This is a genomic window from Pseudoalteromonas luteoviolacea DSM 6061 (assembly GCF_001625655.1).
GTDB lineage: Bacteria > Pseudomonadota > Gammaproteobacteria > Enterobacterales > Alteromonadaceae > Pseudoalteromonas > Pseudoalteromonas luteoviolacea.
The window spans coordinates 1-57,671 of sequence record NZ_AUYB01000148.1; the positions used below are offsets into that span (position 1 = coordinate 1).

At 42.7% G+C, this 57,671-nt stretch carries 51 protein-coding genes (1 of these 51 running past the window's edge); 27 read left to right on the top strand and 24 right to left on the bottom strand.

Going from position 1 to position 57,671, the window contains the following annotated elements; translation table 11 throughout:
* Nucleotides 1-415: 415 nt before the first annotated feature.
* On the top strand, nt 416-2,464 hold the full coding sequence (locus N475_RS23170) for a S9 family peptidase (protein ID WP_063366034.1): 2,049 nt from the start codon (nt 416-418) through the stop codon (nt 2,462-2,464).
* Between the two features lie 110 nt (nt 2,465-2,574).
* Nucleotides 2,575-3,123, top strand: coding sequence for a hypothetical protein (locus tag N475_RS23175; RefSeq protein ID WP_063366035.1), 549 nt, complete (start codon nt 2,575-2,577; stop codon nt 3,121-3,123).
* Between the two features lie 49 nt (nt 3,124-3,172).
* On the opposite strand, the gene N475_RS23180 is transcribed toward N475_RS23175, so the two are convergent.
* Nucleotides 3,173-4,291, bottom strand: coding sequence for a LamG-like jellyroll fold domain-containing protein (locus tag N475_RS23180; RefSeq protein ID WP_063356730.1), 1,119 nt, complete (start codon nt 4,289-4,291; stop codon nt 3,173-3,175).
* A 162-nt stretch (nt 4,292-4,453) separates the two neighbouring features.
* On the opposite strand from N475_RS23180, the gene N475_RS23185 reads away from it, so the two are divergent.
* The gene (locus N475_RS23185) at nt 4,454-5,692 is read left to right on the top strand and encodes a right-handed parallel beta-helix repeat-containing protein (RefSeq protein WP_063366036.1); all 1,239 of its coding nucleotides are present in this window, start codon (nt 4,454-4,456) and stop codon (nt 5,690-5,692) included.
* 99 nt (nt 5,693-5,791) lie between these two features.
* Here N475_RS23185 and N475_RS23190 read toward each other — a convergent pair whose 3' ends face one another.
* The 3 genes from N475_RS23190 to N475_RS23200 form a co-directional block, all read right to left on the bottom strand.
* On the bottom strand, nt 5,792-6,916 hold the full coding sequence (locus N475_RS23190; RefSeq protein ID WP_063366037.1) for a hypothetical protein: 1,125 nt from the start codon (nt 6,914-6,916) through the stop codon (nt 5,792-5,794).
* A 93-nt stretch (nt 6,917-7,009) separates the two neighbouring features.
* A complete protein-coding gene (locus tag N475_RS23195; protein WP_063366038.1) occupies nt 7,010-8,560 on the bottom strand; it encodes a winged helix-turn-helix domain-containing protein in 1,551 nt (516 codons plus the stop codon).
* A 94-nt stretch (nt 8,561-8,654) separates the two neighbouring features.
* Complete coding sequence (locus tag N475_RS23200) at nt 8,655-14,195, bottom strand: response regulator (RefSeq protein ID WP_063366039.1); 5,541 nt, start codon at nt 14,193-14,195, stop codon at nt 8,655-8,657.
* Between the two features lie 246 nt (nt 14,196-14,441).
* On the opposite strand from N475_RS23200, the gene N475_RS23205 reads away from it, so the two are divergent.
* Both N475_RS23205 and N475_RS23210 read left to right on the top strand, forming a co-directional pair.
* Nucleotides 14,442-15,956, top strand: coding sequence for a response regulator (locus tag N475_RS23205; RefSeq protein WP_063356735.1), 1,515 nt, complete (start codon nt 14,442-14,444; stop codon nt 15,954-15,956).
* A gap of 128 nt (nt 15,957-16,084) precedes the next feature.
* On the top strand, nt 16,085-18,178 hold the full coding sequence (locus N475_RS23210; RefSeq protein ID WP_063356736.1) for an alpha-amylase family protein: 2,094 nt from the start codon (nt 16,085-16,087) through the stop codon (nt 18,176-18,178).
* 40 nt (nt 18,179-18,218) lie between these two features.
* Here the strand turns inward: N475_RS23210 and N475_RS23215 are convergent, their stop codons facing one another.
* A complete protein-coding gene (locus tag N475_RS23215) occupies nt 18,219-19,088 on the bottom strand; it encodes a LysR family transcriptional regulator (RefSeq protein ID WP_063366040.1) in 870 nt (289 codons plus the stop codon).
* Between the two features lie 101 nt (nt 19,089-19,189).
* Between N475_RS23215 and N475_RS23220 the strand changes: the two genes are divergently transcribed.
* Nucleotides 19,190-19,564, top strand: coding sequence for a YybH family protein (locus tag N475_RS23220; RefSeq protein ID WP_063356738.1), 375 nt, complete (start codon nt 19,190-19,192; stop codon nt 19,562-19,564).
* 50 nt (nt 19,565-19,614) lie between these two features.
* On the opposite strand, the gene N475_RS23225 is transcribed toward N475_RS23220, so the two are convergent.
* Nucleotides 19,615-20,085, bottom strand: a complete 471-nt coding sequence (locus tag N475_RS23225; protein WP_063356739.1) for a CreA family protein — start codon at nt 20,083-20,085, stop codon at nt 19,615-19,617.
* A 186-nt stretch (nt 20,086-20,271) separates the two neighbouring features.
* Here N475_RS23225 and N475_RS23230 point away from each other — a divergent pair, with 186 nt between their 5' ends.
* On the top strand, nt 20,272-20,790 hold the full coding sequence (locus N475_RS23230; protein ID WP_063356740.1) for a GrpB family protein: 519 nt from the start codon (nt 20,272-20,274) through the stop codon (nt 20,788-20,790).
* 66 nt (nt 20,791-20,856) lie between these two features.
* Here the strand turns inward: N475_RS23230 and N475_RS23235 are convergent, their stop codons facing one another.
* Complete coding sequence (locus N475_RS23235) at nt 20,857-22,638, bottom strand: ABC transporter transmembrane domain-containing protein (protein WP_063356741.1); 1,782 nt, start codon at nt 22,636-22,638, stop codon at nt 20,857-20,859.
* Between the two features lie 298 nt (nt 22,639-22,936).
* Here N475_RS23235 and N475_RS23240 point away from each other — a divergent pair, with 298 nt between their 5' ends.
* Nucleotides 22,937-23,983 (top strand): PLP-dependent cysteine synthase family protein, encoded by a 1,047-nt coding sequence (locus N475_RS23240; RefSeq protein ID WP_063366041.1) that lies wholly within the window; start codon nt 22,937-22,939, stop codon nt 23,981-23,983.
* Nucleotides 23,984-23,986: 3 nt separating this feature from the next.
* On the opposite strand, the gene N475_RS23245 is transcribed toward N475_RS23240, so the two are convergent.
* Together N475_RS23245 and N475_RS23250 are read right to left on the bottom strand one after the other, a co-directional pair.
* Entirely contained in the window at nt 23,987-24,688 is a 702-nt protein-coding gene (locus N475_RS23245; RefSeq protein ID WP_063366042.1) for a hypothetical protein, read from the bottom strand.
* Nucleotides 24,689-26,098 carry an alanine/glycine:cation symporter family protein gene (locus tag N475_RS23250; protein ID WP_063356744.1) on the bottom strand — a complete coding sequence of 470 codons (1,410 nt, stop codon included), beginning with the start codon at nt 26,096-26,098 and terminating at the stop codon, nt 24,689-24,691.
* 200 nt (nt 26,099-26,298) lie between these two features.
* Between N475_RS23250 and N475_RS23255 the strand changes: the two genes are divergently transcribed.
* Nucleotides 26,299-27,258, top strand: coding sequence for a bile acid:sodium symporter family protein (locus N475_RS23255; RefSeq protein ID WP_063366043.1), 960 nt, complete (start codon nt 26,299-26,301; stop codon nt 27,256-27,258).
* Nucleotides 27,259-27,266: 8 nt separating this feature from the next.
* Here the strand turns inward: N475_RS23255 and N475_RS23260 are convergent, their stop codons facing one another.
* Both N475_RS23260 and N475_RS25255 read right to left on the bottom strand, forming a co-directional pair.
* Nucleotides 27,267-27,701 carry a hypothetical protein gene (locus N475_RS23260; protein ID WP_063356746.1) on the bottom strand — a complete coding sequence of 145 codons (435 nt, stop codon included), beginning with the start codon at nt 27,699-27,701 and terminating at the stop codon, nt 27,267-27,269.
* An 82-nt stretch (nt 27,702-27,783) separates the two neighbouring features.
* Nucleotides 27,784-27,960, bottom strand: coding sequence for an alternative ribosome-rescue factor A (locus N475_RS25255; RefSeq protein ID WP_081215896.1), 177 nt, complete (start codon nt 27,958-27,960; stop codon nt 27,784-27,786).
* Between the two features lie 220 nt (nt 27,961-28,180).
* Here N475_RS25255 and N475_RS23265 point away from each other — a divergent pair, with 220 nt between their 5' ends.
* From N475_RS23265 to N475_RS23285, 6 genes are all read left to right on the top strand, one after another.
* The gene (locus N475_RS23265; protein WP_063356747.1) at nt 28,181-29,140 is read left to right on the top strand and encodes an alpha/beta fold hydrolase; all 960 of its coding nucleotides are present in this window, start codon (nt 28,181-28,183) and stop codon (nt 29,138-29,140) included.
* 311 nt (nt 29,141-29,451) lie between these two features.
* A complete protein-coding gene (locus N475_RS23270; protein WP_063356748.1) occupies nt 29,452-30,369 on the top strand; it encodes a LysR family transcriptional regulator in 918 nt (305 codons plus the stop codon).
* Between the two features lie 79 nt (nt 30,370-30,448).
* Entirely contained in the window at nt 30,449-31,213 is a 765-nt protein-coding gene (locus N475_RS23275) for a lipoate--protein ligase family protein (RefSeq protein WP_081232490.1), read from the top strand.
* A 148-nt stretch (nt 31,214-31,361) separates the two neighbouring features.
* On the top strand, nt 31,362-31,517 hold the full coding sequence (locus N475_RS25605; protein WP_155730876.1) for a hypothetical protein: 156 nt from the start codon (nt 31,362-31,364) through the stop codon (nt 31,515-31,517).
* 110 nt (nt 31,518-31,627) lie between these two features.
* Nucleotides 31,628-32,317 (top strand): hypothetical protein, encoded by a 690-nt coding sequence (locus N475_RS23280; RefSeq protein WP_063356749.1) that lies wholly within the window; start codon nt 31,628-31,630, stop codon nt 32,315-32,317.
* 162 nt (nt 32,318-32,479) lie between these two features.
* The gene (locus N475_RS23285; RefSeq protein WP_063356750.1) at nt 32,480-33,265 is read left to right on the top strand and encodes an ABC transporter permease; all 786 of its coding nucleotides are present in this window, start codon (nt 32,480-32,482) and stop codon (nt 33,263-33,265) included.
* Between the two features lie 40 nt (nt 33,266-33,305).
* On the opposite strand, the gene N475_RS23290 is transcribed toward N475_RS23285, so the two are convergent.
* The gene (locus N475_RS23290; RefSeq protein WP_063366059.1) at nt 33,306-35,369 is read right to left on the bottom strand and encodes a S9 family peptidase; all 2,064 of its coding nucleotides are present in this window, start codon (nt 35,367-35,369) and stop codon (nt 33,306-33,308) included.
* Between the two features lie 338 nt (nt 35,370-35,707).
* Between N475_RS23290 and N475_RS23295 the strand changes: the two genes are divergently transcribed.
* Nucleotides 35,708-35,911 carry a hypothetical protein gene (locus N475_RS23295; protein ID WP_063356751.1) on the top strand — a complete coding sequence of 68 codons (204 nt, stop codon included), beginning with the start codon at nt 35,708-35,710 and terminating at the stop codon, nt 35,909-35,911.
* Between the two features lie 125 nt (nt 35,912-36,036).
* On the opposite strand, the gene N475_RS23300 is transcribed toward N475_RS23295, so the two are convergent.
* From N475_RS23300 to N475_RS23320, 5 genes are all read right to left on the bottom strand, one after another.
* Nucleotides 36,037-37,062: a tetratricopeptide repeat protein gene (locus N475_RS23300; RefSeq protein ID WP_081215898.1), complete on the bottom strand. Its 1,026-nt coding sequence runs from the start codon at nt 37,060-37,062 to the stop codon at nt 36,037-36,039.
* 95 nt (nt 37,063-37,157) lie between these two features.
* The gene (locus tag N475_RS23305; protein WP_063356752.1) at nt 37,158-37,526 is read right to left on the bottom strand and encodes a DoxX-like family protein; all 369 of its coding nucleotides are present in this window, start codon (nt 37,524-37,526) and stop codon (nt 37,158-37,160) included.
* 15 nt (nt 37,527-37,541) lie between these two features.
* Nucleotides 37,542-38,018, bottom strand: a complete 477-nt coding sequence (locus N475_RS23310) for a DUF2269 family protein (RefSeq protein WP_063366044.1) — start codon at nt 38,016-38,018, stop codon at nt 37,542-37,544.
* A complete protein-coding gene (locus N475_RS23315; protein WP_063356815.1) occupies nt 38,012-39,136 on the bottom strand; it encodes a saccharopine dehydrogenase family protein in 1,125 nt (374 codons plus the stop codon). Before N475_RS23315 ends, N475_RS23310 begins: the two co-directional genes overlap by 7 nt.
* 150 nt (nt 39,137-39,286) lie before the next feature.
* Nucleotides 39,287-40,057, bottom strand: a complete 771-nt coding sequence (locus N475_RS23320; protein ID WP_063356754.1) for an SDR family NAD(P)-dependent oxidoreductase — start codon at nt 40,055-40,057, stop codon at nt 39,287-39,289.
* A gap of 105 nt (nt 40,058-40,162) precedes the next feature.
* Here N475_RS23320 and N475_RS23325 point away from each other — a divergent pair, with 105 nt between their 5' ends.
* Nucleotides 40,163-40,504 carry a winged helix-turn-helix transcriptional regulator gene (locus N475_RS23325; protein ID WP_063356755.1) on the top strand — a complete coding sequence of 114 codons (342 nt, stop codon included), beginning with the start codon at nt 40,163-40,165 and terminating at the stop codon, nt 40,502-40,504.
* A gap of 133 nt (nt 40,505-40,637) precedes the next feature.
* Nucleotides 40,638-41,333 carry a LipL32 family surface lipoprotein gene (locus tag N475_RS23330; RefSeq protein WP_063356756.1) on the top strand — a complete coding sequence of 232 codons (696 nt, stop codon included), beginning with the start codon at nt 40,638-40,640 and terminating at the stop codon, nt 41,331-41,333.
* A 46-nt stretch (nt 41,334-41,379) separates the two neighbouring features.
* On the opposite strand, the gene N475_RS23335 is transcribed toward N475_RS23330, so the two are convergent.
* Nucleotides 41,380-42,228, bottom strand: coding sequence for a DUF2306 domain-containing protein (locus N475_RS23335; protein ID WP_063356757.1), 849 nt, complete (start codon nt 42,226-42,228; stop codon nt 41,380-41,382).
* A gap of 178 nt (nt 42,229-42,406) precedes the next feature.
* On the opposite strand from N475_RS23335, the gene N475_RS23340 reads away from it, so the two are divergent.
* Nucleotides 42,407-43,486 carry a helix-turn-helix domain-containing protein gene (locus N475_RS23340; protein ID WP_063366045.1) on the top strand — a complete coding sequence of 360 codons (1,080 nt, stop codon included), beginning with the start codon at nt 42,407-42,409 and terminating at the stop codon, nt 43,484-43,486.
* Between the two features lie 25 nt (nt 43,487-43,511).
* Here N475_RS23340 and N475_RS23345 read toward each other — a convergent pair whose 3' ends face one another.
* Nucleotides 43,512-44,594, bottom strand: coding sequence for a hypothetical protein (locus N475_RS23345; protein WP_063356758.1), 1,083 nt, complete (start codon nt 44,592-44,594; stop codon nt 43,512-43,514).
* Between the two features lie 326 nt (nt 44,595-44,920).
* Between N475_RS23345 and N475_RS23355 the strand changes: the two genes are divergently transcribed.
* Together N475_RS23355 and N475_RS23360 are read left to right on the top strand one after the other, a co-directional pair.
* Complete coding sequence (locus N475_RS23355; RefSeq protein ID WP_063356760.1) at nt 44,921-47,026, top strand: bifunctional 2',3'-cyclic-nucleotide 2'-phosphodiesterase/3'-nucleotidase; 2,106 nt, start codon at nt 44,921-44,923, stop codon at nt 47,024-47,026.
* A 119-nt stretch (nt 47,027-47,145) separates the two neighbouring features.
* The gene (locus N475_RS23360; RefSeq protein ID WP_063356761.1) at nt 47,146-49,332 is read left to right on the top strand and encodes a DUF6359 domain-containing protein; all 2,187 of its coding nucleotides are present in this window, start codon (nt 47,146-47,148) and stop codon (nt 49,330-49,332) included.
* Nucleotides 49,333-49,395: 63 nt separating this feature from the next.
* Here the strand turns inward: N475_RS23360 and N475_RS23365 are convergent, their stop codons facing one another.
* Complete coding sequence (locus N475_RS23365) at nt 49,396-50,763, bottom strand: serine hydrolase domain-containing protein (RefSeq protein WP_063356762.1); 1,368 nt, start codon at nt 50,761-50,763, stop codon at nt 49,396-49,398.
* Nucleotides 50,764-51,078: 315 nt separating this feature from the next.
* Between N475_RS23365 and N475_RS23370 the strand changes: the two genes are divergently transcribed.
* Nucleotides 51,079-51,477, top strand: coding sequence for an ExbD/TolR family protein (locus tag N475_RS23370; RefSeq protein ID WP_063356763.1), 399 nt, complete (start codon nt 51,079-51,081; stop codon nt 51,475-51,477).
* 50 nt (nt 51,478-51,527) lie between these two features.
* Here the strand turns inward: N475_RS23370 and N475_RS23375 are convergent, their stop codons facing one another.
* A complete protein-coding gene (locus N475_RS23375; protein ID WP_063356764.1) occupies nt 51,528-52,097 on the bottom strand; it encodes a hypothetical protein in 570 nt (189 codons plus the stop codon).
* 266 nt (nt 52,098-52,363) lie between these two features.
* Between N475_RS23375 and N475_RS23380 the strand changes: the two genes are divergently transcribed.
* From N475_RS23380 to N475_RS25610, 3 genes are all read left to right on the top strand, one after another.
* Nucleotides 52,364-52,594 carry a helix-turn-helix domain-containing protein gene (locus tag N475_RS23380; protein ID WP_063356765.1) on the top strand — a complete coding sequence of 77 codons (231 nt, stop codon included), beginning with the start codon at nt 52,364-52,366 and terminating at the stop codon, nt 52,592-52,594.
* Nucleotides 52,595-52,795: 201 nt separating this feature from the next.
* Entirely contained in the window at nt 52,796-53,488 is a 693-nt protein-coding gene (locus N475_RS23385) for a tellurite resistance TerB family protein (RefSeq protein WP_063356766.1), read from the top strand.
* Between the two features lie 293 nt (nt 53,489-53,781).
* Nucleotides 53,782-53,946 (top strand): hypothetical protein, encoded by a 165-nt coding sequence (locus tag N475_RS25610; protein ID WP_155730877.1) that lies wholly within the window; start codon nt 53,782-53,784, stop codon nt 53,944-53,946.
* A gap of 52 nt (nt 53,947-53,998) precedes the next feature.
* Here the strand turns inward: N475_RS25610 and nth are convergent, their stop codons facing one another.
* The 3 genes from nth to N475_RS23400 form a co-directional block, all read right to left on the bottom strand.
* Complete coding sequence (gene nth / locus N475_RS23390; RefSeq protein ID WP_063356767.1) at nt 53,999-54,667, bottom strand: endonuclease III; 669 nt, start codon at nt 54,665-54,667, stop codon at nt 53,999-54,001.
* 97 nt (nt 54,668-54,764) lie between these two features.
* A complete protein-coding gene (locus tag N475_RS23395) occupies nt 54,765-55,694 on the bottom strand; it encodes a sodium-dependent bicarbonate transport family permease (RefSeq protein ID WP_063356768.1) in 930 nt (309 codons plus the stop codon).
* Nucleotides 55,695-55,898 carry a hypothetical protein gene (locus N475_RS23400; protein WP_155732621.1) on the bottom strand — a complete coding sequence of 68 codons (204 nt, stop codon included), beginning with the start codon at nt 55,896-55,898 and terminating at the stop codon, nt 55,695-55,697.
* A gap of 110 nt (nt 55,899-56,008) precedes the next feature.
* On the opposite strand from N475_RS23400, the gene N475_RS23405 reads away from it, so the two are divergent.
* Entirely contained in the window at nt 56,009-56,941 is a 933-nt protein-coding gene (locus N475_RS23405) for a LysR family transcriptional regulator (protein ID WP_063366047.1), read from the top strand.
* Nucleotides 56,942-57,044: 103 nt separating this feature from the next.
* Nucleotides 57,045-57,671, top strand: partial view of a spondin domain-containing protein gene (locus N475_RS23410; RefSeq protein WP_063366048.1) — the 5' portion only. Its footprint extends 126 nt past the window's final position; only the first 627 of its 753 coding nucleotides appear in the window; the start codon lies at nt 57,045-57,047; its stop codon lies beyond the right edge, outside the window.

Consider the following 57,671-nt stretch of genomic DNA (forward strand, 5'->3'; position numbering starts at 1 on the left):
TTTTCATGCTCTTGCCCTGGATTATTTCCTTATCTAAATTAATCTACTGCCATGGTTATGGCGGGAAATAAAATACCCAAAAAAGACAAAAACCAAAAGTATAATTTATTTTTAAAAGTACTTTTAAAACATAGCATTGGGTAGAATTAAAACAATTAGATGCACAAACTAAAACAATCCTCACATTGATAATTGCACAAAACTAGCCCCTGCCCTACTGAACAGGTACACAGCCTTAAAGGCCAATAAAAAAGCTCCTTTAATCTTATCAATAATTATAAATAAAATACTTTTGACCTAGATCAAACGCTCTAACCCCCACTCACCCTACACAAAGTGTGCCTATCTCATAACACTTGTCTCTTCGGCGCTTCAATTTTAATGTAAGTGGATTCCCAATTAACTAATAAGAATTATGAAAACAACACTTACCCTTGCTGCATTTAGCACCTTGCTGGGACTTGCTTCTGCAAATAGTTATGCAGATGCAAAGCTCAATTCTGAAGATATTTTCCAACTAGAGTATGCAGCCAGTACTCAAATCAGCCCTGATGGCAAAAAAATAGTCTATGAACGCAACAGTTTTGACATTATGAACGATAAGCCAAAACGTGCGCTTTGGCTTTACAATGTACAAACAAAAGAACACTACCCTCTGTTTTCTGACCAATATAATTATAGCCAACCTCGTTGGTCTCCTGATGGCAGTAAAATCGCATTTACCAGCAATCGGAGCGGCTCAAGACAGCTACATGTATACTGGGTGAAGCAAGACAAATTGGCGATGCTAACCCAATTACCAAAAGCGGTTAGCAACATCACTTGGTCTCCAAATGGAGAACAGATTGCGTTTACCATGAACGTACCGCAGGGCAAATCTACGTTTGCCAAATCAGTTAAACTACCAACTAAGCCAAAAGGCGCCCAATGGTCAGAACCAGTAAAAGTAATTGATAAAGCGAGATATCAAGCCGATGGCCGAGGTTTTATCGAACCAGCTTTTCGCCATGTTTTTGTTCTACCAGCCAATGGAGGCACACCAAGGCAAATCACTCAGGGAGACTTTCAACATAATGGCCCTCTGGCTTGGAGCCCTGACAATCAGCATTTAGTTTTTTCATCAGATCACCACCCTGAGTGGGAATATCGAACCACAGAAGCAGATCTGTATAAAGTGAATGTCAACTCTACAACTCTGACTCAGCTGACTGATTTACCTGGTCGAGAATACAACCCAACGTTTTCTAACAAAGGCGATAAACTTGCCTTTGTGAGTCGTGGGAACGAGCCTGTACCGTATATTAATGCAAAGTTGACATTACTAAGTACCAAAGACAATAAAATAAAAACGTTAACCCAAGATCTTGACCGCTCCGTGGCTGACTACCAGTGGTCAGGAAAAGGTGATTTTGTCATTCAATATGATGATCATGGTAAGCGTTTGCTAGCAAAAGTCTCTTCACGAGGTAAAGTAAAACCTTTGCTTGACGATCTCTCTGGTACCACACTCGGACGCCCATATGTGAGCGGAAATTTCACTATGGCAAACAATGGTGCCATTGCCTTTACACAGGGTAATAGCCACTCTCCAGCCGATGTGGGGTATTTCTATAAAGGCAAAAAATCTACTCTCACTCAGCTTAATCAAGATTTACTGGCCAGTAAAACACTTGGTGAAGTCCATGAAATAACGTATAAATCAGAGTTCGACGGCGAGCAAATTCAAGGTTGGTATATTACACCGCCTAACTTTGATAAATCTAAAAAGTACCCTTTGTTGGTCGAAATTCATGGCGGTCCTCATTTAGCCTATGGTCCACACTTTAGTGCTGAGTTACAACGCTATGCTGCAGAAGGTTACGTTGTGGTTTACGTGAACTACCGTGGCTCAACTAGCTATGGTGAGCGCTTTGCTCTGCTGTTAGATGGCAAGTACAGTTCAAAAGAAGATTTTGCCGACCACAATTCTGCCGTAGATGCATTAATCGCGAAAGGTTTTATTGACCAAGACAATCTATTCATAGCTGGTGGCTCAGCGGGCGGAATAGCAACAGCATATGCCATCGGGCTTACAGATAGATTTAACGCAGCAGCCATTACCAAGCCGGTTATCAACTGGATCAGTAAAGTACTGACGGCTGACAGTTACTTGGGCCAGATCCGCAATCAATTTCCAGGACTTCCTTGGGAAAACCTAGCACATTACTGGCAGCGCTCCCCACTCTCGTTAGTCGGCAATGTCACAACGCCATCACTCATCATGACGGGCGAATTAGACAGACGTACACCTATGTCAGAGTCCGAACAGTTCTATCAAGCGCTAAAACTGCGCAAAGTTGATACAGTACTCGTTCGTGTGCCTGGTGCACCTCATGGTATTGCTGGCAGACCATCACGTATGATTTCAAAAATTGAACATACATTGGCTTGGTTTGAAATGTACCGCAAGCCACAAGACAAGTAGGCAAACTTTTCAAAAGGGGCTAACGCCCCTTTTTATTTAATATTAACTAAAATAAAACGCATTTTAGCCGATATGCTGGGTATGACCTCATACTCTGACAAGGAGTCAGTATGCTATCGAAAATCCTAACCCACTCACATGTTAAGGCATCAAATAAACCACCAATAACAGCGCCTGATGAAACGACACTGCATCATCTGCCTAGCGCGCACTCTTTTGCCTATTCAAATCACATAAACAATCAGCAACAACAAAAAGAAGAAGAGGAAAAACCTCCCATCATCACCAAAGAACTAGATGAAGAAGCGAACGGCTATAAAGCTCGCAATCCAAACTTTAAGAGCGAGTACGAGAATTTGGAAAAAGTAACGACGCTAATTCAGGAACAAATACGAGATTTACGAAAAGAGATAAGCGAACTGAAAAAAGCCCCCATTCAAAGGGCATTAACGCTACACACTGAACATATCCAAGAGGTGGATGACACACCAAAAAATGATCAAGGTGAACATGTTGGAAGTAAATACTACAAGAACACTCAAGTAGAGGAACAGGTTGAAATGCTCGAGCAACAACTTAAAGAGCTCCAATCTCAAGAGGCACAGCTACGTATAAAAATGATTGATATGATCTTAGAACGCAAAGAAAATGATAGCTAAGCGCATGTGACAGTGTAGCCTTGCTGCACTGTCACAAGATTTGCGATGTTTAAATACCGCCTTTGTTTCCTGAACCACTGCAACTCCTAGCGTTGCCTTTTTGATATGCCCGCTTTATTTCTGAGGGTGTTAGCACCTTATGATAAAACTGAATTTCCCCGATGGCTCCCTTAAATAACCCTGTTTTATATGAAGAGCGGCTACCGATACGTAGTGGCATATCATTGCTCAGCGAACCTTGACGGCCTGTAGGGTCAAACGCACTGTTAAACTCTCCATTTAAATAAAAGCGGATCCCTTTAGTGCGATCTCTATCAATACTCACTGCTACATGGTGCCACTGATCATCCGCAATAAACGCTTTAGAATCATAAAACGTACACGAGGAATCTGGTTCCTGACAGTACCAACTGCCATTGCCATCGGCTAATTGAAGCGCCAAAAAGCCATCATCAATATAAAATACGTAACCCTGTACATCTGACACTTGGTCTTCGTAACGCTTATCAACAATAATATGCTGTCCAAGTGACGATGTTTTTACCCAGGTTGAAAGTGAGAAGTCACCTGTGTGTACGTCCAAGTCATCATCATGCACTTCAACATAATCATCAAAGCCATCTAGACAAAATGCGACATTTTCTTTTTTGTTGGCGAGTCGAATAACCTCTCCTTGAGAGATTGATAGCTGAGACTGCTCACTTTTCAATACCTTAGTTTCAGCATTAGGCCAAAGCATCCATATCACAACACTTATAAATATAAACCCTGCACCTGCTGCGAATAGATACCAATGTCTGCTATCAGTCACATGATCTAACTTGACGGGCTGTGCGAGGAGGTAGCCCTTGCCACGAATGTTTTTTATCTGCTCTTGGTCATCTAAAGCTTGAAATGCTTTACGCAAAATACTGATACGCTGTTTAACGTTTTCATTCCCTGTTATCACTCCTTGCCAAACAATATTTTGTAACTGCTCGGCGGTAAGCGGTGTATTTTGATGCTCAACTAAGGCCAAAAGTAATGTAAATGACAACTCTGAGAGTGGTTGTTGTTCACCATTCTTCATTAAGCTTTTAGTGTTTAAATCTGCATAAACACTGCCAACCCATAAGCCTTTACAATTCTCTAAACTAAAACCCTTTTCTTCCATAAAAATTTTATCCATATATATCAAAGGGTAATACTTCCCCATTTCCGGTAAAAACGATTTTACTCTTTATTTACCCTGTTTTTCTAGTGTTTTTTACATTCCATGAACACCATACAAGCGCTTTCTTATTCACTTTGAAACAACAATATATTCAAACATTTGATAATGGAGTGTCCAATGGCGAATCTCTCAACAACACACAACTCAGCGCTGGTTATCATTAATTTACTCACAATAACCACGGCTTTTGCAACAGAAACAAACCAAAATAAAAGCTTTAAAGATCCAATAAATTCACAATGTGATCACTACATTAGCACAACTCAACACCTAGTAGATGGCAATAAAATGGCTATTCAAGCGGGTGATACAGTGTGTTTAGAAGCCGGTGAACGCGGACCATTAAGGTTAAGGAATGTGCAAGGAAGTACACACGCCCCGGTTACTTTGCGTAATCAAAATGGCGTGGTTACCTTTTCCCCTTACGAATACAGCATTGCAGTAGAAAATAGCCGCTGGCTCAGAATTACCTCAAACGCTGTCGAAAATGAATCCGAATATGGCGTTAGGTTGGGCGGCACCCTCGGTATTGGCTCATTGAGTGAACAAATAGAAGTCGACCATATTGAGATTTACCGAGCTCGCTTTGCAGGTATGCTCATTAAAACAGACCCAACTTGCGATCCGCAAACTTGGGCAGAAAACTTCACCATGACGGGACTGCGCATTCACAATAACTACATTCACGATACTGAGAGTGGTGAAGGCATGTACATTGGGTACACTGGACTATCTCGCAACCTCATGTGTGACAACGAACTTACAACGGTATATCCGCACAAAATTGAGGATATTCATATTTATGATAACCGCTTAGAACATATTGCTGCGGATGGTATTCAAGTTAACTCAGTCAAGCACAATGCCTACATCGCCCGCAATACTATCTACCGAACTGGCGTAAGTCCTTTTGACCCACATTGGCAAAATACAGGAATACAGATCGGCGGTGACAATGTTGAAGTCAAAGATAACCTCATTTATCGCAGTGGTGGCAACGGGATGATGATTGACGGCGATAACATCACCGTACGCAATAACCATATTATTTACCCTGGTGAAAATGGCATCTTTGCTCGTAATCGTGCCCAACAAGACTCAAATATTTCTGGTGGTGCACCACACTCATACAAGAGCAACTTGATCGTACATCCACAAAGCTACGCAATAAAGCTCTACGCAGTTAATACGGCCTCAGCACACAAACTCATCGAAAACAGCTTTGAAAATGATGGCTCTTTGGATTCTGCTGGACGTCCAAAAACAATTTCATACCTCAATAATCAAGTAATTAGGCATGAACTCAACAATCACCACTATATAACCCAATCTGCTTACCATGCAGGGGATAAATAGGGGTATTAAAGTTTCGCTGGGCGTGCGTTAGTCATCCTTGCCAACATACCTGACCTTTTGGCACGCCCAGCTTTTTATCTCAAAATCAAAGAGTGATAGTTAGTTAACACTTACAATCACTCTCTCTACTAATTCCAATGCGGTAGTTAAATTGCTAACATCTTCATAGATATCTCCATTTCTACCTGAGTGATGGCCATGTCCTACCAATGACATAACTGCAAGAGTCTCATTTGCATGATTGTCAAAATCAATAATCGCTTCATAGATAACTGAAGGCTGCGCACTGTAACCATCACCAGAATAGATGGGGTCATCCAAAAACCTGTCACTAGAATAATAGGTGTTGTAATCAAAGGAGTGGTTCACTTCTAAACGGACTCGATGTCGCCCTTGTAGCGGTGATTGCAAACGTGTTGTATAGATGAAGTTGTCAGTCATTGTCGCGCCACTGAAGCCGTCTATTGTCAATGAATCATCGTCTGGCACCATCATGCCGTTTTCTGCACGCATATTTAATTGATGCAAAAATACAGGCAGAGATTCAGGGCGCATACGGCTATTTTTACTGGCTGGATCTTCTTGTCCTTCTAATACATCCCACGCATTAGGTCCCTCGCCAACTAGTAAGTGAGAATTAAATACCTGATGAGGGTCTTTTTTCACAACCTTATTGGTAAATTGGTTTGTTGCGAGCTTTTCAGTCACATACAATGGCTGCACAAACTCCCCTGATACACTTTCTATCCACAGTGCATATTGCGGCCACAAAAAATAGGGTCCTTTTTTCAGCTCCACCGTTATACGTTGTCCAGTGCCCTCTGGTACCTCCACCTCTCTTTGCACGTACTTCAGTTCAGGATCACTATCTGCTTTATCTGCTGCTTTTAAAGTTTGACCAAAGCGATACACTTCAATTGCCGGTGCCAACTGAAATACCGGTGCCAAACCTACGTATGCAATGACGCAAATTGCCAGCGGCCAAGCAACGGAAAACCGTCCAGCATGTTTTTGAAATGGATTAAGGTAATGCTTCAAAGGTCGAATATTCTTAATTAAGTGCCATACCAACACCAGCACCATGAGTAATCCCACTAAGGTATGCATCAGTGCAATCAGGGCGTTATGTTGTTTTGAAAACATAATCACAGAGGTCACTAGCATAATTAGCAGTGCGCAAAACAAAATCACCCCAATGAATGGGCGGGACTGAAATCTCGACATATACAACTCCTATAAATTGAGCTGCTGTTGTCCCATTGATTTCAAAAAATAACCAATAAAACTTCCTGAAATTATTTAAAACCTTTGAAAATATTACTTATTTTTAAATTCATTGATTTCATTTAGGATAGCATTGAGTGATCTGGCACGCGCAATGTCGGTCGCATTGTCGAGTGCTTCATCATACATATCCTGCACTTCCATTTGCTGAGCAAGCTTTGCGAGGTTCAGCCAAGAGGTCGCTTCCCCCACTGGGCAGCGTAATATTTGATGGTAAGACTTGGCCTCACTGTACAATGCTTTTGCGGTGTCAAATTGATTGCTTCGCATTGCAATATGACCTAAAAGGTCAACACTGTATGCTAGATACAGCCAATCCTTGTGTTCCTTAGCCAACTGGGCAACTGCATTAACCCGAGCCTTTGCCAATGGCAGCTCGTGTTTCATAGCGGCATGTAAAGCATGTAAATAGCCAAGTCGAATTAACTCATGGTGGTTTTCTAACACCTTTGCAATAGGAATACTTTTTTCCAGTAAACTGAGAGCCTGCCCTAAATGTCTTTGTGACAGCTGTAACTCGATTAAAACCCGCCGTGCAGTAATATTTTGAGGTGTTTGCGTTATCAAAGCTTGTAGCAAGCTGACGGCCCCCTCAATGTCACCTTGCAGTTTAAGCTCCAGTGCCCGCCCCATCATTTCATTGAAAAAGTCGCTGTGGTATGAGTGTGTTTCAAGCGCCACCTCACTCCCCGTTAAACGCTTTAAGCGTATTGCCAACTCGTCAAGTAAAGTTCTTGTATCACTGCCAAAAATCACACCTTGCATGTTTTTATGTGGCCAGTACAGTTTGTAACTTAATTGATAGTCATGAGGCGTGCCCATTAACTTAGACACAACAATCAATTGCGCGCCGGATACTGTAAAAATTTGCTCTATATCATGGTCACTGTAATCACTGGCTAACACCTTCTGCTGCACCGAGTTAGATGACTGTAGTGCAGCCGAAGACAAGCGCATTCCTGCCCGACTCATCACCTCCATCACATAATCAGTTTGAAGCACACCAAACGAAGGCTCGCTGGGTAAGCGTTGTATCAATTGATCCATAAAGCCAAGTCTCACCCAGTCGTAATCATTGCCCGCAACCAGATTTTGCGTCGGTAAAATAACAATCGAACCTTGTAACTGCTCTGCTGCTGATTGCTCGATTTGCTTTAGAGCATCACCCGACGAGCTCGTAACCAATTGGCTCATACCAATATAAACAATGCCACTCAATAATAAGCATCCAGCAAATACAATCACCGAGGGGGGTAAGGAGAATAGACCAGCATACGAGTGGGTTTTTACTGGTGCAATCCATTGATAGCCCTGTGTTGGTAGCGTTTTAATGACTTCATGAGGTTGAAATATCTGACGAATCTCTTTAACAGATTGAAATACCACCTGTTCATCCACCACCACATTAGGCCACACTAATTCAAGCAGTTTATGCTTACTTAATACCTGTTGATGGTTTTCCATTAACACCAGTAGCAATTGACAAGTTTTAGGCCTTATTTTCAACCGCTCACCTGCCGCATTTTCAACACTGAATGTATGACCATCAACTCGATACCCTAAGCTGATAAACTGCTTTTTCAAACCTGACTCTCTTTTACGCTTATGCTAAAAACACCCCATACTAATACGAGTCAACTGGCACGTCTAACCTCACATCGTTAATTTTTATAAATCATTATGCCTGCTCTTGCACTAATAGCTTAGGCTTGATTTGAGTCAGTAGTTCATTTGCCGCATCAAAATCGTAGTCATCAATTAAAAGGTTAAGTTTATTAAAAGAATCAAAAAACTCCGTTCCCTGATACACAGGCAATAGCTCACCAACCAAGTCAATGGCGTCCGTATCATAATCAGCAAGAAGCGTTGTTAATGTCACCAGCTTCTGTTCTATTTCTTCCTGTGAAATTTGCACTTGTATCTCATTAGATAGTTCAGGCTGCTCTGATGAAAGCCCGAGTAATACGAGGTTAATATTCTCAATTAGAGGATCCAGTTGGCTGTGCACACGCTCTATTACCTCTTCAACAGGCAATCCCTCAGCACAAGCACTTTCTAACTCTCCAGCCACCGCCTGAACGCCAGTTGCTCCAATATTCCCAGCTGTGCCTTTGAGCGTGTGTGCACAGCGCATGGGCGCATCAGGATCGGTGCTTGCCTCTTGCAATGCCTCATCAAAGTGTTGGGTAAAATGCTGATGTTTGTCTGAAAAGCGTTTTAGTAATCGCGTGAATAGCGCGACATCTCCTTGTGAAATAGACTTCGCTACCTGATTATCGATGCCCTCGATAATTGGATAACCACTTTCGCTATTCACTCTCTCAGCGGGCTGTTCAGCCGTCTGTATTGAGTTATTCGAAACCACAATCCATTTTTGTAATGTTGCAAACATTTTTTCCACATTCAGAGGTTTACCAATAATGTCGTTCATGCCGCAAGCCAATGCAGCTTCTTGATTATCCATCATCACACTCGCTGTCATTGCAATAATAGGTAGAGATGCGTATTGCGCTTGCTCCCTGATTTTTCTGGTTGCAGTATACCCATCCATAACAGGCATTTGGCAATCCATTAGTACGCCATCAAATCGGTTTGTTGCCAATTTTTCCAGTGCTTGTGCGCCATGCTCGGCCACTTCCACTGAGATGCCTTGACCCGTTAACAGCGCAATAGCTAGCTCCTGGTTTAAATCATTATCTTCTACCAACAGTAAATGTGCCCCAGCTAGTGACGTTCTGGAGGACTTCAGTTCACCCTCAGTCATAACCGTGTCGTTTTGCAAACCGAGTACCCGTTGCAAGCACCCGTATACCGCAGTAGGTAAAAAGGGTTTTTGTAAATAGGTAGTACTGCCAAATGACTCTAAATAAGCCTCAATAGGTTGAAATTCATAGAGCGGCATGACAATACAAGGCGTCTCATTCCCATTCGCTCTAAGTTGTTTTAACAGCCCAATTTCATTTTCAATTCGTGCATCTATAAATACGGCATCTTTTTCACCCGCTTGCTCTACTAGGTCGGTTGCTTGGAAAGAAACTGCACACTGCGCATCAATCTCAAAACGACTCAAACAGGACTGTAAATTACGACTTGAACTTGAGTTGCCATCAATGATTAAGGCATTTTTAATATCAAATTCAGTCAGAGCTTCCGGTTCTTTAAGCGCGTCGTTCACAACCAATGTGAAGCTAAATGTACTCCCAACATCAAGCGCACTCTGACAATGAATTTCTCCATGCATTAATTCCACCAGCTTTTTGCTTATCGCTAACCCAAGGCCAGTGCCCCCATACTTACGAGTAGTCGACGTGTCCGCCTGTGAGAAGGAGGCAAAAAGCTTCGCCTGCTGTTCAGATGTCATGCCAATACCAGAGTCAATCACAGCAAATTTCAAAGTGATATCGCCATCAAATTGACTCTCCAATCTGACATCTAGTAACACTTCTCCACCCAATTCAGTGAATTTCACTGCGTTGCTTCCCAAATTGAGTAATATTTGCGAAATTCGCAGCGGATCGCCAATCAAGTGTGATGGAATAGCAGCATCAATATGCGCGCTAAGCTCAAGACCTTTTTCCTTGGCCTTTACTGAAATAACATCCAAACAGCTTCCGATTGTCTCTTCTAGACAAAACTCCACATGTTCTATATCTAGTTTGCCAGCTTCAATTTTTGAAAAGTCCAAAATATCATTGATAATACCCAGCAGCGATTCAGCACTTCGATGAATTTTCTCTACATAGTTGCGCTGTTTATGATTTAACTGGGTTTCGAGTGCCAAATAACTCATGCCAATAATGGCATTCATCGGCGTTCGGATCTCATGGGACATATTTGAAAGAAAGTCTGACTTTGCTTGTGTTGCACTTTCCGCGCGCTCTTTCGCCTGCTTCAGCGCGGTTTCCAATTCTTTGGCGTCAGAGATATCCATATGAATGCCAAACATTTCTTTACGGCGACTATCTTGATTAATATTGACACTGCGGCCCATACTCAAAATCCACTTCCAACCGCCATCGGCAGTTTTCATTCTAAACTCAGCACGATAAGTCTTAGATTGCTTGCTCAAATGTGCTTGTAAAGCACCTTCCACATGGCCTAAGTCATCAGGATGTAAAAGGCTTCGCCATCGGTTAATCGTTTCTCCATATTGCAACTCAAGCTCACCCTCTTGATACCCCAGCATGGTTGACCAAATTGTATTTGTGACCAGCTTGTCGTTTTGACAATCCCACTCCCAAGTACCAGCATTGGCCCCTTGCATAGCTAACTCCAAACGCTGCTCAGCCTCTTTTAACTCGCTGTATGACAGTGAGTTAGCGAGCGCCACGGCGATATGATTGGCAACTGTACGAAGTACATTCAAGTGAACTTCTTTATAAGCCCGTGGCTTATTCGATTGCACAGTAAACACCCCGAGGACTTTCCCTTCTACAACTAGCGGGGCACAGAAAACGGACTTAGTCTGTTCACCATAAAGGTTATTGCAAGCTTTGAGATCCATCTTCTGCCAGCTCTCATCACTGGCGGCGTAAAACTCCTTACCATTAGCAACACAATAAACGTCAGCACTGCTCACCACTTTGGTGTGGCTTTCTAAAGCCTCGTACAGCTCACCTTGTTGCATAGCGTAAATGTAATCAATGTATTGCTGCTCTTCATAAAATACGCCTACGGCAAAAAATTCGCAGTGTAAAATTGTGCTCAAATGATTGTAAATTGTTTCACTGATCACATGCATATCATAAGTGGCCGCAACCTCTTTACCCACCTCACCTAAAACAACAATATCGCGTGTCCTTCGTGCAATTTTCTGCTCCAATTCAAGGCTATTTGCTCTGAGTTGTTTTACTCTTAGCCAGAATAAGAAAAGTAGCAGTATCACCATTAACACAGGTAAGGTAATTCGAAACCATAAGGTCTGGTACCAAGCTGGCACGCTAACAATAGTCAGTTCAATGCCGGTTTGATTCCACACCCCGTGATTATTACTGCCTTGTACTTTTAACTGGTATTCACCTGGCGGTAACTCGCGATAATTCACGGTGTGATCAGGTGTCGTTGCGCTCCAACCTTCATGGTAACCATCTAACCAAGTACGATATCGGTTGTCACCTGTGGCCTGATAATCTAGCGCGGCAAAGTGAATCGACAAATTTTTATCATTATGATTTAGTAAAACTCGCCCACTTTGAATGTCTATCGCTTTGCCATCAACAAAAGCTTGAGTGAAAGCAACTGGCGGGGCGCTGGTGTTTACACGAACTGACTTAGGATTAAATCCTGTAATACCATCGATACTGCCAAATAAGATGCGATCTTCAAACTTAACGAATGAACGAGCCAAGAAATGATGATTGATCAACCCATCATTGGTAGTGAATTGATGAAAAATACCGTAGGTAGGATCAAATTTAAACACACCACTGGCGCTTGCAAACCATAAAAATCCCTCTTCGTCGGACACAATAGACTTAACGGCAAAGTTGACTTGAGAAGCAGTGTTGACGTACTGCTTAAAAGCTTTCGAGGCTAAGTCAAAGCTTGTTACACCGCGATTAGTCGCGAGCCAAACTTGATTGCCCTGCTGCATTGCGTGGGTGACGTAGTTGCCATTGGGGCCCACTTTATTGCCATAGGCAGTAAACTGCTCAAACTTACCATTTGATGGATCGACTCTAAACACCCCTTCGCCATCGGTACCAGCCCAAACTTGTCCTTCACTGTCGTGAAATACAAACTCTAGATCTTGTTGCGGAATATAATTGCGCTTTTCATCGGTATTTCTATTCCAACGTACCATGCCATCTCGACCAGACAGCACTAGCCACATTTCTCCTGCCCTATCAAAACTCACATGCTCCACAGAGCGACGAGAATCCTGAAGCCAAGAAAGCGTAACTAACTCGAGTTTTTTATTTAGCTCATCCACTTTATATAAGCCAAAACTGGTACCCGCAAATAGTTGCCCCGCTTCATCTCGGGCCAAACTATGAATACGAAGGCGATAGTTGCCTTGAAGTGTCTCCGCATCGGCAAAAGGAATGAATGTTTCTTTGCCATCAAAATGGACTAATCCGCGCCCTGTGCCTAACCAGACCCCGCCCTGAGCCGCCATTTCAGCTGTGAGTACTTGATTAAATAATCCCGACAACAGCTCATCTTGCAGATAATCTTGCCAAGACATAAAGGCAGGCGGGTTTGGAAAGACTTTTTGAACTCCAGAGTAGCGCGTCGCAGCCCACAATAAACCACTATCATCGACTAGTACTTGGCGCACGTCTCTATTTTGTAACAGAGCAAGCTTACTGTTTGGAATAGGTGATAAAAACTGTTCCAGCCTTGGAGAGAATCGATAGATCCCCGCAAAGGTGGCCAATAATATATCGCCGTTAAAGTGCATTAATCGCGTTACACTTGGCAATGTGCCAGTTGGTAAATTGTATGTCTTATACTCATTAATATTTGGATTAAACAACCCAAAGCTTGTTCTGGTAGCAACCCAAATTTGACCTAGTTCATCAACTGAAACCTGTCTAACCTCAGCGTGATCTAGGGAATTTTCCGCCACTCCAAATCCCTGAAATTTCCCGGTATCACGATCTAACCGGTAAAGCCCATTGGATGTGCCAGCCCAGATCCCGCCATTTAGATCTTCGCTAATACTCCATACTCGGTCGTTTCCTATGCTGCTGGGGTCATTATCTACATGTACAAAGCGTTCGAAACTCTGCCCGTCTTCGCGCATTCGATTGAGTCCACCGCCGCTGGTACCAACCCACAAAGTACCATCACGACTCTCAAATAAAGATTGAACTTTATTCGCACCGAGGGACGTAAGCTCATTAGGGTCGTGCTTGAAATGCACAAAATGTTGCTGCTCTCGGACAAATAAGTTGAGTCCACCACCCCAAGTCCCAGCCCATAAGCGACCCTGTTTGTCGAAAAGGAGTGCCCCAACACTATTTGCTGACAGCGAATTAGGATCATTGGGGTCGTGATTAAAGCTGATAAATTCATAGCCGTCATATCGCTTTACGCCATCGGCACTGCCAAACCACATAAACCCTTGCGGATCTTTAGAGACAGCGTAAATTTGCGGGTTTGCCAAACCATTATAGGCTGAAATACTCTCGACTTTTATTTGTGCCCAGCACAATTTGCTGGCAACCAATACAAACGAACTTACCACTACGAGTAATAGCCGCAAAGGCTTCATACCTGACTCCTTGATTGAGTTTTTATTCTCACCGTTTGGTTCTCCTAACAGCCTACGCTGCTTTATGGGATAATTTAGTATCTAAATTTGAATTCTGTATGCATAATTATTAGACACTTTTGAAGAACATGTGCAAAATAAGAACAGTTAATTTTTGTCTAACTATCACTCAGTTATGAAGTCGCGTGCGCAAAGGCAGCTAATTAGCGTTTAATTTTTTTTAAACGGAATCGCGTGGAGGATCCAATGACCAGTAGTGACAGTAGCCAATCCATCACAGTTCTCATTGTAGAGCCCCATGAAACTATCCGCTCGATGATAGCCAGTACAGCCAAAAAACTCGGTGATGTTACAGTCGTACAAAGCTCAAATGGGGTGGACGCCAGAGAAAAGCTCACCTACCACGACATACATCTCATCATCTCAGAGTGGCAATTACCAAAACTCGATGGTATTTCTTTACTACAGTGGGTACGCAGTAACCCACGTACTGCACATATCCCTTTTGTCATGACCTCTGCAACTATAGACCAAAGCAACGTGATGCAGGCCATTCAAAGTGGAGTCTCTGAATACATAGTAAAACCGTTCTCTAGCCAAATTTTACTCTCCCGATTGCAAAGAGCACTCAGCAAACCTGTCAGAGCGATCAAGCAAAATGCAACTGAGCAGGCTCAGCAAGAACACATTACACAAGTGCTGGTTGTTGATGATGTGGCCGATAACATCAAAGTTATCAGTGATATTTTGCGCAAAGACTACAAAGTTAAAGCGGCGCTCAACGGTAAAAAAGCACTGCAAATTTGTGCAATGGAACCTCAACCGGATTTAGTGCTACTGGACATTATGATGCCAGATATGGATGGTATTGAAGTTTGTAAGCGATTAAAGTCAGACCCTCAAACACAGCATATTACCGTGATATTTTTATCTGCTTTAGAGCAAACTGAGCACATCGTAAAAGGTCTAGAATTAGGCGCGGTCGACTATATCACTAAGCCAGCTAACCCCTCAATTGTGCGATCTCGAGTTAAGGCCCATTGCCGCGCCATAGAATCAAACCGATTGATGCGTAATCAGATCGATACCATGATGGAAAATGCCAAGCTCCAAGATCAATTTGATAATATGAACCAACATCAAATTATTGCACCTATACGAGATATTCAAAGCGCAAGCAGCAAGCTCTCCGATCATTTAAATGAGCCAGAAAAAGCCCAACAGTATTTGGATCATATTCAACAGCATTGCCAGCAACTCCAGCTCCATGTAGACAATATGCAAGCACTGCAGAAAATAGAACGAGATGAATACTCTCTGTCGATTTCAACTATTCCTCTATACGAGGTGGTTGAAAAAGTTCTATTGGGGCTCAGCCACATTATTTCCAAAGAGCAAATCCAAATAGCAAACAACCTTGCACCTGGGTTAAAAATTAAAGGCGACCAGCAATTGCTTTTTACGGTGCTTACCCAGCTTATTCAAAATGCTTTAGAGGCTTCGAATACACAAAAATTAGTGAGTATCAGTGCACGCAGCGACAACCAAGTGCATACCTTGAGTATTCTAAATTCAGACCCTATCCCCGCGTCAATCCGCAGTCAATTTTTTGAGAAATTTGTCTCCCATGGCAAAGGAGAGCGCTCAGGGCTAGGTACTTACACGGCTAAAAAGCTCACGGAAAAACAAAATGGCTTTATTGAATATCGCAGTGATGAAGAGTCTGGTACCGAAGTATTTGTGAGTATGCCAATCGGTTAATGCAGTTGGACTCTTTCACCTTTATAAAGCAGGGATGCATACGTATTCAAAACAAAATATTTACAAAAGTGCTACCTTAGCAATTCTAGGCGTATAAAAATCGCGCAACATTCTTGCAAGGAATAGCCATGTCTACTTTAAAAAATAGCTTTTGCACCTATAAACGTACCTGCTGCTATATATTTGCAGCATGCTTACCTTTGAGCTTCTCTCCAACCAGTAGCGCCACCGACGATGTAATGCTACAGGGATTTTATTGGGATGTTCCCGTTGATGAGCAAAACAAAAATGGGATTTGGTGGGACAACTTAGCCAATAAAGCCCCCGCACTATCTGAAGCGGGTTTTTCTAGTATTTGGATCCCACCGCCTTCAAAAGGTAATTGGGGGATCATTGATATGGGATACGGTATTTATGACCATTACGACTTAGGTACTTACGACCAAAAAGGCACGATAGAAACTCGTTTTGGTAGCCAACAAGAATTGAGTGAGATGATTGCCAAGTTGCAACAAAATAATATAGATGTTTACGCCGATGTCGTACTCAACCACATCTATACCAATGAACAAGATAGCGAACCTAACCCCGCAGTCAAAGCTTATGCTCAGCACAAAGCACATAACCATCAACATGTAGCCTATCCAAGCAATGAAATAAGTTGGCAATTGAAAGGTGTACAGGGGCGAGTTTTTATCAAAATCCAAGGTTATGGTTCAACGATGCCATGGGCGCAAGACATCAATCAACGTGGCTACCAGCTCACAATTACCGACAGTAAAGGAAAGCAGGTTACAAACAGTACCCATGTTGAACAAGAGCCAAACGATGGCAATTTTTCAACAATCCGTGCAGGTAATAATGCTTTTCCAGGCCTGAATTTAGCGCTGCGCGGCCAAATTATCGATAAACAAGACATTGACGAATACTATTTAGATATTGCCACAAAAAGCGACCTATTTATCACTCTAAGCGCCAAGCAAGGCCCTATAACCAGTACTCAGGATTGGACAGACGCAGCCCAAAGTAATGGCTACTTTCCCGTTGAGGTTTGGCAACAAGCCAATGGTTCTGCGCCAACAGTTGAAATTACTGACACGCATTTAGTTGCCCATACCAATACAAAAATCACGCCCCCACAACGTAATCAATACGCTAATATTCCCAATACAGATGATGGTTGGCAGTTCAGTGATTTTCATCCAGTTGATGAGCATGACTGGCTAGGGGAGTTGGGTAGTGACAACATAATCACTAACACCAAAATGTTTGGTAATGACAGCAACACCTTTTCTCCTCGTGTACAGCAAAAGTTAATTGACTGGGGAAAGTGGCTCAAGACGGAGCATAAGTTCAATGGGTTTCGACTCGACTTTGTACGCGGATTCCAACCTGAATTTGCCGCACAGTGGGTAAAAAGCTTGCCAAAAGAACAGAACCAGCAGCCTTTTGTTGTAGCCGAATATTGGGGTGGAGATAGCAGCATCAAAGCTTGGGTCGATACCGTCAAGGCACATGGTGCGGACATTGATGTATTTGACTTTCCTTTAAAGTCAGCACTGACACAGATGACGAATCAAAATCAGCACTTTGATATGCGTACACTCAATCACGCGGGGCTTGTACGTAACCAAACAGGCAACCAACTAGCCGGAACAGAGGTTGTCACCTTTGTAGAAAATCATGATACCGGTAAAGAACATGACAAGTGGGTGAATAAGGATTTTAAGATGGCGTATGCTTACATTCTAACCCATGAAGGAAAGCCCACCGTATTTTATTCACATTACTATGGCGTAAAGCAGCATGACTACCATGACCCATCCAAGGAAATTACTGCGCCAATCACATTACAGCAAAATATCAACCAGCTTATATTCGCCCGAAATACTTATCTAGATGGCGAACTAAGTGTGTTATCACAGTCTGGTAATCCATTTGGTGATGTACAACACGTTTATGTGGCAAGACGCAATGGCAAAACATCGAAACAAGGCGCCATAATCGTGCTCAACAACCATGATTCACAACGCAAGGGGCTCTGGGTTACAACCCATGCTAATGGCTTGTCAAACTTTGCAGGTAAGACCCTAGTTAATGCCTTTGAGCCAAGTGATACGGTCAGAATTTATGAAGATGGTCGAGGCTATTTCAGCGCTCCTAGTAGAGGCTACGCTGTTTACGTTTTACAAAGTGATTACGTTCCTTACCCAGTAAACTAGCCCACTATTTACAATGGCTTACGAGTGCGCCAACGCCCTGTTAAGCCATTGTTTTTGCTAACTGCGCTTCAATACCTTGCAAACACACTCCGATACTTAACGGCACCTGTCTACTGAATGTGTAAAGTGCAAATACTGGATTGCTCGTAAGCTGATGATCAGGAAAGACGGGATGCAAATTGCAATTTGGCTCTGCTAATTTAAATTCGGGCACTAATCCAATACCCGCGCCGCTATTAATCAATGCAAAGCTGGTATCAAATGAATTAACCACGCAATTTGCGATGGCAGTGAAATGTTCACTCTCCCCTTTTTCATTTATCAACGTATGTTGTATATCAGTACCTTGCCAAAGGTTTGCAATATACCTTTGATGACCAAGATGATAATTTTTCACAGCTTCAGCCGTGCCACACAATACATCCTTAAACTCACCAATCAAACGCTGTTTCGCGTCACAATCTTTTGAGTTACCCACACGAATGGCCAAGTCGATATTGTCTTCCAGCAAATCTAACTGTCTATCATCAGCAATCAGCTCAGGTTCGAGTTGCGGGTGCGCAATGCACACTTTAGCCAGTGCCGGTGCAATCAATGTGGACATCAACGCATTAGGCGCGGTTATTCGGACCTTCCCTTTAGCAACCTGACTAAACTGCTGTGCTTCATGCCAAGCATGTAATGCCGTTTGGTTGAGTACCTTACATTGCTCATAAAACGTTTTTCCTGCCGGCGTTAAACTCTGCCTTCGAGTTGTACGTTTGAGCAATGTTACACCCAAATCTTGCTCCAAAGCTTTGAGGTGCTGACTAAGTACGGACTTCGATAGTTCCAATGAGTTGGCGGCGGCGGTAATAGATCCACTTTCTACAATATGTGCGAACAATGACATGTGACGCAATTTGTTCATTGATTGTCTCTTTTAATTAAACAATACGTTCTATTTATTCTGTTTTTATAATGTAATAAATTTTCTAAACTGTGACAAACTTAATCTAACGGATAACGATAATGACAGAATCACAAGCACTCACGCGTTGCAAAGCAGGTATCGCCGCATGGCAACACGCATTCAATAACCAAGATGCCAAAGGCTGTGCGGCACAGTACTGCCATGATGCTGTTATGCATGCGCGACCATTTGGTACCTTTACAGGGCGCGAGCAAATCGAGCAATTTTGGCGAGATATCATTTCACAGGGCTTTACCAACGTTGAATATACTGATGTTGATTGGCAAGCATCACCACAAGGGGGCTACCTACTAACATCTAAATGGACCATGAACAAGGCATATGGAGTTGTACACAAAGAGCATTGGATAGTGGAAGACGATGGCCACGCGAGATTAATATTTGACGAATTTGAAGTACAAGGTGAGCGATAGCTTAAGCTTTCAATGCCGACCCCAATTGAGCAGTGCCGGCTGAACAATGACTACTGTGCCTTTTGTGAGGGCTGGACATAAGCTTCAGTGCCCCATAAAGGCACAGTTGACAAGCTGTGTTTAAAACTGCCCGACGTTTCTTTGGTACTATATGACAAATACATGAGTGTTTGACTCTTGGGATCATAAATCCGACGTACCTTCATAGATTTTAAAAAGATACTTTTAGATTTTTTAAATACCACTTCTCCGGATTTGGACTTATCTATTTGCGCTATCATTTGCGCTGTGATTTCACCAGTCTGACGGCACGAAATTGAACTGTCGCTCGGATCCGATAGACTGAGATCCGCCTCAACACTGGCAACATGACAGGTTACCCCTGTCACCACAGGGTCTATCATTGAGTCTAACTTAATGTCTTTGAGCGTAAACAAGCCCAGTGACACATCACCTACTTCGCTATCTGAGCAACCAGCTAACAACAATAGTGCTATTCCACACAGTATTGGCTTTTTCATATCACTCCCTCTTGTAAAGTAACTGTTTTATCCTAAGGTTGATTAAATTAAACCATAAATCAATGAACACTACTTTGCATTATCTCGATCTTACGCAATAAAAGTCACCGGAAATACCTACAAGTTTGTTATTCATCATTTAGCGAGGCAAAATGTACACTCAACAAAAGAGTGAAGAACGTAACAATGATAAAATTTTGCCCCTATGAATTAGTCCCTGCGAGTTTTAATGTTTGGCGCCCAGTTTACCTTGAAGTTGCTAAAGCAGTTATCGCACGCCTGAGTGACCCTCGTTTTGAGTTTATTCATTTTGGCTCTTCATCATTTGAAGTCGGTGGAAAAGGCATCATAGATATTTCGATTCTTTATCAGGCAGGTTGCCGAGAACAGGCAGTAAGCCATTTAGAAAGCTTTGGATTTACCGCACAACATAGCGATACTCCATTTCCTGATACACGGCCTCGCAAAGACATTGGTGTGATATTTGATGACGAAAAGTTTAATATTCATGCCCACGTTATCGAACTCAATAGCGAAGAGCATTTAAAACAACTCGCTTATAAACAACATATGCTTGCTAACCCTGATGATAGAGCAGCCTACGAACAACAAAAGCAGGCTGTACTAGCCACGGGTAAGCGCCATCAAGACGAGTATGGAAAAGCTAAATCACCGTTTGTTAAAGCGCTTTTAAGTCGCCTGTAGTAAGTCCATTTCGCCTTGATATAGAGGGCCACTTACTTGGTGTCAGTAAGTGGTCTTAATGTGTGCTTAAACTGGCGCTGGGTTTGCCTTGTCAAACTGCAACTCACATAACCTCTGATACAACCTCGACTCCTCAAGAAGTGTTTGGTGAGTACCGGTTGCTACAACCTGGCCTTTATCCATTACCACAATCAAATCTGCATGTGTCACGGTTGCGAGGCGGTGGGCTATTATCAATGTTGTACGCGTATGCATCAATTCGTTAAGCGCAGCTTGCACGTGAAACTCACTTTGTGCATCCAATGCGCTGGTTGCCTCGTCAAGCAATAGAATGTCTGGGTCTTTTAAAATCGCTCGCGCAATAGCAATACGTTGTTTTTGACCACCGGAAAGCCGTACTCCCTGCTCTCCTAAAAAGCTGTTATAACCCTCAGGTAACTGCTCAATAAAGTCATGAGCGTGGGCGCGCTTTGCCGCTTCAACAACTTGTTCGTCCGACGCATTTGGATTGCCATAACGAATATTGTGCCAAACGTCAGAGCTAAACAGCACTGGATGCTGAGGCACCATCCCCATACTGTGTCGAAGATCTGTCAAAGAGAGTAATTTTATGTTTTCACCTCGGCACTCAATCTCACCAACTTGTGGGTCATAAAACCTCTGCAGTAATTCAAACAATGTTGTTTTTCCCGCACCCGAAGGGCCTACCAAAGCAACGATTTTGCCCTGCTCAATATTCAAGTTTATTTCCTTAAGCGCGGCAGAATCCGGCCTAGACGGGTAATAAAAGTCAACATTATTAAACGAAATGGCGGTTTCGCCATGGGCCTTCATTTCATTGGTATTAGGCACGTTTTGAATCAAACTTTTGATCTTTAGCAACTCAAGTAAGCGACTAGCAGCACCTGCCGCGCGTTGCAACTCACCATACACTTCCGCGATTGTCGCAACAGACGTGGCTACCATAATGGCATAAAAAATAAATGCGCCAAGCTCACCTCCTGTCATGCGACCCTCTAGCACGTCCATACCACCAACCCACAACATCGCACTGATAGCCCCAAAAGTGAGAAAAATCACAGCTGCGATTAAAAAAGAGCGCTGTTTAATGCTTTGCTTAGCAACCCCAAACGCTTTTTCAACCTCTCCACCAAACGATTGCTTCTCCTTTTCCTCATGGGTGTAGCTTTGTACAACCTTAATATGCTGGATTATTTCACCAGCGTAAGTGCTAATATCAGCAATCGCACTTTGATTGTTTTCAGACAGTTTACGTACCCGCTTACCAAATATCATGATGGGCACTAACGTAAGTGGCACACAGGCTATTACCAGTAAGGTGAGTTTTAAATTCGTCACTAACAGCATGATTAGTCCACCGATCAGCACCAGTGAACTTCTAAGGGCCATGGAAAAAGATGAGCCCACAATCGACTGTAATAAGGTCGTATCTGTGGTCAATCTAGACATCAATTCACCGCTACGGTTTTCCTCAAAATAACTCGGGTGCAAATGTACTATTTGATTGAACACTGCCTTTCTAATATCTGCACTTACTCGCTCTCCTAGCCAACTCATCAGATAAAATCGGCAAAATGTTCCCACGGCAACCAAGGAAATTAATATCACCAAACTGCCAATGGCTTGGGTCAATTGTTCCCTAGAGCCAGCAATAAACCCGCTGTCGATAACAAACTTCACTCCCTGACCAATAGATAAGTTCAGAGCTGCTGTAACCAACAGTACAAACAGTGCCAAAGCAGCAACCCATTTATAGGGTTTTATAAAAGAAACAATGGGTAATAAACTAGTAATGGCCCGTTCAGGCTGGGTGTCTTTGGCACTCAATAGCAACTCCTTAAATTGAATAGCGCTCTATATGTCGGTGAAATCAAAAACTTCGACAGCATATTGCAATTGTATAAGTCTGCCACAGCTCTATTATTAAAAACACTGCCATAATTATCGGCCTTTTTGAAAAACATCGCCGTTTTAAGTTTTGGTGATTTACGACTAAAAACGCGCATTCAAATAAAGCTTAAAATACAACCACAACAAGTGTAGAATAAGTTATAACTAAAAAGAATATCTAAACTACTAAACGACACTTAACTGAAATTGTTCAGCGCGACAGGAGCAAGATAAAATGAAAAGCTGGGTTAAACAAAGCATTGCCAAAATAGAGGCGGACCAAAATCGGTCTGCTGATACACACTTATTTAAGTTCCAAATTCCCCAGTTCAATGACATTTATCTATATCTTAAAGATGAAAGTACCCACCCCACAGGTAGCTTAAAACATAGACTTGCGCGCTCATTATTTCTGTATGCTTTGTGTAATGGCAAAATCAAAGAGGGCACGCCAGTAATTGAAGCCTCTTCAGGCAGCACAGCCGTTTCTGAAGCCTACTTTGCTCAAATGATTGGCGTCCCTTTTGTCGCCGTAATGCCAGCTTCAACCGCTCAAAGCAAGATTGACCAAATCCAATTTTATGGTGGGCAATGTCATTTTGTAGAATGTGCAACAGACATGCATGACACAGCAGTTGAGCTAGCCGAAAAGTTAGATGGCTATTTTATGGATCAGTTTATGTATGCCGAGCGCGCTACGGATTGGCGCGGTAACAATAATATTGCTGAAAGCATTTTCAATCAAATGAAGTACGAGCCTCACCCAGTGCCAGATCTTGTGGTGATGGGCGCCGGCACAGGCGGCACATCAGCAACACTTGGCCGCTATATTTTGTATAAAGGTTATGCAACGGAACTGATGGTAGTTGATCCTGAATTTTCGGCATTTTATGAGGGCTACACACAAAAAAGCGATGCTATTTGTACTGGTCGTTCAAGTCGAATAGAGGGAATTGGACGCCCTAAAGTTGAAAAGTCATTTCAGCCTGATGTTATTGATCACATGATGCAAGTACCAGACGCCGCAAGCATTGCTGCAATGCTGTGGTTAGAGGAGTTTACTGGAAGAAAAGCAGGGCCTTCTACAGGAACAAACTTATGGGGCGCATTATGTGCCGCAGAAAGCATGAAAAACAACAACAAGGGCGGCGCCATCGTAACGCTTATCTGTGATAGTGGTAATCGCTACTTAAACACCTATTACAATCCAGAGTGGGTAGAAAAACACATCGGCGACATCACCCCCTACCAAGCAAAGTTAAACGAGTGGTTTAGCGTGTAATCCTCAAAAGGCCTGTAAAATGTTACAGGCCTTGGCTATTTGCTCATCGCTATAGCGACCAACATGATTGGCGGCTATGCATGCATTAAAATGTGTCTCAACAGCCGCTCTGACTTGCTTGCTCCACTTTTGTTCATACTCAGGACGCCTCATTATTTCGCAATAAGACTCAATCAATACCTTCAAAAGTTTAACCTCTAAAAAGGTCTGCTCTGAAGTTTGCTTTTGTGCAAACTGGCGTTGGTAGCTTAATAACATTGGTTGGATCACATGAGTATAAAGTGGCTTATATAAATCACTTTGGCTTTTTAATCGTAAATATGACAAAGCCTCTTCATGATCAGTAGTGGCATAAAAAATCGAACGTGTATTTAAAACATCCAACAATTTGTTATCACCAAACACTAAGGTATACACCCCCTGTTGCCACATATTTTCAGCACGCACTTCCCAGCGGTTCGAGGTAATAAATTTATCCACATCGACCAAAGCAATGCTTTCAAATTTATCCGTTAATGGATCTGTCGCCCGCCTACCTAAGTGATAACGCACCGTAATAAAAGGGTTTTGCAAGGAGTCTTCAAGCAAACCTTGTAGTACAGCCTCTTTTTTTTGACCTAACTGTTGCATGGTAATAACTGACATATTCGTTGAGTATTTATCGTTACCGCGGTTAGGATTGAAATAATTAAGCCATGATTTCATTTAGTCTTTCCAAACACCTTCAGCCACCTGTCCCTGCACATTTACCTCACTACGGCGGAACTCCATATCTTTGCCAGCGCGCCTTTTATCTGCGTAATCCTGCATCAAATTTACAATTGTTGGGGTCAGTTGAATGATCGCGTATATATTCACCATGGTCATCAGTCCAAGTGACATATCAGCAAGGTTCCATGCCTCTTTTAAACTGGCATTTGCCCCCCAAACTACCATACATAAATAGAGCGCAGTATAAGCCCCTTTTCCCCATTTATTGTCTAGATGAAAGAAGTGCAGGTTACTTTCGGCATAAGCATAATTTGCAACCACTGAGGTAAAAGCAAATAAAGTAATAGCTGCTGCAATAAAGTCATCACCATAATCACCAAAATGTACCGACATAGCGTATTGAGTAACGCCAATTCCGGCGATTTCTCCGCTAGATCCAACGCCCGCGAGCAATACCACCACTGCGGTACAACTACACAGCACGATGGTATCTAAAAATACCCCTAACATTTGTATATACCCTTGGGCCACAGGATGATTTGGCTTTGGTGCTGCGCCAGCTGCTGCATGCGGCACACTCCCCGCACCAGCTTCATTGGAATACATGCCACGTTGGATACCACTTTTGATTGCAGCTCCCAACGCTCCGGCAGATGCTTCTGTCAACCCAAATGCAGAAAGTACGATGTCTAAAAGCAGAGCGGGTAATTGGGTAAAGTTCATTGCAGCAATAATCACGGCGGTTGCGACAAAAGCGAGTCCCATCCATGGTACGACTAATTCAGCAAACCTTGCAATACGCTTAAACCCGCCCATTACAATTACGCCAGCAACCGCTGCGATCACAATTCCACTTGTACTTGTCGAAATTGCAAAAGTATTATTCAGAGCTTCAGCAATCGTATTGGCTTGCATTGCACTAAAACTCGCCCCATAACCCAAAAATAAGCACAGAGAAAAAAGCACTGCTAAGCCCTTTTGGTTGAGCCCTAAGCGGATGTAATAAGCTGGCCCACCCCGAAACTCTTTGTGGCTATCTCGCACTTTGTAAAGCTGCCCAAGTACACTTTCGGCAAACCCCGTAGCCATACCAAGCAGTGCGATAACCCACATCCAAAACACAGCACCACTACCACCTAAAGAGATGGCCATTGCAACACCAGCCAAGTTACCCGTACCGACGCGCGCACTTAACCCCGTGCACAATGCTTGAAATGAGCTGATCCCTTGTGGGTCTGATTTACCCTCTTTTTTTAGCAGTTTAAACATATGCGTAAACTCACGCAGCTGTATTAAACGCAACCGAACACTAAACCAGACTCCGGCAAACAGCAGGACATAAATGAGGAGCTGGCCATCTCCCCACAACAAATTATTCATTGGCCCAACTATAAACTCGCTCATAATGCCTACCCTGATCTGCGTATCGGTTATGGAATAAGACTCAATGCTTCAAGCAACTGGTATTCTTGACTTAAAGTAACTGATTGTTAACATAACAACAGTTTAAACATTGTACAAATTAACCCATTGTCCGAGACAACCATAATCACTACACATTGTGAGTATTTAATAACGCTTCAAACCAACCTAGTGGACATCTCATGTTAAATCGTATTATTCAGTTTTTTCCTTTGTGGGCTTTACTACTTAGCGCCATAGCTTTTGCATCGCCGGAGATCTTTGCACAATTTAAATTCGCGATTATCCCACTACTTAGCGTCATTATGTTAAGCATGGGATTAACCCTAACTCTGGCTGACTTTAGCCGTGTTGGAAAATCATTGAAAGCTGTTTTACTGGGCGTTTCACTGCAATTTATCGTGATGCCTCTGGTTGCCATGTTGCTGATTTATACATTGCAATTAAGCGCCACACTCAGTATTGGTATGATTTTAGTGGGGTGCGTCGCGGGCGGCACAGCGAGTAATGTCATGTGTTTCTTGGCAAAAGGTGATGTGGCCTTATCTATTTCTATGACGGCAATCAGTACTTTACTTGGGGTTATTTTAACACCTTTGCTTATTTCATTTTATGTTGGGCAATTGGTAGAGATTCCAATCCTCGCTATGATGCTAAATCTAATTAAGATTGTACTCGCGCCAGTATTGCTTGGGTTGGTACTAAATATGCGCTTCAAAAACACAATCAAAACAGTACAGCCTATACTGCCCCTCATTTCTATGCTGGCCATTATCTTTATCATTGCTGTGATTGTCGCGCTCAACAAATCTCAAATTATGGCTCTTGGTCCATTCATTTTAGTTGCTGTAATCCTTCACAATGGTATCGGATTATTGGCTGGCTATTGGGTCACACGCTGGTGTGGATTTCATGAGCGAGTGTGCCGGACAATTGCTTTTGAAGTTGGCATGCAAAACTCAGGACTCGCCGTCGCATTAGCCATGAAATTTTTTGCGCCATATTCTGCTGCGCTAGCAGGCACGTTATTTTCAATTTGGCATAATATCAGTGGCTCTATTTTGGCAAGTTATTGGAGTAGACGCCCGACTTCTGATGAGACAACAGAAACGCAAGTACAGAGTGAGCAATTGCAGAACTAAGTAACAACTTACTGAAGCGTTTCAAGTTTTAAAGACACATGAGTAGAGACCTCAAACCCCAAGGTATTGCGGTCTTTCTTTAGTTCACAATAAACACGATATTGACCGCCAGATTGAAAATTGAAAATCCCTTCAACACTGCCTGAATATTTTGCATTGGCACATTTAGCTTGAATGCGGTAAACCCCAGGTTGCATTTTCATGGTCGAAAACGTTGCGCTGACATAAGGTAGTCGTCCGCTTAACTCTTTGCCTTGCTCGTTCCAAATGTATTCTATTTCGGCCAAATAATCGTTAGCGTAGCTGCGTGGCCCCTGCTCCAAATGCACTAGGGCTAATTGGCTATGTTCACGGTTTTCGGGATTGTAGGTAAACGAGGTTGTTTGGCATGCACAAAGCATTAAAGGCGCAAAAATTAAAGTAAGTGCATACTTAAAACGCATTATCAATTCCTTATTGCTAGTCAGTTGCCTTTCCAAAGTTCTCAATAGTTCAAAAGTCTTATTTTATGGCTCGCCGTAAGCACTACGCTGCCATAAAATAAGGCTCTTGGCCTTGATGTTTTGCCTTTCTACGGAAACTCCCTTTACCTTTTTTCGCTTTTTCAACTTTACTTTTGAACAGTGGGCTAGTTACTAATGCTTTCAAAGCATTATCTTTGATCTCTCCACGCTGGTGGGCGTGTTTTATTTTTTTACTCATTGTGTTTCCATGTTTATTGAATGATTAATTGCCGCATTATTATTCATGTTCAATCGTCTCATCGCAAGCTCTATCACTTTAAAAGTGCCACTCACAACCTGTATTAATAGTACATTATGAAAGATATTATGTCCCAAGGACTCTTATCTTAGTATCTAGGCATTTAGTCACTTTTATGCCTAAAATGCATAAAGTAAGTTGAATGACCTAAAGCATATTTATGGCATCAGTTTCTGTTCACGAAGGTATTTCAATTAGCTATCAAGATGAGGGTGATAAACAAGCGCCAGCTATCGTCTTAATAATGGGGCTCGGTGCGCAAATGACATTGTGGCCTGATGAATTGTTTTACGGCTTAGTACAAGCAGGGTTTCGTGTAGTCCGATTCGACAATCGGGATGCAGGGCTGTCTACGCAGCTTGAGCAGCATGGGCAACCCAGCTTAATCAAAACCTGGCTGAGCTCACGCCTCCCAATCCGTACAAGTGTTCCATATACACTAGAAGAAATGGCATTAGATACACTTGCATTAATGAAGGCACTCAAAATCAAACGCGCGCATTTAGTTGGAGCATCTATGGGTGGGATGATTGCCCAGCTAATTGCCGCCAAGCAAAAGAAAAAAGTATTAAGCTTAACCTCAATAATGTCTTCATCATCCTCATTGAAGCTGACACATTCAAATTTTAAAGTATTCATTAAACTTGCCGGCATGCGGCCTGACAAAGCCAACCGAGATGCTGCTATTAATTATAATATTCGCCTCAATCAGTTGATAGGCAGCCCAGGATATCCACAAGATGAGCTTACTCTTAAACGTCAAGCCATTGAAACAGTTGACCGAGCCTATAACCCGCATGGATTCCAAAGACAGTTAGCCGCGATGGCGGCCAGTGGCTCTAGACAAAATCTTATGTCAAAAGTTAAAGCGCCTACTTTGGTCATTCATGGTGCTGCTGATCCAATCATACCCAGTCAAGAAGGAGAAAAAACTGCACGGCAAATCCGTAAATCCAAACTCAAAATAGTGCCTGGTATGGGGCATAATTTTCCGCCCGAGCTAACACCTAAACTTATCAAGTGGATTGCAAAACACGTTCGTAAAAGCGAAGCCAAACGTGCAAAAAAATTGGCCCAAAAAGCGCAAAAACCAGATTGGGGAAAAAAGCCGTTGACTTAAATTGGCGAGTGAAAATATAGCGCCCTCAAGCAGTGGCAAAAAAAGCCCACCCTTAATAGATGAGCTCCAAGGCTTGGGAGGCAAGAACCTAATATTAATGGGGTTTACCTGACCTGAACGAGTGAAACTAAATTGAGTCATTAAATCAGGGTGAAAGACTCAGAATAAAAATCGACAATACATCAGCAGACGTTGTACTCTCTCGCTGGTAATTCGATTATACAGAATGAGTACTACATAATATTTAAGGTATCATTCGAAGAAGAGTTACCTTTTGATGTTTCTTTATGAATTGAGGAGTGGAGGTTTTTATGCTTAAAGTCACCTTGGAGCAATGGCGAATGTTTAAAGCTGTCGTCGATTTTGGAGGCTTTAACCAAGCTTCTCAACAGATCCACAAGAGCCAGTCTAGTATTCACAATTCAGTAAATAAAATCGAAACCGCCCTCGGCGTAAAGCTCTTTCGAATAGAAGGTCGTAAAACTGTACTCACCGAAGCTGGTGAGTTGATGCTACGCCGAGTTGAATACCTCCTCGATGAAGCAAACAAAGTGGAAACCATTGGTACTAACCTTGCTGAAGGCATTGAAACTAAGCTACGAATTGCCATTGATGAGATTTTCCCCTCACATATGCTCTATCAAGTGTTAGACAAAGTCTCTCGCGAGTTTCCTTTTTTGCGTATCGAACTCGTTGAATCTGTCCTCAATGGGGCCAATGAGCAACTTGAAAATGCCTTAGTGGATATTGCGGTTTCGGCCTTTACTCTTGAAGGGCTATTTAGCGAAGAGTTGTGCCAAATTGATTTTATCGCTGTTGCCAGCCCTGAACATGCTTTGCACCAAACAACTAGACCACTTACACTGGAAGATCTCAAGTCACATCGTCAAATTGTTGTACGCGACTCCGCCGTTGCAAAAAACCATGATTCAGGATGGCTGCAAGCTTCACAGCGCTGGACTGTTAGTCATATGCGAACCTCTATCGACATGATTAAAAAAGGTTTTGGTTTTGCGTGGCTGCCAGTCCCCCTCATTGAGCAAGAACTAAAAACTGGCGAACTAGTACCACTTAACTTGCAAACTGGCCGCACTCGTAAAGCGCAGTTACATTTGACCTTTGTAGATGGTGACAGTTTAGGCCCAGCTGCCAGAGCGTTTTTAGGCGAGCTTAGATACCACAGTATGATGTTGCCTACATCTCAACTTGCATTAGACAACATCACATAAATACACAATGAGTTTTTCCGTCTACACTACATCAGTGTTCGACATAATAATAACGTGACATCAAGGGAAGTATGGGCTCATGACAGAACAAGAACTCGTAAAGCGCTTTTATCAAACTCAACATTGGAGTGCACTGAATGAGCCACTTGCTCAAAGTACTAAACAGGCTCTAGAGCAAGATACCTTGTTGTTAAAACAGGTTGCCAAAGGCGAGCTACCGGCAACTTTGAGGTTGTGGGAATGTCCACAATCTCTGATTGTAAGTCGAAAGGAAGCCAAACTCCCTCATTTCGAACTCGCGTGTAATACCTTAGCTCAACTTGACTGGCCTGTTGCAGTTAGAGACAGTGGCGGCACCGCTGTACCTCATGGCCCAGGGATTTTGAATTTTTCACTTATCTTTGCTCAAACAAAAGAGCAAACGCTCGACGTAGATGCCATTTATATTGCCTTGTGCGAACCTATACGAAGTGCACTCAGTAGTTTAGGTATCCAAAGCGAATACGGAGAGACCCCCGGCGCATACTGCGATGGACGTTTTAACCTTAATATTGAGTCATTAAAAGTGACTGGTACAGCTCAACGTATCACCTTATCTGGTTCAAACCCTCATGGCTTGCATCGGGGCGTGCTCGCCCAAGCGATGATCATGGTAGAAGCGGATCCACACTACACTACAGGCATAGTTAATCAGTTTTACAAGTTGGCAGGCGCAGATAACCTTTATGATCCAGCCGCCTCGACCAGCGTCGACAAACACTTAGCTGGCAGCTACGCTGCGGGCAAATTAACGGAAGTATTGAGGCAAGAGCTATTACTTAGTGTCGATAACTTTTGCTCCTGACCAAATAAAAAACACCAAAAAACAACTTGGAAAGAATAATTTATTGCGTTAATTTTTTAAACTCACGGTGATAAAACTAATGTTTGATTGAAAAGTTGTACGGATATCAACGTGAATAAACAATTTAAAATAAAACAAGGAAATTATTATGAAGTTGAAACTTAAAGCAAAAGCACTAAAAACATTAAGCGCTGACCAACAGCGAGTTCCTACTCAGCTAACTAGGCAGGTTGGCGCAGGTAAGTTCCCTGTCACTATCTCAACCTGTGGTAGTGATATATGTGGTCATGATACCTGCATATAGTCTTCCAAAAAATGGCCTGTTTTATGACATTTAACAGGCTACTAATATAGAGCTGTTTCACGTCTATTTCACACCTGAGCACGAATACTTGAACAAAAAGGAGCCCGGTGATGACAATTAGACACGCAATATATACCTGCCTACTTGCCACTTTCTCTACATTGGCTTTTGAAGATACTCATCAAAAGTTTGTAGAAAAAGCAATCGCAAAATTTCAGGCCACTGAACGACATAAATGGACCTTCACTTATCACAACAATGAAGTAGAAGAAGGCGAGAAAACTGAAGTTTACGCACAATACCTGCCACAAAAACCTCGTGGAGAGCGGTGGCAATTACTCAAATTTAATGGCGTGCCCCCCACACAACAGCAAGCTAAAAAATTTGCGTCAAACCGCGAAAATGAGGGTTATAGTATAAAGCTCACAGAGCTAATTAATCCGAATTCGCTTTCTTTACAGGGAGAAACAAGCCAAACCATCACATTTTCTTATCCCGTTCAGCTCGCTGATCTGGGTAAAGATGCAATTGGAAAACTTACAGGCTCCGTGACAATCAATAAATCCACAGCCAGCATTGAAGAAGTTAATATTATCAATACGGACGAGTTTAGCCCTGTCGCACTGGCTGATATCCGCCACTTTAAATTAAACATGCAATTTCAGACAATCAAAAATAGTGTCTTACCTAAGAGTACTTACATGGAAATGAATGGCACTTTCTCTTTCTTTATTGATATTGAAGAAACCTCAAAAACAACCTTTTCCAACTACCAATTTTTAGAACTGAATCAATTGTAACGACTCAGAAGGTAACCTTCCGAGTCGTTACCTTCATCTGCGCCTACACCAAACTCTCATCCTGATTTTATCAATAAAAGTGTCATGCTCTAGTGCTAACTTATGGGTAGCTTCAATAATAATTAACTGACATATGTTGGACAGATAAAGATAGTTTCAATTATGCAAAGCGTCATAGATATTCAATGGTGGCAATTGGCCGCTTTTAGCCTCACACTGATCATTCCTTTTTATATTAATTTTCACTATCAGCTCGGCTTTGCCAAAGAAACCATGGTAGGCCTAGGTCGCATGACTTTGCAGTTGATTATGATAGGTTTGTACCTGGAATTTTTATTCCAATTAAATAATTTTATGGTCAATCTCAGCTGGTTGATTATCATGGTTGGGGTGGGTACCTCAGCGATTGTCAGCAAGACAAAACTGCCTCTGAAACCCCTCTTCTTTCCTGTCGCTATGAGTCTCGCAGCTGGGCTGTTTCCACTACTAGTGGTACTCGCTATGGCTGTGATTAAACCCCAACCGTACTACCATGCTCAATATACTATCCCACTTGCAGGTATGCTGCTTGGCAATAGCTTGACCAGCAATATTGTGTGCTTGCAGAGCTTTTTCTCATCCTTAAAAGAGCGCTGGCCAGAATATCAAGCTGCTTTGTCGTTAGGAGCTTCTCCAATCGACGCAACTCGCCCTTTCGTCCAACATTCATTGCAACATGCTTTAACGCCCATGCTGGCGACTATGGCCACAACGGGTTTGGTAACCATTCCAGGCATGATGACAGGTCAAATCCTCGGCGGAGCCTCTCCCATGGTTGCAATTAAGTATCAGTTGATGATCATGATAGCCATTTTTGTGATGATGAGTATTTCAAGCACATTGTGTCTTTTTTTGGTGATTAGACGAACATTAAGCAATGATGGTAAGCCGCAGGTTGCGATTGCCTAAGAAGAGGTAGAGGTGCTGATCGCGCACCTCTAACAATCATTTAATTTTGCTCTTTGTACCTTTCAAACCAAGCCAAAATATTACCTACCTTTTGGACTAAGTTACTTGGTTTAGCAGCGATACCATGACCCGCTTTTGGAATGCGCACCATCGCGGTGTCAATGTTTCGCAATTGCAATGCTTGGTAATACTGTTCCGTTTCACTCATCGGTGTACGATAGTCTAGCTCCCCAGTTAGTAACATCGTTGGCGTTTTAACATTTCCGACCAGGGACAATGGAGAGCGTTTCCAAAGGTGCTCTGTTTTTTCCCAAGGCATACCTGGCATCCAGTATTTTGCATAGTAGTTGTAAGCATCGGCCGTCAATACAAAGCTTATCCAGTTTATCACCGGTTTCGCTACTACCGCTGCTTTAAACCTGTCAGTATTCCCTATAATCCACGCTGTCAAGACGCCACCACCGGAGCCTCCGGTTACAAACAGGTTGTCCTTATCTATAAACTTTTTAGCCACCATGCCATCAACAACATCCATAAGATCGTTATAGTCTTTTGATGGGTAATCATGATGGATCAAATTGGCAAACTCTTCGCCATAGGATGTACTACCTCGAGGGTTTGACCACACAACCACATAACCCTTAGCGGCCATCAGTTGTACCTCGGTACTGAAGTTCGGGCCATAAGCAGTATGTGGTCCGCCATGTATCTCTAAAATCAATGGGTACTTTTTGCTGCCATCAAAATTTGGCGGTAACGCATACCAAGCCTCAATGTCTCGCCCATCGACACTCGACTTTACAGTTAAAGCGTGTACTTTCGCGCTCTTTTTGTGGCCTAAAAAATCTTCATTAAGTTCGGTCAACGGCGTGATACTGCGACGTTTGTCCACCAAGGCTAAATCAGCCGGTCTTTCGGAATTTGCAGCCGTAACAACTAATCGGCCATTGCCAACTACTGAGAAATCTCCCGATGTGTATGGTCTACCGAGGGATTGCCCCCCTAAAGCAGCTATTTTTTCAGTGACTTTTCCTTTAAGAGTCACGTGACCCACATATTGCTGACCATGATCATCATAGCTAAAGTATAGACCGCGACCTTTTTTATCCCATTGATGTGCGCTGATGGGGCGGTCCAATGATTCAGTTAAGTTAATCGCATCTTTGCCATCTAACCCTATCATGTAGATATCATAGTTCTGGCTTGAACGCTTTTTATCCTTAAACCCAAGGTATGCAATTTTGCTTCTTTGATGATTTATCTTCGGACTATACTCAGGGCCTACTTCATTGGTCACTTGTATAACATCGCCAGCTTTTACATCAAGACGGTAAATATCTGACTCTCTTGGTCTGTTTTGCCAATCCTGATGGCGATCTGCGCTAAAGTAAATCGACTTTCCGTCGTCACTCCAAGCAATATGGGAGCTATGGTGAAAGTCTCCACTGGTAAGCTGACGAGGCGTACCACCTTCTGACGGAACGATGTATATATGTTCGTAACCATGCTTAATGAAGCCACCACCATCTCTGCGATACAGCATCGTATCAATGTAAGTTGCTTCACCCGCCCATTCGGCACCTTTTGGCTTTTTTGGCATCTCTTTAAAAATGCCACTGTGGGCTTTAGGCTTAAACATCGTAAATGCAATCCACTTGCCGTCTGGTGACCAGCTAATGTTCCTCACACCTTGTGTCACATTAGTTATGCGCGCAGTGTTACCACTTTCCAACCAACGTACGTATAGCTGGTTGTCTCCTTCGGCGTTAGTTAGATAGGCAACACGACGTCCATCTGGTGAATAACGCGCACTGCGATATTGTTTACTATCAGACAACAAGGGGCTATGGGTTTTATTTTTAAGATCTAGTTGCCAAAGGTTTGAACGAACACTGTCAGACATAATGTCCATCGATCTACGCTCATAGATCACCTTATACCCATCAGGATGTACTTCAGGAGAGGCCGCGTACTCTATATTAAATACATCTTCGTACTGCCATACTTTATCAGCCGAATTTTGACTGCTTTGCGCCATCAATGGCATTGCTGCTAGCAAGTGAGCAATACAAGCCGCCACTTTAAAATTTCTGTTTTTGTTCATGTCCATACTCGTGGAATTGTAATCAACTGCGAGATAAATACCCTACGCATCACCTGTTGAGCGCTTTCAGCGCATCAATTTTATACACAACGTAAAGATGCCCAAAGTACTGTTCTATTGAAAGCATATTGCGACCAACCACCTGTAATATCTATGATTAGTACACGTAAGTTCTCAGCATGATTTATGCCATTTTGTATGAGGCTCAAGACTATTCGCGTAACACCCATACAAGAATAACTATGGCATGAGTACAATCACAAAATTTGCAATTGACAACGCTATCATATGTTGCAACCCTGAACGTGGACAAAAAACAACCAACAAAGGATATAACTGTGAAACTAAAGCTAAATAAAAAAAACATTAAACAACTGAGTAACAAGCAGCTTAATCAAGAAGTAACCAATCAAGTTGGCGGTGGTGCCATTGAGTCAAAAGACTACTGGTGTCACTCTGGTCAAATGCCTTGCTGGACAAATGGACCTTGTATTACAACGCCTTATAAAGGATGTAATAGCAGACAGGGATGGTGCCAATAAGCGCCACCGCATAACCGTGCGTATGCCGATATACGTTGTACGGCATTACACTCTAATTTGCGCTTTTCATCGTGTTCGTAACGCCATACAAATTCGCCTACTTAATCTGCAATATATGGCCCTTGTCACTCTTTGCTAAAACCTTCACTCTCCCAATTGCATCGCTTGACGTTTTCAAACCAAGGACGATTAAACCTGACTCGTTTTGGTGAGGAGACCGGCGGCAAGTCTAGGTCCATATAGGAAGCTAAGTGGAGTGAAACCAACGCCCTTATTCTGTCATCGTCTAACTGCTGATAGGCTAATAGAAGCTGTGCTTTTTCCTTTGTATTGAGTGGGTTGCCCTGCATATGTTTGAAACGTGTATTGAGCCACAACAGCAGAGATTGCTTAGCCACGTTTGGAAACGCTTGCGCTAACGTTTCAGTGGGTTGGTATAATCGCTGAAAATTGACCCATTGCTGCTGAATAACAAAAACAAATAATAAATTAACTCCCGCAGATATTTGCCCAGAGCGTTTATCAATGTTTTGATACCCAGCTAAGGCTCCTCGAAAATGCTGCTCAGCTAATGCGATATTACCCTCTTCCAGCGCGATCATACCTTGATTATTTTCTATAATTGCCAATAGGTTTTTTCTGTCAGCGAGGCGTGCCATTTTTTTTGCTTTGACATAGAGGGCCTTGGCTTTTTCGAGATCATTCAATTGTCGAGCGAGTAGAGCTAGGCTATTGGTTAAGGTGAGCCTTTGCCGGTCATTAATGGCATATTTATAAGAGCATTCGAAACTCAGTTGCGCATCGTACAAGTAGTCATGTTTTCGCAACCAAATACCCGTTCCGCTCGCAATGGATACCAGTTTATCCACGAAATAAGGGTGAGATTGATGATGAAAAACCACCTCAAGTGAGTCTATTAGTAATTTCATATCACCAGTTGGCACTGAGGCACGCATTGCCGCAATATGCCAGCGTACCTGTTGAGTATCGGTTAAAGATTGAATATGGGGGATGGTTTTTAAGATAGTGAGAGAGCGTGATGGGTCGATACGTAGATAATCCTCCGCCTCTTTAATTTTTTCATCCACTGTCACCGCAAATACACTGTCACAAATTAGCCCAAGTAACAAAATAAACTCAGCTAACCGCACACCACCTCTCCAACCAATGATTCCTTCTAAACTATAGATAGCAAATGCACATTATTCAAAACTCTCAAACAGCGCTTTTATTCTAGCTGGCACAGTTACGATGTGCCTTCTGCTTGGTAAAGCCACACAATTAATACAAGGATCGGCAAGTTTTTCGTGACTGGACCAAACGGGTGTAACCAGAATGAAGCATCGATAATGGTCAGTAGCAGACTATAGATAAAAATAGTCGCTATTTGTGCTATGCAGCAGAGCTTAAGCTTTCGCTGCGTGATAAGCCAAACACCGAGAAAAATATCCAGCAGCCCCCCGCCATATACCGAAATATCTGCATATATTCCCGTTATTTGCGCCTTAGCCAAGATTTCGAAGCCAACCTCAGGTGCAAAAAATATCGACGTTAGACCGGTAAACAGCCAAACAAACACCAAAGAAAAACACGCTAAATAATACATAGGCTTCATTTTATTACTCACAACCTAAACTACAGGCAGGGGCTTGAATACCATCAACCAAAAAATCACCAAGATGGCCGCAAATGCAGAAATACCAAGCAGAGTCCAAATTCGCATAAGCGATTTAAACTCCCCTGATATATGATTTTTTTCCACAGACTCTTGCGCTAATGCACGTAAACGATATTGAATTTTAAGTACCGGTAGCCAGCACAAACCAATCAGCACAAATAATCCAGCAACAGCATAAAACCACTCAGAGCTAAATGAATAACCAAGCAAATACATCAAATACAGGCCACTGATAATCTGAGTAATAACTGCAGGTGTTGTAAAAAGCCAATCCCCTAAAACAACGAGCTTAGTCGTTATATATATTGCTTGCGGGTTATTTGAGCGGTTCGCCATAAACATAAAAAAGGCGATGCCAGCGCCCGTGCCAGTAACAACAACGGCCGCTAAAATATGAATGAGCTTTGCAACAAAATACGGTTCTAACATGGCATCACCTCCTCACTAGCATAAATGCCAAACGCGTTAAAATAGGTATCAAAGTCGCTCAATGTGAACAGTCCGACACACGGCATTGCACCGCGCTCATAGGCCTTGTCTGTGAGTAACTTTTTAGCGATGATAATAGCGGAAAGGGTTGGTATATAAGGACCTTGTCCATCAGGTGCATATAAACGCCATACCGCATTTTTACCTGACTTATCGTGGCCAATACCACAAATACGCACCTCCATTGCACCTATATCTGTGCCAAAAGGCAATAAATACTCACTTAAAGCACTGATGGTTTTGGCGTATGGTGCCCAGTTTTTTATAACACCGTGTTTCGCCAACTTGGCCATTGCCACCATTCCCCAATGAAGTATTGGTAACTCAAGGCCTGCTTGAAACGACACTCTCTCGGTCACTTTGTAGCGCTCAGGAAAAATCAGCAGATCAGGAACATCCACATTTGCCAAACCACGTTTTTTAGCGATATCACCAAAGTCGTTAACTTTAGCATCCATCCAACCATATGCTGGTTGCCATTGCCCTCCTTTAAACACCTGAAAAGGATGCCCGGTATAAGACAAAATGGCCGCTATCGTTGCAAGCCCTCGCTCCGCTTTATTACCCGGAGCAATAGCGATGTCAATCGTGCTAATACTCTTAAACATCGTTTGAAAATGCTCAATCACCGCAGAAGAAAGCCCAGGCACTGAACTTGCGCCACTGACCACTAACACATCATTCGCTTTTGCGCGTGTGTTTAGCTCACTGATATCACATACAAATTGTCTATCGTCTGCGAGGTCGATGTAGTGAGCATGAGCATCAATACACGCTTGAGGAACACGGTGGCCTTGCCCTTGAAATGGTCCACCGGTATGAATAACTAAAAACGGCGCTTGCTGCTGTAGCTGCACTTCGAAATCGGATGAGAATATATCCACCTGCCACGCTGTCAAAGTGGCTTTTGCACTCTCCCTTAAATTATCTACGAGGGCTTGGGCTTTTGACAAACTTCTTCCTGCAATAATCAGGTGAACGTCAGCATCTTCGACCAAAGCTGTGACCACCCTTTTCCCAAAATTGCCATATCCCCCAAGCACTATCACTGTTTTCATCGCCTTAACTCCCTGACCTTTAAAAGGCTTTGCTTGGAGGTAAATATCCTTCAAATACAAAGGGATTTCCAGTGTTTTTTAACGAATTGAGTAAACGCAGCCACGCCTAAGCGCTAAGCGCAGCTTCGATGATATTTTTCAGCCGATTACTTATACGTTGCGCCCAGCCATCACACCACCATCAATATCCCAGTTTGCCCCTGTGACCCATTGGGTATTGTCACTTAATAAGTAGGCAATTGTTTGAGCCACTTCCATTGCCTCACCAATGCGACCGATTGGGTGAAAATTATCGAAACTCTTTAATGTCTCATCAATCTCTTGAGGTTCGATAAATGCCCCGTAAATTGGCGTTTTCACCACCGCAGGAGAGACGGCATTGACACGTATATTATGAGTGGCCAATTCCAGTGCTAAATGTTGAGTCATTGCATGTAAACCAGCCTTTGCCATCGAGTATGCAGAGGAAGGGGTTGCTCCAATGGCCTGCTTTGCCCACATCGAACCAATGTTTACAATATTGCCACCACCATGTGTGACCATCTTGCTTACCACAGCTTGCGTGACCAAGAACAATGCTCGATTCAATTCATGATACCGGTCAAAATCCTCTCCACCATGCTCTAAAAACGGTAGTGGTGAAAAATAACCAGCAGCGTTAACCAAATAGCTGATCTTTTCATCTGATTGCGCGAGTAACTCAATGTAATCCAGAACGGCTTCTCGGCTATATAAATCCAACTGCACACTGGCTACATCGCCAAGCGATGCCAAAGATTGCTCAGCACTTTTTAACTTGTCTAGATTGTTTGCGAGTAAGGTAACTGGCACATTATGGCCAAGCAAAATTTTCGCTGTTTCAAAGCCCATTCCACTTGAGCCACCCACTATCAAAGCCCGACCTGATTTTGTAAATTTCATTTGTTCACCTAGAGTGTTTGCTGTTTCGTGATAATATTAGAACTAAGCAAACTTACTGAATAGTAAGTACAATTTGGTTAGCTAGGTACTTTTTGGTACATATTTATGAATACAAACGAAAAAAAAATTTCACGAAAAATAGCCCCTAGTAAAAGTGCAAATATGGTCGAAACCATTTATGGGTGCAAATGGTCACTCACACTTTATCAACTGCTCAAAGAGGGAATAAATCGACCCGGAGAAATGGTGCGATGTGTGGACGGGCTAACCACCAAAGTACTCAATCAATGTCTCAAGCGCAACGTTGAATTTGGCATTTTAGAAAAGGAAGTCTTTAATGAGCTACCACCACGAGTTGAGTATCGAGTAACCGAACTTGGCGAACAGTTTCTGGCTATTTTAGATCAGCTCGATTCATTGCAAAAACACATAGACAGCCAAAATTAATCGCCCAATAGATAACTCTGTTGTCATATCATAGTGTGTTTATAAATTAGAAAAAATCATACCTTTTCACATTGCAATCGCTTATTTAACGACTAGACTTGCCTTGATTTTAATCAGGACAAGGAGTCATTTTATGACGCTTAAAACTACGGGAAAGGTTTTAGCTGTTCTTTCTCTCTCAACTCTAACTGCGTGCATGAGCACTTCTTCAGGCCCATATTTAAAAAGCTCAATGTCTGAAGGCGTAGGCCCGCTCGAAGTACGCGCACCTTATGCTAATTACGTCAATTACTATGGCTATGTCGATGCAAGTGTTAAACCTGAAGGTAAATACAAAGGTAAAGACACTTACTACCTTTATGCATGGGTACCTGCAGCGGTTGATGAAATTGGCATTTCGATGCAATCTCCAGTGGAGTCTAAACCAACAGAAAAAGACTTTGTACACAACAATTTTGCACCTGGTATGGAAAAAGACAAAGCCAAATTTTTCGATACCTACATTGTATTTGATCGTATGAATATCATTGATAGCAGTAAAATCGCGCAAGGTGGTAAAGTACTACAGCCACTTGGCTACAATGATGATACGCGTGAATTACCAGCCAACCCCAGTGGTTCTTACTACAACTCATTGTTGAGACAAACCACTAACCTCAGCAACCCAACTGAGTCATTGGTCAGAGGCGTATACCGTATTTCCTTTACGTCTTTCCGCTCACAAGTTGAAGGATCTTTCGAGGCAACAATTGGCACCAATATTCCAGGTGTGAAAATCGCGGCTTCATTAGAGGAATTACACAAACTCGTAAATACGGGTAACCTCTAAAACAGTGTGGTGGCAATCGAACATTGCCACCCTTCTAGACTATAACCTAAAACAGCACACTGAGAATGTCGCTTATTCTCGGTAGCCACATCATCATGCCAGCGGCAAGTACGCCAACTATGGTAATGAGAACCCCAAAGCAAGCAACTGCAGAAATTACCCACTTAATACTATCTTTACGCTGCTTTTTACCCCATAAGATGACCTCATAGATTGCCATCGGCAATAAAAAGGATGCGAACGAAAGTGCAATATCTGCCGGGCCATCTAAGGTGCGGGTGTTACCATTCATCCCTTGATTCACTATGTACCAACCCATTAGATACAACCTGAAAGTCCATACTCCATTGACCAGCAAGAAGCTATGTACGGCAAAACGCTGATGCTGCGCAAAACGCTTTTTCACCGCGGCTTGCCAAGCAAAGTAAATCGCAATAGGGATCAAAATACCGTTTACCGTCACACCCAAAGACCCTATGTCACTAAGTCGGTGTCCTGTTATCCAAGTTAAATACAACCCTGTAAATGCCCCAGCTAAGCCCAGAGAAAAAAACATACGTCCGTTGTAACGATGAAATTTCGGATATCGCGTTCTCACATTTGGGATCAACTGAAACAACCCACTCATCGCCATCAAAATAGCGGGTAATACATGAGCGAAAAACATCGCCGAGTTCAAATCGATGTTACTATTAAGTCCTTGCGTGGGCGACACCTTCTCGGCTTTATCTACAGCACCTAAGATCAGTGGCAAAGCATATAAACTCAAAATATACATCGCAAAAGCCCATTGCCCAGCTAATGCCACAATCACCCAGGTTTTAATTGCGCCACTGAGGGTACTATCAGCAGTAAACGACAATCCCCTAAGTTTATTTACAGTTAAAGAAATCATTCTAGCCCCTTTCGTAATCTATTGATTTAATTGCTAAGGTGCCACTAAAAATTCAATTCGTCGCACCGAATTTGAAATTCGGCACACGCTTTTTAGTAAAGATTTCTTACAAAGCAAAATTGAGTCATTGCGGGGTTTTCACTACTATAAAGTGGAATTAATTGGGGCGGATTTTTTTATGCAACCGGCATATATTCATTTCACATTACTGGCTGTTAGTATCACCATTTTGATGGCGCAATTAACTGTGCGAAACAAACACAACGCACATATTTTATTTGCAATTTTTTGCGCCTCAGTCTCCATGGTTGCCCTACAAAAACTATCTAGCAATAGTTTAGGTCCTTACCAATACCTGATTGGTATGGGAGCTTGTGCCACATGTAATTGTATTTGGCTATTGTCACGCACCCTATTTCGCAAAAAAAATCCCATCGGCCTAATCCATTTTGCTGTGGCATTCACTATTGCCGCGCTCATTATGATTCAACAAGGCTACCTATTCGCCACTCATCAATGGGCATTAGATGCCCCTTGGATGTCCATTTTTAGTCATATGATGCGTGAGGCAACTATATTGCTTTCTTCCTGCATCTTGGTGCTGTCGTTTTGGGAAGCTATACGTGGCTTTGAGCAAGCAAAAAGGCAAGATAAGCAACAACGTATTTTATTTATGATCACCTTTGGCAGTGCTGTGTTAGCAAGTAAAAGTGCGAAGGGAGTTTTTGCAGATAATCCCGAAATGCTGGCAGTCACTATTTCTATTATTACTTTATGTGTTTTGGCAAGCTTGCAATACTTACTTTACTGGCGCTTTCACCGCGCTGTAAATGCAGACACAGTGCTTTTGCATCAAGCTCAAAACAGTAAGCCAAGTGAGCCAACAATACGTGATGACGAAATGCGCCTTGCGGGGCAAATACAATCATTATTGGTTGATCAAACTTACTTCTTACAAGCAAATCTCAAGGTAGCTGACATCGCTCGTGAACTTGAGGTGCCAGAATACAAGATCAGTAAAGTGTTGCGTAATCAACTACAGGCAAAAAACTTCAACCAATTTATCAATACTTTACGGGTCGAGCACGCCAAAGGCATGCTCGCTGACCCTGATAAGCAACATTGGTCTGTGCTTGTTATTGGCCTGGAGTGTGGATTTGCTTCTGTAGGCCCATTCACACGTGCCTTTAAAACATATACAGGTACAACGCCAAACCAATATAGACAACGCTCTTTACCCGCTCAGCACTGTGCGTAAGTAGAGGTGACGTTGCACTCCTTTACTACCTCAAAAGCTCAATATAACCGCGCACAAAGCTATGTGGGAAATGTGCTTCTGATATTTCATTACACACAGGCTCATAACCATATGAGCGGACGCTTTCTATTTCGGACTTAATCGCAGACTCTTCTACTAAAGGATAAATAGCATTTAGAATGCGATCCCCCGTCTCAGAATCCTGCTGACAGCCAGCATAAAGCGCTTGATATAGTGCAGCGTAATGATCTCCTTGCTCAGCAGCCGTGTTGACTAAACGTTCTCCGCGACTGCCTTGAAGTAGAACCCCCAAAATAAACTGAGCACGGATGTCTCCACGCTCTTTCATTAGGTACTCTAATATCATCTGAGATTTATGTATTGAACGAGGAAATCCACGCGTATAACTTCCTAACGTATTGAATTTATATCCACTAAAATAGGCATGGGCATACAATAAGGCCTGTGTGGTCGTGTACTGAGACAACGCTTCTGCCGTCACTTCAATCTCTTTGCTTTGTGCTGCTAATCTTTCGGATTGCGCCGTAGGTGCTTGCTGCTCTGTTTGTAACTGATGATATACAGCAGCCATCATAAAAGCGGCACCATAAGAGAGTGCAAATCCTAGGGTGGTCGCACAGATAACCGTAGTCACACCTTTGACCGAAGTCCCCTTTTTAGGATACTCACCTTCCGATTGCAGATGTTCAAAAGCTGCTTCCAAAACAATAGGCATTTTTAGCTTGGCAACATAATTTGCGCTCCAACCGCCCGCAAAAAATAAACCCGCCAAGATTAAAAGCGTTACGTGACCGCCTATAATAATGTCCATAAGCCAAGCTACCAGAACCGTACTAGCGTATACCATACAGGCTATTGTCGAGAACCATTCATAATAGCCACGCCCAAAAAGTCGGACAAAAAGGCCCACCAATACACCGCTCACCGGTATCATCAATGCTCCTAGTTTTGGGTTGACTATGTATACCTGTAGCCATAAAAGAATGGAAATAACCGCTCCAAGTACGCTGCCAAAGGTTGCCCCTAGCCACTCTTGCTTATTTAGCCTTTCTTCCACCTGTGTTAATTGCTCTTCAAACGAAGACATAACTCAACTCGCATATCTCAATATTAAAACGCATTAAATGTACGTAAGTTTTGATCAAATGCAATTGCTTTAGCTGTATATGCGCAGTATCCGCTCCAAATGATAAAAAAATTCATAACCACGAGCCTTATATAAAAAATTAATAAATTCATATATGTACAACTGAAGAAAAATAAAATAGTAGCCTTAGCGCTTATCACCCCAGTGTGAATAAGCATTCCAAAAGATGTCATATTTTTGGAACCAACTTGCCATTTTTCCTTAGCTTATTTGTCTTTTTTCCCTTCTATAGTGGCCGCTCTAAAATCAATAAAAGTGAAGGGACTATGAAAACTAAATTACTTCCGCTGGCCATTTTATGCGGCACCTCAGCATTACTTTCTGGATGTTTTGATTCAGACGACAATAAAATAGAAATAGATCCACCAGCGCCAACTCAAGGGACTGATAAACCGGATCCAACGCCGACACCAGAGCCCACACCAGAACCGGATCCTGACCCAGCCCCGGCTTTAGGCACTAAATTAGAACTACGCTTATTAGAAACAACCGACTTACATGCTAACGTACTAAACTTTAACTACTTTTCTGACAAACAAGATGACAAAGTCGGCCTTGTTAAAACCGCAGCGCTGATCCACAAAGCCCGTGAAGAAGCAACAAACTCAGTACTGGTTGATAATGGAGACCTCATTCAAGGTAGCCCTCTAGGTGATTACATCGCAAAAATCAAAAACCTTGCCGACGGTGAAGTCCACCCTGTGTATAAAGCAATGAATACACTTGATTATGATGTTGCAAACATAGGTAATCATGAATTTAATTTTGGCCTAGAGTTTTTGCAAGAAGCCATTGATGATGCAAATTTCCCTTATATTTCAGCTAATGTCTTCAAATATGACGGTGACGACGACGACAGTAACGATGTGCCATTGTTTGCACCTTACTTGATACAAGAAAAATCATTTAAAGATATTGATGGTGAAGAACACACCGTTAAGGTTGGTTACATAGGGTTTGTCCCGCCTCAAATCATGCAATGGGATAAAGCCAACCTCGAAAATAAAGTCATTGCCAAAGACATCATTGCAATGGCAAATAAATATGTGCCAAAAATGAAAGAAGAAGGTGCAGATATCATTGTCGCAATTCCACATTCGGGCTTAGATACTGCAGAGCACACAGACAAAAAAGAAAACGCCAGCTATCACCTTTCAAAAGTCGAAGGTATTGATGCCATCATGTTCGGTCACGCCCATGCCAATTTTCCAAGCGCGCGCTATGCGGGGTTAGAGGACAAGGGGATCGATCTAGAAAAAGGTACCATCAATGGCGTAGCCGCGGTGATGCCAGGGTTTTGGGGTAACCACTTAGGCGTCATTGACCTAACACTCACATACCAAAAAAATGGCTGGCAAGTGACAGACTCACAATCAACCTTAAAGCCAATTTTCGAGCAAGATGAAAACAGAAACGTCATTTCATTGGTTGCCAATGATGCTGAAATTGAAGCCGCAACCCACCATGACCATGAAGAAACACGCACTTGGGTTAATAAACCTTTCGCTAAAGTAACTAGCCAAGTAAATAGCTTCTTTGCACTGGTCAATGACGACCCATCTATTCAAATTGTTACCGATGCACAAACTTGGTATACACAAAAAATCGTCCAAGGTACTGAGCTGTCGGACTTACCGGTATTGTCTGCTGGTGCACCATTTAGAGCTGGTCGAGGCGGAGCTGATGACTACACCTATATTGCCAAAGGTGACATCGCCTATCGCAATGTTGCGGACCTATATATCTACCCTAATGTCTTAAAAGTATTGAAGCTAAACGGCGCGCAAGTTAAAGAGTGGTTAGAGATGTCTGCTGGGCAATTTAATCAAATTGACCCACAAAGTGATGATATGCAATCTTTGATAAACCCCGATTTTCCTTCCTATAACTTTGATGTTATTGATGGTGTGACTTATCAAATCGATGTTACTCAGCCTGCTCGCTATACCAGCAAAGGTGAAAAAGCATCTGATGGACAACGTATATTGGCACTTCAATACCAAGGTAAACCTGTCACCGATGAGCAGCAGTTTTTAGTGGTGACAAATAACTACCGAGCATCTGGTGGAGGTAACTTCCCTAACATTGGCGCAGATAAAATCGTTGTCGATTCGCCTGATGAAAACCGCCAAGTTGTTGCCAACTACATCACTTACCAGAGCGAGCAAAATGATGGTAATGGACTGGATCCATCAGCAGATATGAACTGGACGTTTGCGCCTATCAATAATGCACAAATCCAATTCACAAGCTCTAACAGTGATGAAGCAAAAGCGTACAGTGAGCAATTTGAACATATTGAGCCTCTAAACGAAACAAACGATGCAGGGTTTGCGCTTTACAAGCTCAAGCTAACGCAGCCACAAAACTAATAATACATATTCTCTACCCAATTTTGGTGTGCAAACCCATTTGCACACCATGTCCACCCAATGGCAGCTATTTAGGAATTTGGCTGTCAAAATAAACCATTACAACGGGAATTGAAAAAATGACTGTGAACAAACTGACCTTATCAGTATTGCTCGGCGCAGGCCTACTTGCCCAAAGTAGCTTTGCTCTTGCCGCAGCATATGATTGGAATAATACCGCGCCTGTAAAGGTGCCAACCGCAGCAAACAATAATGGCAAGACAGTTTACTTTGATGTCTCACATGGCGGTGTTGAAGGAAATGCTGACTGGGTAATCGACGGCGCATTTTCTGATTTTGCAGATGCGCTAGTTCAAGAAGGCTATACCGTAAAAGAATATCGCGGTGTGGATTTAGATAATGATGGTCGCATTCGTTTTTATGATGATCGCACAAATGGCAGCAATACCAACGAAGCCATCATCACCTATGATGCGATAAAAGATTCAGATGTATTTGTTCTGGCTGAAACTAACCGTCCTTTTACAACGGCAGAGCAAGCAGCTCTTGAGCAATATATCGCTAGTGGAAAAGGGATTTTCTTCATAGCTGACCACTATGATGCCGACCGTAATCTAAACACATGGGATGCCACTGAAGTTTTTAATGGCTACAACCGCTCTGATCTGAGTAAGTACAACATGGGTGGCGCCTATGGTGATTGGCGTAACCCAAAATCGGCCAACGCTGGCTGGTTAGTTGAAAACTTCGGTATTCGCTTTCGTTTTAACGGTGTTGATTACAAACAAGGTGTAAGTGGTGTTGAGCCAAGTTCAAAAACAGAAGGCATCACCCAAGGTGTAGACCCAATTCTGATGGCAGCTGGTGCGACACTCGCAATTGTTGATCCACAGAAGGCCAAAGGCCTAGTTTATTTCTCAGAGACAGATACACCAGTAAAATGGCGCCATGCCAAAGACCAAGGGCTGTACTTTGGTGGGAAAGCCGAAGGGCCATACGCAGCAATAGCAAAGTCAGGCGCAGGCAAGGCCGCATTTATTGGTGACTCTTCACCCATTGAGGATGCAACGCCTAAGTATCGCCGTCAAGACAATGGCAACACCAAAAAAACGTATCCAGGTTGGACAGATCCGGGCCACGCGTCAGTCCTAGCTGTAAATATTATTAACTGGTTAGCGACCCCAGAAAGCTATCAATATTTTGATGGTCAAAATGGCCACCACAGTGGCTTTGTAACGCCAACACCAATGGCGACTCAGGAGATGTCGGATCCAAATAATGGCCAACCTTGGGGAACCCCAGCTTCTGGCTTTAACCCTTGGGATACTGACACTTATAAAAACAATTCTTTTAATGCACCTTACGGCGATGGCCAAACAAACCCAGATCCGGATCCAGATCCAACACCTACGCCTGGCAATGCAATATCGGTAGCAGATGCACTAGCAGCAGCACAAAACACGCCGGTTGTGGTTGTTGGTAAAGTTACGGCTGCCATCAATGGTATATATGGTCTGGAACTTAGCGATCTCAACAACCCTGCTACTCACATATACGTGAAGCTTGAAAGCAATCAAAGAGCTGACTTCAACCCTCAATTAAACCCTGCAATTCTAAACCAAAATATTATTGTTACGGGTAAACGTAATAGCTATATGGGCGAGCCTGGGATCCGCTATGTCACAGAGCTACAAATAGCACCATCGTATATGTCTGTTGAACAAGCACTTGCGACAGCTCAAGGTGAGTCAATCGAGCTAACTGGTCGAGTAAAGTCTGGCTTAAACAGCATCTATGCATTGATATTAGAAGATTTGAACAACGCTAGCTTCACAATCAATATCAAACTTGAAAGCAGTCAACGCGCACAATTCAGCCCAGAGCTAAACCCTGATATTTTAAATGCCACATTGGTTATTAAAGGTGTACGTGATAGCTACATGAGTCAGCCTGGCGTTCGCCAAGTATCCAGCATTACCATTGCATCTGACAATGGCAGTAACGATCCTGATCAAGGGAGTGATTTATCTGTCTCTGACGTATTGGCGATGAACAACGGCCAGCCTGTCGTCGTATCTGGCACCATCACAGCTGCGATAAACAACAAGTATGCACTAGAGCTGACCGATCCAAATAATTCAGGTAACAAATTGTATATTAAGCTTGAGTCATCGCAACGAGATGCTTTTAGCCCACTGCTCAACCCTGAACTTATCGGTAAACGTCTTCGTGTAGAAGGTATTAAAAACGACTACATGAGCCACCCAGGTGTACGTAGTGTAAGTAATTTAACGCTGCTAAATTAATCTACCACACTGTTAAAAGTCAAAAGACCCAGTGCTTTTGACTTTTATCTTGCTAAGCAGTCATTATTTTTTTACTGCTTTACGAGGTTCATCTGAGAAATTCTCAAATAAGTTCATAACCAAATTACCTTGTTCATTGGTAACAAAACTCATGTATGCCGTACTTTGATCAAAAAACAGTGTATCTGACGAAGACGCTGATAACTGTGCGATATAACCATCTCCTTCCTGCGTATATAAATCTCCCTCGTAATATACAATGCGACGTACTGCGCCACTTTCAAATTGATATTCCCCTTCGAAAGCTTGAAGCTGCTGTGGCGTTAAATTGACTTCCTTATAACTTGGGCTCTTTAGACCTAGCGCTTTTGCGGCTAAACGTTGTGTCAAAACCTGTGGGTTACGATTAGTAGAATTGGCAAGTACCGTAATATAAAGCTCCTCCTCAGGCACATATACGGCATCCGATACAAAGCCGTGAATACCACCGGCATGACCGATAGCCTGATATTCACCAATTGTGGTTGTTGCCAGTCCATAGCCGTAGTTAGATACACGCCCATCATTGAGAGTCACCGGTGCAATCATTTGTTGGTAGCTTTGCTCGCTGATCAAAGAGCCGTTGGCCAGCGCCGTAAACCAGATATTCAAATCGAATACATTTGATGACAATGCGCCCGCAGCATGTGGCCAAATCATATCGATGTATCCCGCATTCACATAACCTTCTGGACTCAGGTCATACCCAGAGACATGGCGCTTGATTATTTGACGGCCTGCATAATGGCTACTTTTCATATCCAGCTTGTCAAATATGTGTTCATCAATAAACTCTGCATAAGATTGACCGCTCACAACTTCAATGATCTTACCTAGCAACACATACCCGGTATTTGAATAAGCCATTGCGTCACCTGGTTGAAATTTCATTGGATGCGCAGCAAATCTCGCTAAAATCTCGTCAAGCGTTGCTGGTGCTTGAACTTCTTTTAGCATCAACTCTCTGTCCTCCGTGTAATTAGCAAGCCCCGAAGTGTGAGTCAGTAGCTGTTCGATGGTGATCACATGGCCCTCAGTGGGGAAATCAGGCACGTATTTGTGGATATCATCGTGTACTGAAAGTTTACCTCGCTCCTGTAATATCATGATCGCAGCAGCGGTAAATTGCTTTGAAATCGAACCTATTTTAAAAACATTTTTGGCTTTAAGCGGAACTTTAAGCTCAAGGTTTGCACTGCCTATCGCTTTTTTGAAAATCACTTCACCCTCTTTACTAATTAGCGCAACCGCTCCGGGCTCATTTTTGGACAGCTCATTTTTAAGTACCGCTCGGTACTGGGCTTTATGGGCATTGGAATCGCTGGCAAAAACATTTGAAGCGCCAAACAACAATGTGGCAGAGACCACACCTGCGATAAGAGATGTTTTCATTTTTTCTATCCTTGCTTTGATTAAAATTAAGCTTATTCCATCACGCATCCTTCAGATTGCCCAGTCAAAAAGTGTACAACGCTGTTACAAAACCTTTCTAACTGTGAGGTTGTGTAGCAACACCAAACGCCCGTACCAAAGAAAGTGGGACATGTTCAATTTGCCTTTCAGTCAAATTCGAGTGTGCTTTGACTAAACATCTACAACTCAATCTTGCAAAAATTAGTAAATTTTTATCACCCCTTTTTTATTAGTGCACCGTTATACCCATACAAAAACTAAAAATCTGCGCAGTAAACTCTAGGGAGTACCTATATGAGCAAAAAAAATCAACTTGCGATGCAGTCAAATGCCAATGTGGATATGAACCCGATGCTTGATATCGTTTTTATTCTGCTTATCTTTTTTATCGTTACAGCGAGTTTTTCTAAAGAGTCTGTGCTGGACATCAGCAAACAAAACCAAGCTGCTCGCTCGCTCACTCCAGCACTTACGCCGCAGTTTAGCATTGATGACAAAAATCAGATTTATCTAAATGGAAGGAAAATCGATGTTGACACCATTGCAATCAATGTCGCGAAAGTGGCAGCCAAAGGAGAAATTACTTCAATCGGATTGAAAGCTCATGCACTAAGTGAACATAACACCTTAGTTCAGGTTCTTGACGCCATAAAATCCCAAACCAGTGCACCTGTTTCTTTAGCTAGCTTATAAACTGATTCAAACTGCCACGGTTTAGCAATCTCTAAACCGTGGCGTACATATTATGGGTGGATATGTACAAGATCTTCGTTTTCAATTTCACCACGCAAATTGACGTATACATCTAAGCGTGCGAAAAATGCCTGAGCGTTTGGCGTAACAGGCTCAACAACGGTATAAAACGCTAGATTCAGACCTGCTACGACCTGTTGCTGAGCAGCCAAAATATCATATTTAACACCAATCATAGACTCTATTTTCTCTGCAGTCTGGCGCTCTGCATCACTGAAATCATTGCGTAAAGCAACAGAGTCAAAAGAACCAATGGGCGGTACTAATACAGGTTCACTGAATACACGATCTTTAAGTTCAGTGTACTGATCACCTTGTTGATTGATAACAATCAGCTCTAGGCGATTAACCTTAGGAATGCCCGGCGCAACAACTGGTGAAACAAAGCAGTAAAACGCATAGTTTGTGCCGTTTACGACTTGAGACTGGCCCGCTAATGGTTTGATATCAGCACCTGCACGTTGATTAATATGCTCAAATGCACTGATATATTCCTTATCAAAATCCTGAGCTAAAATGACTGGACCATACCCACCTAACATGCGATTTGCTTGAGACATAACGTTTTCCTTTTATCTCTTTAAGTGAACAGCACGCCGACAATCGCCGTGCCTTGAATTTGGTTCCAAGTGTAGACACCTTCGCAGCACTTATCGGTATCAGTTTGGTATCAGTTTAGTATCACCCTGAGTGTATCCGTGCGAGGCACTGTGCAGCATTTTTGACACTATCGTATACATTCAAAAACACGTCGTTACTTTTCGTAATTGGCGAAGGTTATAAGTCATTGCTAGGCTTAGTTACCCGCAAAAAAGGAGTGAATGTAATGGATGGCAGAGTACAGTTAAATAGCAAAAGACTGAAACAACTGCGCCGCGACTTGGGATTAAGTCAGGAAAAATTAGCTTGCGCATGTCAGGAGCGTGCCCTATGCGTTTCAATTGCTACTTTAAAGCGAGCAGAATGCGGATGTCGTGTATACCATCGCACCGCAAGACAACTAGCGTTATTTTATCAAATCCCAATTAAAGAGTTGCTCAGTGAACAGACTCATTGACCACACTAACGGCAAAATAATGTGACGAAGGGGCAGTCCATTCTTTTGCAATAACAGCTTAGGTTTTTCTGGTTCAGATAATATAGTCTCCCATATACCCAATTTAATCTCCCAAAATTGAATCTATTTGTAACAAAATGATGGTTTTCAAACTCTTCCTTTTCCCCTACTCTGGACTGACAGCAACACAAGGAGACAGCAATGAAAGAATTACAGAAACTCGTAGGAAGCCTCAATAAATCGGGTGCATTAAATGGCTTTTTAGGTGGGGTTGCCGGCGGTGGATTAACCTCATTGCTAAGTAGTAAAAAGGGAAAGAAAACTAGTAAAAAGGCCGTAAAGTATGGTGCATTGGCGGCAGTTGGAGGCTTGGCTTGGAAGGCATATAAGCAGTATTCAGAGCAAAATCAGACGACTAATCAACAAAGAGACAGTGCAGCCTATGACCAAGCGATGGCTGGTCGCAAGACACAAAGTAGAACATTTGACTTTACACCTGCACAAATGCCCCAGCAAAGTTTTGAGGAAATTGCTGAAAGTGATGGCGGCTCGGGCCAGTTAATCTTAATGCGCGCAATGATTGCTGCGGCCTATGCTGATGGACACATTGATGAAACTGAACGACAAAAGATATTCACACAGGTCGAAACAATGGCTCTGTCTGTCCCCGAAAAGGCAATGCTATTTGACGAACTGAGAAAACCTATGAGCTTGACCGAGCTTGTCCAAGCGGTGCCTGACGCACAAACAGGCATAGAAGTATATGCGGCAAGCGCCAGTGCCATTGATTTACAACAAAATGTGTCACAGCAATACTTACAGGCACTTGCAAACCAACTCTGTTTGCCAAGGGAGTTAGTGCAATCCATTCATCAAGAACTTGCCACTTATTAGCTAGTTTGTTTGTAGCAACCTACAAACAATAAAAAAGGCGTGTTTCCAGCTATTTCTCTTTGCTTAACAAATCACTCTGGAAATCACGCCTGAGTGTGGTTGGCTCACATGCTTACTATAGATAAAGTATGGGGCTTATTACGCAGCTAAAACGCGGAAAAATTGCGCCAAAATTATCATTATTTGCATCGTGTGCCACTTCATAAACACCACTATTAAAAAGACTCAATTGATAGTTTCAATAATATAAGTAAAGCTACTGGTTAATTTTTAAACACGCTAAGGAAACAGCTATGAAAATGAAACTAAATAAAAAACGCATTAAAGTTTTGGGGTCAGATACAGTGAGTGTTAAACAAACCAAACAAATCGGTGGCGGACGATTTACAGGGCAATGTACTTACATGGAATGTTACTCAAAAGGGCCTGTTGTTTGTACTTCCATGCCATGCACCTAACTGTGCAACTTGTGCTTTGGACTGCCTGCTCAAAGCACAATACGTCAAACTACTATGGCTTTTTAACCAATTTTGGCTTTTTACGGTTGGGATAACAAGTCGTACAGATAGGGCATACCGTGCCATCACAGCCTCGCGCTGTGCAAAAGTCACGGCCGTAATAAATAATCTGTAAGTGCAAGTCATTCCAGCAAGCTTCAGGAAACAAGCGCTTTAAATCTTTCTCTGTCTGCGCAACATTTTTTCCATTGGTTAACCCCCAACGCTGCGCCAATCGGTGAATATGTGTATCTACCGGAAATGCAGGTACACCAAATGCTTGCGCCATGACTACTCCAGCTGTTTTGTGCCCCACTCCAGGCAAAGTTTCTAGAGCATCCATATCTTCAGGCACAACCCCCGCATAATCCGCAACCAAGATTTCTGAGAGTTTTTTAATCGCCTTCGACTTTTGCGGCGACAAACCACATGGGCGAATAATTGCTTGAATGTCTTCAACCGACTGCTGTGCCATATCAAATGGGTTGTCAGCCAACTCCCAAAGCGATGGCGTGACCTTATTTACACGCTCATCGGTACATTGTGCCGACAGTAGCACCGCGACCAACAGGGTATAGGGGTCTTTATGATCAAGCGGAATTGGAGGGTTAGGATAGCGAGACTGCAACTGTTCGAGAATATATGCAACGCGCTCTGCTTTTAATAAGTTTTTTTCCGGCACGAACTTTACCTACTTTCTGATATCTTTGAGCAATATGGTTCAATCGACACTGACGCACAGCGGCGTCAGTACTTAAATAGATTTTTTCAGACCTAGATTATGCGCCAAAAAATTGCCCAAGCGCAATGAAGAAGGGAACATTGATCAACACATTAAACGGGAAAGTTATGCCTAACGAGGCGGTAATGGACATACCAGCATTCGCTTCTGGCAAACTTTCTTTCATTGCTGCTGGCACTGCAATATAAGAAGCACTTGCGCCGAGCACAGCCATTAATGCAATACCGCCTGCACTTAAGCCCAGCAATAGGGCCAACCCAGTGCCCGCTAGTCCACCTAACATCGGCATTAAGACTGCGAAACTAATTAAAAACACGCTATTTTTCTTCAACGTCCCTAACTGTTCACCGGCAACCAAGCCCATTTTCAGTAGAAACAGAGCAAGTATTCCAGGGAATAACTCAATAAAGAGTGGTGCTAACTTTTGAACGCTGTCACCACCGATAAAACCGATGAGTAAACTACCGACCATCAAGAGAATACTTTGGTTTGCAACCAACTCTTTTTTAATAAACTCTCTGTTAATAATTTTGAAATTGCCTTTTGCCAGTACCAAACCAACAACAATCGCAGGCATTTCTAGCAATACTACAAATAGGGGGAAATACGCTTCATACGCGACGTTATTGGCTTCGAGTAAGGCAACAGCAACGGCATAGGTCGCAACACTGACCGAACCATAATGCGCTGCGATTGCACCCGCATTCACTTTATCTAGCTGACCGAAATAACGTAGCAGCGGGTACGCGACTAGTGGAAGGAGTAAACCAAACCCTATCACTGCCACAGACATAAACAAGAGTGAAGAATCTACATGCTGTTGCAGTGCAATGCCGCCTTTGAGACCTATGGCAATCATCAAAAACATGCTTAAGGATTTGTACAAACCATCTGTAAATGGGATTTTAGCGCCAAGTAGCTGAGCAATAATGCCGAGCACAAAAAAAGCGACAACTGCATCTACCATTTATGATTTCGCCTCTGTTGAGTATGCAGCAGGGTGTTTAGAAAAAGAAGACTTATAGCTAAACAGTAAAGCTGTAATAGACAAAACGACTGCCAAAATCACAAACCCAACGGCACTAGTCCCAATGACTAAGCTGAAATAAGAAAAGGCTAAAAGACATAAGCTTGTTATTAAAGGCAATACCAAACTCTTAAACTTCATCACAAACTGCTCCTCTTTTTTTGCGTATTTTACAAAAAAGGAAATATAGATAAAAATAGATAGTAACTAACCAATGCATAGATAAAAATCTAATCAAATAAATAGAGGGCAGCATGGCATCCAGATTACATGCACATATTGGCACGTTTAGACAGCTTGAAATATTGCTTGCACTTTACGAGGGAGGCAGCGTAAAAGCTGCAGCAGAAAAGCTTTTCTTAACTCAACCAACTGTATCAATGCAGTTGAAAAAACTCGCTGAAGCCATCGGTTTTCCACTCTATCAACAAGTTGGTAAACAGCTTAAATTCACCGATGCAGGGCTTGCTACTGTCGATACTGCCAGACAAATATTGCAAAGCTGCGAAGAATTGGATATGCATTTATCCAATTTACGCGGTTTAAAATCAGGAACTCTCAGGCTATCAAGCGTCACCACCGCAAAATATTTCATTCCTCACTTACTTGGCCCCTTTTGCGAACGCTACCCAGGAATAGATATTCAATTTACAGTAGCAAACCGAAAACAAGTTATAGAGCGGTTGGAGCAAGGATTAGATGACTTTTATGTTTTTAGTCATTTGCCACAGGGGCTTGATCTTGAAGTAATTGAGTTTATGTCAAATGACCTAGTCGCCATTGCACCTGCTTCGCATCGTTTCAGTCAAAAGCAACAGGTATCACTTGCTGAATTTTGCCAAGAGGACTTTTTAATACGCGAGTCTGGCTCTGGAACACGATATGCCACCGAAGTATTTTTCGACAACCTAGATGTCAAACCAAATATCAAAATGACCATTGCCAGTAATGAAGCCATTATTCATTCTGTGCTGTCAAAATTAGGTGTATCCATACTCTCATCTCACACGCTTGCCTTTGGTGAAATCCATGATGTGAAAGTGATTAATGTTGAGTCACTGCCTATCCGTTCAAAATGGTCATTTTCTTGGATAAAAAGTAAGGCGCTCTCTCCTATTGCCGAGGTTTTTCTCGATTATGTTGAAACAGAAGGCCGAGACATAATGAAAAGTGCAATCAAACTCTAAGCAGCCCAACCAGAATAAAAAACGAGCAATTTTTTGAAAGATAGTTGGCGATTTCAGGGTCTGTGTTTGTCAGGCCCCCTATATTTTCGTTTAGAGGTTAGATATGAATGGTATATGCAAGTTAGTAACACTCAGTGCAGTCCTGTCGCTCACAGCCTGTGGAGGCAGCAGTAGCAGTGATAATACGACACCAACATCACCCGAAAACACCGCTTCTCCGACTACTCCTAGCACTCCACCTGCGGCATCTGCCACCGCCACTTACGAACTGACATTTACCCGCACTTGGGATGCACAGACTTTTCCTACAAATTACCCAAGTGGCACCCACTTTTCTCCAGTCATTGGGCTGACACACAATGAGCAAGGCCGTATATTTCAACGTGGTGAATCGGCATCTGCCGGTATTATCAGTATGGCGGAAACAGGATCGAAAGCGGCGCTCAAAACTGAAATCAGTAATATTCAAAACCTCGGCTATTCCAATTACTTGATTGATGAGTCGGGCATTTCAGGGAATAGTCAAAGTGTTAGTATGACCTTTGAAGCAAGCCAAAACTTCTCGCTATTGAGCGTAGTATCTATGGTTGCACCAAGCCCTGATTGGTTCATTGGTATTGATAGCCTAGCATTATTCAATGATGGTCAATGGGTAATGGAGCAAACCATTCAATTGAAGGTCTACGATGCTGGTAGCGACAGCGGGGTCACTTTTAATTCAGCCAATCAA

What these genes read in the sequence shown, in the direction of transcription:
- N475_RS23170 (WP_063366034.1), top strand. Translation starts at nt 416, where the DNA reads ATGAAAACAACACTTACCCTTGCTGCATTTAGCACCTTGCTGGGACTT.
- N475_RS23175 (WP_063366035.1), top strand. Translation starts at nt 2,575, where the DNA reads ATGCTATCGAAAATCCTAACCCACTCACATGTTAAGGCATCAAATAAA.
- N475_RS23180 (WP_063356730.1), bottom strand. Translation starts at nt 4,291, where the DNA reads ATGGATAAAATTTTTATGGAAGAAAAGGGTTTTAGTTTAGAGAATTGT.
- N475_RS23185 (WP_063366036.1), top strand. Translation starts at nt 4,454, where the DNA reads ATGGCGAATCTCTCAACAACACACAACTCAGCGCTGGTTATCATTAAT.
- N475_RS23190 (WP_063366037.1), bottom strand. Translation starts at nt 6,916, where the DNA reads ATGTCGAGATTTCAGTCCCGCCCATTCATTGGGGTGATTTTGTTTTGC.
- N475_RS23200 (WP_063366039.1), bottom strand. Translation starts at nt 14,195, where the DNA reads ATGAAGCCTTTGCGGCTATTACTCGTAGTGGTAAGTTCGTTTGTATTG.
- N475_RS23205 (WP_063356735.1), top strand. Translation starts at nt 14,442, where the DNA reads ATGACCAGTAGTGACAGTAGCCAATCCATCACAGTTCTCATTGTAGAG.
- N475_RS23210 (WP_063356736.1), top strand. Translation starts at nt 16,085, where the DNA reads ATGTCTACTTTAAAAAATAGCTTTTGCACCTATAAACGTACCTGCTGC.
- N475_RS23215 (WP_063366040.1), bottom strand. Translation starts at nt 19,088, where the DNA reads ATGAACAAATTGCGTCACATGTCATTGTTCGCACATATTGTAGAAAGT.
- N475_RS23220 (WP_063356738.1), top strand. Translation starts at nt 19,190, where the DNA reads ATGACAGAATCACAAGCACTCACGCGTTGCAAAGCAGGTATCGCCGCA.
- N475_RS23225 (WP_063356739.1), bottom strand. Translation starts at nt 20,085, where the DNA reads ATGAAAAAGCCAATACTGTGTGGAATAGCACTATTGTTGTTAGCTGGT.
- N475_RS23230 (WP_063356740.1), top strand. Translation starts at nt 20,272, where the DNA reads ATGATAAAATTTTGCCCCTATGAATTAGTCCCTGCGAGTTTTAATGTT.
- N475_RS23240 (WP_063366041.1), top strand. Translation starts at nt 22,937, where the DNA reads ATGAAAAGCTGGGTTAAACAAAGCATTGCCAAAATAGAGGCGGACCAA.
- N475_RS23245 (WP_063366042.1), bottom strand. Translation starts at nt 24,688, where the DNA reads ATGAAATCATGGCTTAATTATTTCAATCCTAACCGCGGTAACGATAAA.
- N475_RS23250 (WP_063356744.1), bottom strand. Translation starts at nt 26,098, where the DNA reads ATGAGCGAGTTTATAGTTGGGCCAATGAATAATTTGTTGTGGGGAGAT.
- N475_RS23255 (WP_063366043.1), top strand. Translation starts at nt 26,299, where the DNA reads ATGTTAAATCGTATTATTCAGTTTTTTCCTTTGTGGGCTTTACTACTT.
- N475_RS23260 (WP_063356746.1), bottom strand. Translation starts at nt 27,701, where the DNA reads ATGCGTTTTAAGTATGCACTTACTTTAATTTTTGCGCCTTTAATGCTT.
- N475_RS25255 (WP_081215896.1), bottom strand. Translation starts at nt 27,960, where the DNA reads ATGAGTAAAAAAATAAAACACGCCCACCAGCGTGGAGAGATCAAAGAT.
- N475_RS23265 (WP_063356747.1), top strand. Translation starts at nt 28,181, where the DNA reads ATGGCATCAGTTTCTGTTCACGAAGGTATTTCAATTAGCTATCAAGAT.
- N475_RS23270 (WP_063356748.1), top strand. Translation starts at nt 29,452, where the DNA reads ATGCTTAAAGTCACCTTGGAGCAATGGCGAATGTTTAAAGCTGTCGTC.
- N475_RS23275 (WP_081232490.1), top strand. Translation starts at nt 30,449, where the DNA reads ATGACAGAACAAGAACTCGTAAAGCGCTTTTATCAAACTCAACATTGG.
- N475_RS25605 (WP_155730876.1), top strand. Translation starts at nt 31,362, where the DNA reads ATGAAGTTGAAACTTAAAGCAAAAGCACTAAAAACATTAAGCGCTGAC.
- N475_RS23280 (WP_063356749.1), top strand. Translation starts at nt 31,628, where the DNA reads ATGACAATTAGACACGCAATATATACCTGCCTACTTGCCACTTTCTCT.
- N475_RS23285 (WP_063356750.1), top strand. Translation starts at nt 32,480, where the DNA reads ATGCAAAGCGTCATAGATATTCAATGGTGGCAATTGGCCGCTTTTAGC.
- N475_RS23290 (WP_063366059.1), bottom strand. Translation starts at nt 35,369, where the DNA reads ATGAACAAAAACAGAAATTTTAAAGTGGCGGCTTGTATTGCTCACTTG.
- N475_RS23305 (WP_063356752.1), bottom strand. Translation starts at nt 37,526, where the DNA reads ATGAAGCCTATGTATTATTTAGCGTGTTTTTCTTTGGTGTTTGTTTGG.
- N475_RS23310 (WP_063366044.1), bottom strand. Translation starts at nt 38,018, where the DNA reads ATGTTAGAACCGTATTTTGTTGCAAAGCTCATTCATATTTTAGCGGCC.
- N475_RS23315 (WP_063356815.1), bottom strand. Translation starts at nt 39,136, where the DNA reads ATGAAAACAGTGATAGTGCTTGGGGGATATGGCAATTTTGGGAAAAGG.
- N475_RS23320 (WP_063356754.1), bottom strand. Translation starts at nt 40,057, where the DNA reads ATGAAATTTACAAAATCAGGTCGGGCTTTGATAGTGGGTGGCTCAAGT.
- N475_RS23325 (WP_063356755.1), top strand. Translation starts at nt 40,163, where the DNA reads ATGAATACAAACGAAAAAAAAATTTCACGAAAAATAGCCCCTAGTAAA.
- N475_RS23330 (WP_063356756.1), top strand. Translation starts at nt 40,638, where the DNA reads ATGACGCTTAAAACTACGGGAAAGGTTTTAGCTGTTCTTTCTCTCTCA.
- N475_RS23335 (WP_063356757.1), bottom strand. Translation starts at nt 42,228, where the DNA reads ATGATTTCTTTAACTGTAAATAAACTTAGGGGATTGTCGTTTACTGCT.
- N475_RS23340 (WP_063366045.1), top strand. Translation starts at nt 42,407, where the DNA reads ATGCAACCGGCATATATTCATTTCACATTACTGGCTGTTAGTATCACC.
- N475_RS23345 (WP_063356758.1), bottom strand. Translation starts at nt 44,594, where the DNA reads ATGTCTTCGTTTGAAGAGCAATTAACACAGGTGGAAGAAAGGCTAAAT.
- N475_RS23355 (WP_063356760.1), top strand. Translation starts at nt 44,921, where the DNA reads ATGAAAACTAAATTACTTCCGCTGGCCATTTTATGCGGCACCTCAGCA.
- N475_RS23360 (WP_063356761.1), top strand. Translation starts at nt 47,146, where the DNA reads ATGACTGTGAACAAACTGACCTTATCAGTATTGCTCGGCGCAGGCCTA.
- N475_RS23365 (WP_063356762.1), bottom strand. Translation starts at nt 50,763, where the DNA reads ATGAAAACATCTCTTATCGCAGGTGTGGTCTCTGCCACATTGTTGTTT.
- N475_RS23370 (WP_063356763.1), top strand. Translation starts at nt 51,079, where the DNA reads ATGAGCAAAAAAAATCAACTTGCGATGCAGTCAAATGCCAATGTGGAT.
- N475_RS23375 (WP_063356764.1), bottom strand. Translation starts at nt 52,097, where the DNA reads ATGTCTCAAGCAAATCGCATGTTAGGTGGGTATGGTCCAGTCATTTTA.
- N475_RS23380 (WP_063356765.1), top strand. Translation starts at nt 52,364, where the DNA reads ATGGATGGCAGAGTACAGTTAAATAGCAAAAGACTGAAACAACTGCGC.
- N475_RS23385 (WP_063356766.1), top strand. Translation starts at nt 52,796, where the DNA reads ATGAAAGAATTACAGAAACTCGTAGGAAGCCTCAATAAATCGGGTGCA.
- N475_RS25610 (WP_155730877.1), top strand. Translation starts at nt 53,782, where the DNA reads ATGAAAATGAAACTAAATAAAAAACGCATTAAAGTTTTGGGGTCAGAT.
- N475_RS23395 (WP_063356768.1), bottom strand. Translation starts at nt 55,694, where the DNA reads ATGGTAGATGCAGTTGTCGCTTTTTTTGTGCTCGGCATTATTGCTCAG.
- N475_RS23405 (WP_063366047.1), top strand. Translation starts at nt 56,009, where the DNA reads ATGGCATCCAGATTACATGCACATATTGGCACGTTTAGACAGCTTGAA.